This window comes from Burkholderia sp. Bp8998, assembly GCF_003854235.1.
Classification (GTDB): Bacteria; Pseudomonadota; Gammaproteobacteria; order Burkholderiales; family Burkholderiaceae; genus Burkholderia.
Genome location: NZ_QTQF01000005.1, coordinates 1 through 57,671, shown reverse-complemented (window position 1 = coordinate 57,671; position 57,671 = coordinate 1). Strand labels below are relative to the sequence as shown.

Sequence of the window (57,671 nt, the reverse complement as noted above, 5' to 3'; positions counted from 1 at the left end):
GCGCGTTACGCGCAAGCGTACTCCGCTTGTGGATAGACGAATGCGAGCCCGACGCACCCCATCTGGACGACGTCATTCGCTTCAATGAGGCGATCGATCAGGCACTTGCGGAATCTGTCAGCTTTTTCAGCGCGCAGGTCGAGCAGAGCCGCAATCTCCTGCTCGGCATGCTGGGGCATGACATGCGCAGCCCGCTCCAGGCGATTCAGATGACTGCGTCGTATCTGGAAGCACTGAATGCCGGAGAGCGAGTATCGGACGCTGCAGGCCGCCTGATACGTAGTGGAGCGCGGATGCAAGCGTTGCTTGACGATCTGTGCGATTTCAATCGGACCAGGCTGGGCTTGGGTGTCAACGTCATACCCACGACTGTCAATCTCGCGGACGTGCTCGCTGAAGAACTGGACGAATTGCGTGTCGTTCATCCTGACAGGCAGATTGAGCTGCACGTGACGGGTGATTCACAGGGGGTCTGGGACGGCCAGCGGTTGCAGCAATTGCTCGGAAACCTTGTGATCAACGCCCTCAAGTACGGGGCACAAGATACCCCGGTGCGCGTGGAGGTGACATGTGATGAAACGCATATCCATATCGACGTTCGTAACCGTGGACCTGCCATCGAGCACGCAACGCTGGCACGGATGTTTGATCCTCTGATGCGCGGGCTGGAACATCGGAGCAAAGCCGATCCGGCGGGCGGTCTCGGACTGGGGCTGTATATTGCGAGCGAAATTGCCAAGGCCCATCACGGTGAGATCGAAGCACGGTCCGACGAGACGGGAACCTCATTTTCAGTGTCACTCCCTCGTGCGGGTGGACCCTGACAACGTGCCAATGTTCATTGCAGCGAGGTTGCCCCCTCAACAGTCGGTCGACGCGGACACGTGCTGACCGGAAAGCCGTCATTCGTCCGTCGAGACGGGAAGCTCGCCGGTCGATACGGTGAGGGGCGAGCCGCGCCCACGACGAACTTCCGGGGTCGGCCACAAGCGGTCGGTCGACTTCAACGTCCAGATCGTTGACTATTGCGTATGGGTCTTTGGCCACTCTCAGTCACGAAACCGTATGAGGTGCCTAGTCATACATGAACTACCCTCCACTTGAATTTGGTGCTGTTTTCCAAACGGACTGGACAGAGCATCCTATTCGCGTGATCGCGTTTGATGCAGATGTGGTCATGTATGACGCTTGGTGGCCACACAAGCAAGCCTGGGGCATGGAGAACCTGTCCGGCACCTTTAGCTACTACCGCGTGCGACGCACCTTGTTTTTGTCACGAGCGCACTATCTGCGAACCGATGAATACACTGAGCTCGAGGCTAGCATTCACAGGCCAGATCTTCCCTTGGCCTACGCGCAGTTCGAATCGTTGAACTGGTATGACCAAAGGCCCGAATCTCTATCGCAACTGGCTCAACAGATCGCCCAAGCACGAGGCCATCAAAACCCGAGCGATGATGCTTCGCTTCTAAAAACATCAGCCATCTACCTCGCGCCTTTCGGTCCAAAGGGCAGCCAGAAGCCGCCGACGGTATGCTATGCGCAGGACGGCTATGCGTTCAACGAATCAGAAGTTCTATGGAACGCGTGGCAATTCCAGGCCCCGCACCTAGGTGATCGCCATCTCACGAGCGGCATCGGCATCTATCGTTTGGGGGTTCGGCGGCGCACCCCGACTTTCTATATCTGGGGTTCTTTGAGCCAGCTGAATGGAGGAACGAGCAGCTCGTAAGAAAGGGGAGCCACGATTGCTCCTGTCGCTGCTCTGCGTCCCGCGAACGGCTGCTTCCGGGATAGCCCGACGGCTGCTTCGGGTCGGTAACGGCCCGTCCCCAAAAGTGCGGTGTAGGTCCCGGCGTAGCTTTGTGCGTGCAGCCTTGTCAGATAAGGCACTGGTACTGCTGCACCAGTAATACCTGCCGTGTCATCAGACGGCGTTCGGCAACGCTCCGCGCAACGACTGTTCAGTTTCCGCACACATGTCCCCATGGCCCCGCCAGTCCGCGCGGCCCCGGCGTGTGGGAAAAAGAAAACGGATAGCCCCGTTTCGCCTCGCCCGCCTACCCTCGCGCGCATGCCGGTCGGGCGGCGCAACGCCCGGTCCGGTCGGTCGGAATTTCCTCAGGAGCGGACATGGATAGCAGCAGCAAGACGACACGTTTCGACGCAGACGTCTGGCGCGGCAGACTTTCAACGGCCGCTGGCACGCGAGCGCGCACGTCGCGGTGCTCGAGGAAGCCGTCGACGTGTGCAACGCGGCATTCCGGTCAGAATGCGTAGTTCACCGACACCAGCGTGACCAGCGGATCCAGCGTGATCTTCGCGACGCTCTTGACCACCGCACCGTTCGGCAGCCGGGTGGTCAAATTGGCTTTCGTCCCGAACGGCAGGTACGAGACGGACAGCCCGGCCGACCAATGCTTGTCGAACTGGTAATTCAGTCCCGCGTTGAAGACCGGCGACCATGCGCTGTCGACGTCCGCGCTCGTCGACAGCCCCGTCGTCGCCCCGCGCGTCAATTGCGCGCTCAACGCCTGCTGGAACGCGGGACCGACATGCGCATTGGTGAACCAGATGTAGCTGACGCCGATGCCGAGATAGGGTCTCCAATGGGCATCCGCGCGGCCGAAATAGTATTTCAGCAGCAGCGCCGGACTCCACTGGCGGACATCGCCGAGCGGATTGATCGCCGAGGCGGAAAGCACACCGGTGCCCGAGAACTTGAATTTCGGCGGAATGCCGGCGACCGTCTCCACGGCGATCCTGTCGGTCAGGAAATGCGTAAAGGTGATGCCGAGCGTGTCGGCGTTGTCGACGCTCGCGCCCGTGTCGGGCACGGCGTGCCCGCCGATCTCGAGCGGATCGCTCGAGGTTTGCGGGGCGATTCTCAACCAGCCCACTCCCATCACATTGCTGCCCGCGGACTGCGCATGCGCTGCCGCACTCACAATCAGCATGGCGGCAGCCGCCGCCAGTTTCATCGACTTCATTGAACGGTATCTCCCTATTTGTTTTCTCGACACGGTCGCGTTTGCCGGCCGTGGCGTGCAGCCACTATGGCGGGCGACCGGAGCTTTGGAAATGTTTGAAACGGACGCGAAAATTGTCCGCGCTCGCTACCACACGCAACCGGCAGATTGACGTAAGGTCGTCACTGCGGACGCAACCTGCGGCGCATCGATGCCCGGCATTGCCCGATTCCGGGCCGCGACGAGAACCGACGACCTGATTCAGAGATGAGCAGCAGCACCACGCGATTGACCCCGACGCAAGCCGGCCCTGGCGCCGGCCTGCCGTCGTCGCCCGTCGATCTGGCCACCCTGTCGGAAAAGCGCGCATCCCCGTCGAAGCTCGCGGCGCTGATGGAAGTCGCGGCGCAGCTGGAGCTCGACACGTCCGCGGTGCTCGCCGGGACCGATCTCGCCCCGAACGACGTGTCGAACCCGTTCACGCTCACGTCGGCGCAACAATTCCTGACGGCCGTGCGCAATGCGCTCCGGCACTATTCCGGCGCCGACCTGGGTGTGCGGGTCGGCAGGTTGCTGCATGCGTCGAGCTACGGGATGTACGGGTATGCGACGCTGTGCGCCGAAACGCTGGGAGAAGCGTTCGACGCGGCAGTCCGGTTCCACCGGCTCGCGAACGGCCTGCTCGGCATTCGCTGGATCATGGAAGACGATCTGGCGTCCTGGCATTTCCCCGCCCGCGAAGACGTGGCGCTGCCCGAACTCGACACGCGGCTGTACGCGTTCCTGCTCGACATGCAGTTCGTGCTTCACGCAACTTTCGTCAAGGACGTGATGGGATCGTGGTGCGTGCCGACTCGCGCGCAGTTTGCCTGCGGGCAACCGGCCCATGCGGCACTGCTTGCCGAAGCGCTCGACTGTCCGGTTGCATTCGATCAGGAATGCCATGCATTGAGCTATCCCGCCGCGTGGCTGTCGCAGGCGCCGCAGCTTGCCCACCCGATTACGGCGGCCCAGGTCTCGCGGCACTGCGCGCAGCTGCTCGACGAGCTCCAGGATCGCTCCGGAATCACGCTGCGCGTCTACGACGAACTGACACGCATCCCCGGCAGATTCCCGGACATCGACGCGATCGCAGGAACCCTGCATATGACGTCAAGGACGTTGCGCCGCAAGCTCGACGCCGCGGGCACGTCCTACAACGAATTGCTGATGGGCGTGCGCAGGGCACTGGCGATCGATTATCTCGGCACGACCGCGTTGAGCACCGACGACATCGCATCGGTATTGGGATTCAGCGACGCCGCGAGTTTCCGGCATGCATTCAAGCGCTGGACCGGCATGACGCCGAACGAGGTGCGCGGCAACGCGGATCCGGCGCCGCGGCCGTCGAGCACGACGGGTTGATGCCGCCAGCGCGGCGTTATCGCCGGCATGGCGGATGAAGCGGCACGCTACGCCAACGCCCGCCGCTCGTGCAGCCGCAACGCGGCCCACGCGATCCCGGCCGAGAAGATCCCGACCAACCCGCCGAACGTGCCGATCCACGGCAGCCCGAACTCTCCGGCGATATGGTTGCCGAGCAGCGCACCGGCGCCGATCCCGACGTTGTACAGCCCGGAAAAGATCGACACCGCGAGATCGGTCGCGTCGGGCGCCAGCTTCAGTACCCACGCCTGCATCGCGAGACCGAAGCAGACGATCGCCCCGCCCCACACCAGCGTGTGAACCGACAGCGTGACGATGTTCAGCGCGCTCGGAAACAGGATCAGCAGGCAGGCCGACAGCGCGATGATCGACGCGAGCAGGAAGTCGGCCGGCCGCTCCGGAAACACGTGGTTGAAGCAGAACGCGGCCGGCATGCCGGCGACGCCGAACAGGATCAGCACGTAGGTAATCCGGCTGCTGCTCGCATGATTGACGCTCTGCACGAACGGCTCGATGTAGGTGTACGACGTGAAGTGCGCGGATACGACCAGCACGGTGATCGCATACAGCGTCACGAGCGCCGGCTTCCTGAGAAACGTCCCGATGCTGGCGAGCGAGCCGGCGCCCCGGCTCGGGAGCGTCGGCAACGTCGCGCGCAGCAACAGCAGCGCGACGGCCGCCGCGCCGCCGATCACGAGGAACGTGACGCGCCAGCCGAGCGCCTCGCCGATCACGCGTCCGAGCGGAATGCCGGCGACCATCGCGATCGCCGTGCCCATCGCGAGCAGGCTGAGCGCGCGGCTTTTCCGGTCGCTCGGCGCAAGCCGCACGGCCAGCGGGACGGAAATCGACCAGAACACCGCGTGCGCGCACGCGATGCCGAGCCGGCCGATCATCAGCACCGTGAAATTCCACGCGACGCCGGTCACGACATGGCTGCCGATGAACACCAGCAACGCGCAGCTCAGCAGCTTGCGGCGCTCGACGTGACGCGTGACGAACGTGAGCGGCAGCGACACGACGGCGACGGCCCACGCGTAGATCGTCAGCATCAGGCCGACGGCGGTCGGCTGCATCTGCAGGCTGTCGCCGATCGCGCTTAGCAGCGCGACGGGCACGAACTCGGTGGTATTGAAGATGAAGGCAGTGAGTGCCAGGGCCAGAACGCCCCACCACGACTGTTCGGAACTGACGGCGTCCGGGGTTGCCATACGGGAATTCGACGAAGGTTGGCGGCGCGGGCAGCCGGCCCGGCGCATCGGCGCGATTGTACCAGCGGCATATGACACGCCGCGGCGGGCCGCACCGCCGCGCCGCCGCGTCGCCACGACATGGCGATGACACGGCCATGCGCCGATAATGTGACGAATCGGGTTTGACGGACGATTCGTCCGAACGCCATCGGGCCAGGAGATTCACATGCGCATTGAAACGTCATTTCTGTTCGATCTCGACGGCACGCTCGTCGACAGCGTCTACCAGCACGTGCTCGCGTGGAAGGAAGCGCTCGATGCCGAGGGCATCGAGCTGTCGGTGTGGCGCATCCACCGCAAGATCGGGATGAGCGGCGGCCTGTTCCTGAACCAGCTGCTGCGCGAGACGGCCGGCGACATCGACGCCGAACGCATCGAACGGCTCGCGCGGCTGCATGCGGCCGCATACCAGCGGCTGCGCGCGCAGGTCCGGCCGCTGCCGGGCGCGCGCGAGCTGCTGGCCGCGCTGTCGAACGCGGGCATCCGCTGGGCGATCGCGACGAGCGGGAGGATGGAAACCGCCGCGATCAATCTCGAAGCGCTCGGCGTCGATCCGGTGAAGAACGTGGTCGTCACGCGCGACCAGGTCAAGTACGCGAAGCCGGACCCTGACCTGTTCCTGACCGCCGCCGCGAAGCTGAACGTGCCGATCGAACATACGGTCGTGGTCGGCGACAGCATCTGGGACATGCTCGCCGCGAGCCGCTGCCGAGCGCTGGGCGTCGGGCTGCTGTCGGGCGGCTACGGCAGCGACGAACTGGAACGCGCGGGCGCGCTGCGCGTGTATGACGATCCGGCGGATCTGCTGTGGCATCTGGACGAGATCGCGGCGCGGCCGTAGACCGTTCCGCTGCATCCTGGCCCCCTTGTACTTATCTGCGATGGCGATGCAAAAAATGCGCGCCGCATGATCGCCGCGCGCGCCGCGGGCCCGGTGCGCACGCGCCGTGCCCGGTATCGGCCGGCCCGGCACGCACCTTGCGTCCCACCTTGCGTCCCTATTGGGCATCGAACCGGGCATCGAACCGCTCCGGTACACGAGACACAATAAGGAGGCCACGATGATCGGCCATATCGAACTCCTCGGACGCCTGCTGCTCGCCGCGCTGCCCGGCAGCGTGATCGGGCTCGAACGCGAGCGGCGCGGAATTTGCGGCGATCTGCGAGGCGCTGCAAAGCAGCGCCGGTGTGCGGACCTGTCATCCCGACACCTCGACAAGGAGTCTCGCGTGACCCAGACCGACCTGCTCTCCTATCTCGTGACGAGCCAGCTGACCGCGCGCATGCGCGGCGGCGCATGGCTCACGACCAGCCAGGTGGTGGGCGCGCTGCGCGCGTGGCTCGCGTGCCATCACGCCGAATGCGGCTGGCTCGACCGGATCCGGATCGCGAACGCGTCCGCGACGATCGCGCAAGGCATCCACGAGATCGTGGCCGCGCACGGCGATCCCGACAGCGGCGAACGCGTCCGGCTCGACGCCGATTCGCCGGAACTGCAGGCGCTGCGCGCGCGTTGCGACGCGCTGCTGCAACGCATCGACGGCGACCGGGACGTCGACGCCCGATGATCGTGCCGGACCGCATGCCGCGCACCGCATTCGCGACGGCACGCCCCGACGACGCGGCTGCCGATCGGTCGCCCCCGAACGATCCGGCGCAACATGGGCTGCTCGAATGCGGACGCAACTGCGACACGATTCGCGACGCGGACCGCTTCGCGATGCTGGTGGACGGCGACGCCTATTTCTCGACGCTGCGTGCCGCGCTGCGCCGGGCACGCCATACGGTGTTCATCGTCGGCTGGGACGTCGACAGCCGGATGCACCTCGCTCCGGCCGACGCCGCCGGCGACGGCCTGCCCGACACGCTCGCCGCATTCCTGCACGCACTTGCAACCGCGCGGCACAACCTGCGCATCTACGTGCTCGCGTGGGACTTCGCGATGATCTACGCGCTGGAGCGCGACTGGCCGCCCGTCTATCGCGCCGCGTGGCGCGCGCATCGCGGCATCCGGTTCCGGCTCGACGACACGCATCCGCGCGGCGCGTCGCATCACCAGAAACTCGTCGTGATCGACGACCGGCTCGCGTTCGTCGGTGGGCTCGACCTCACGCGCGAACGCTGGGATACGCCCGCGCATGCGGCCGACGACCCGCGCCGCCGCGACGCGCACGGCATGCCGTACGGGCCGTTTCACGACGTGCAGGCGATGTTCGACGGTGACGCGGCCGCCGCGATCGGCAAGCAGGCGCGCGCGCGCTGGTTCAATGCATGCGGGCGCCCGATCGCGATCCGCGCGCAGCGGCATCTCGATCGCGAGGAAGACGTCGATCCGTGGCCGCGCGACGCGCGCGTCGACATACGCAACGTGCGGCTCGGCATCGCGTACACCGCGCCGCGCCATCGCGGCCGCGAGCCTGTTCGGCAGGTGCGCGTGCTCGTCGAGGACACGATCCGCGCGGCGCGGCGCCACCTGTACATCGAGAACCAGTATTTCACCGCGACGGTGGTGCGCGAGACGCTGTCCGCGCGGCTGGCCGATGCGCACGGGCCGGACGTGACGGTCGTGGCGCCGCGCGTGCAGAGCGGCTGGCTGCAGGAAGCGACGATGGGCGTGCTGCGGGCGCGGCTGCACGGCACGCTCAAATCCGCCGACCGCTTCGACCGCTACCGGCTGCTGTATCCGCATGTCGACGGCCTCGGCGACGCGTGCGTGAACGTGCACAGCAAGCTTGCGATCGTCGACGACGAATGCATCGTGATCGGCAGCGCGAACCTGAACAACCGGTCGATGGTGCTCGACACCGAATGCTGCATCGCGCTCGTCGCGGCCGGCGAGCCGCGCATCCGCACCGCGATCGCCGGCCTGCGCGACCGTTTGCTGGCCGAACATCTCGGCACCCCGCCGGCCGCGATCGCCGACGCATTCGCGCACGCCGACCGGCCGAACGCCGCACTCGACCGGCTGCGCGAGAAACCCGGCCGCACGCTGCGCACGCTCGATCCGGCCGTGACGCCGCAGCTCGACGCGCTGGTGCCGGTCAGCGCGCGGCTCGACCCCGAGCAGCCGATCGAGCCGGACCGCTTCGTGCGCGAATTCGTGCCGCGCGAGCAGCACCGCTCGCTGACCGCGCGCTTCCTTGCACTTGGCGCGACCGCGCTGCTGGTCGCGGCGCTCGCGCTCGCGTGGCGCTTCTCGCCGCTCGGCAAGGAACTGAACGTCGCGTCGCTCGCGCAGGCGGCCGCCCGCGCCGCGCAACTGCCGGGCGCGCCCGCGCTGCTGCTGGCCGGCTACGTCGTCGCGGCCATGCTGTCGGTGCCGATTACGCTGCTGATCACCGTCACGGGCCTCGTGTTCGGCGCGTGGCCGGGCTTCGCGTATGCGGCCGCCGGCACGATGGCGGCCGCCGCCGTGACCTACGGGATCGGCCGCTGGCTCGGACGCGACGCGGTGCGCCGGCTCGCCGGCGCGCGCGCGAACCGGCTCAGCGAGCATATCGGCCGGCGCGGCGTGGTCGCGATGGCCGTGCTGCGGCTGCTGCCGATCGCGCCGTTCACGATCGTGAACCTGGTTGCCGGTGCATCGCACATCGGCCTGCGCGACTATCTGGTCGGCACCGCGATCGGGATGCTGCCCGGCATCGTGCTGACGGTCACGTTCGCGCACCAGCTGCTCGCCGCGTTCAGTCATCCGGGCCCCGGCGCATTCGCATGGCTCGCGGCGATCGGCGTCGCGCTGGTCGGCGTGTCGGTGCTGCTCGTCAGGGTGCTGCGACGATGGCGCTGAGCCGGCACCCGGCCCCGCCGCCGGACATCGTCACGTCGGACGCCCCGCCCGTCGCCGCGCCGGGCGGGCGCGACCTGCGGATCGCGACGTACAACATCCGCGGCGGCTACGGCGCATGGCCCGCGCGGGCGGCCGACCGGATCGCGGCGGTGATCCACGAACTGGACGCGGACGTGATCGCGCTGCAGGAGGTGCCGCTCGGCGGCGCGCGCGCGCCCGACGTGCTCGCGCACCTGCGCGAGGCGACCGGCATGCACGCGGTGGCCGGCCCGACCATCGACACGCCGGAGCGCCGCTACGGCAACGCGGTGCTGTCGCGCTGCCCGATCCGCGCGGCGCGCACGCTCGACCTGTCGTTCCACCAGCGCGAGCCGCGCGGCGCGCTCGATGCGGACATCGACTGCGGCGCGGGCACGCTGCGCGTGGTCGCGACCCATCTCGGGCTGTCGGCGAACGAACGCAGCGCGCAGGTGCAGCGGCTGCTCGCCGCGTTCGACACCGGCGCGATGCCGGTGATCCTGATGGGCGACATCAACGAGTGGTTCGTGCGCGGCCGCGCGCTGCAGGCGCTCGTCACGCGGTTCCGCCGCGCACCGGCGCCGCGCACGTTCCCGACGCTGTACCCGGTGTTCTCGCTCGACCGGATCTGGATCCATCCGGGTGAACTGCTCGTCGATGTCAACGTGCATCGCAGCGTGCGCGCGCGGCACGCGTCGGATCACTATCCGCTGGTCGCGCGGATGCGGGCAACGCCGGGCACGCCGCTTGCACGCTGAACGCTCCGGTCTGACGGAACCGACGCGCGGGCTATCCGTACTCGCGCAAAACGTCATTCGTATAGCGGCGCGGTCCCCAAAAAAGGCGCCACGCAAAACTCCGCAAGACGACTGCCCCGATCGCAATCGTAAATACCGTCTCGAGAGTGCTCCACGTCTGATTGGGCGACATCAGGATCAAAAACGTCCACAGACCCATGCAGCCACTCAATTCGGCCCACGGAAACAGGGCGTATTCGTATTGGGAGTTCCATGGTACGTCCACCTCGGGTTTATCCTTCATGACGACGTTCAGCGCCACGCCATTCGGCCTGGGCAGTGCGACGATTTGCGCACCCTGACCAAAATGCGCCATCTTCGCCGCCAGCGCCTGAAGGAGCCACCGTGCTGCCGGTGCCTGCGGACCAATTGCCTGATCAAGCGCATGTTTCTCCAGTTTCAGCTCGGCATCCTTCACGGCACCCAGCGTCGCGTGCAGCGCCAGTCCCTTGAGGCGGCTGTACCAGAAATGATGGATTCGCTCACGCGGCACCTGTTCCGCACCGAGCAGGCGTGCGAGCGCCTTGTCCACTTCGTCGGCATCCGCGACGATCTGGCGGAACAGCCATGCCTGACATTTCAGTTGCGGCTTTTCCCGCATGAGCTCAGGCGAACCGAATAGCAACGCAACGGCCACCTCGGAAGTTTCCGGCTGGACGTCCGAGTCCGCGTCGTTGAGATGCCAGGCCAGCATCAAGCGGTATTTGGGGTTCCGGGCTGGAGCGAATGCATCCGCATAGGGCGCGCCGGTGTCATCCTCGAACCAGGTGTCCGCCAATCCCGGATCCTTATCGTCGCTCAACCACCGGATGCGAGGTTTCCCCGGTAATTGCAGTTGTGCCCACACTGCCTGTACGTCGACATACGACTCGGCATGCTCGCACTGCATCGCAATGTCGAACGACCCGCTGCGCGTCGCCTGCCCAAGCCGCGCCGCCAATGGCGTCATCAGCTTCTCGATCACCGCGCGCGCTCGGGACACTCCGTCTGCTCCTTCGATACCATCGAGTCGCATCGCTCTGCCGGGATTTTCTGGCGGACTTCCCTCGAGCTTCAACATGCGCTCGGCAAGGTCCGGCTCGGGCGCAAGAATCACGCTGTCGAGAACGGCCACGCCCGCACGGACGTTTCGTTGCCATCTCGTGAGCAAATGCCAGCGCGCCGCGTTCCTGACTGCTGCTTCGAACGCGCGACTGTCGTACATCGACGTATAAAGCACAAAGCTGGCCGCTATCCAGAGCGCGAATGGAGCGGCCAGTGCAGTTCGCACGAAGTCATCTGAAGCCATGGACTTTCCGTGCGGCCACGCGGCAACAGTGCCGGCCAGAAACCCGCATTCGATCAGGACAAACAGTACGACATACAGCCAGACGGGCGGCGGTTTGCCCGCCGACCACTCGCCGTGAGCGGGCGGGGCCCAGGGAAATTTCATCGTGCCTCCATGACGAGCACGTTACGTTACTCAACAGTCCAGTCGCGCTGCGAAGCGACGAGGCGCGGTGGTGGATTGCAGGCGCACCGGCAAAGATCGCCCTCCAGCGCGTGCCGCTTGCCGCTGAAATCATCGGGTCGTGGACTCGCGCCGTCAGGTTCGATATGACCGACGGTGTTGCAGGCGGGGCATCGGACCCTCGCTCCCAGGTAACTCAATTTTCGGTCGTCGAGACCGATGTCATCGAGACCGTCAAGCACGACGCCATTCGCCGTGGTCCGGTCATGCTGGAGGATGCACGCACGCTCGGTCATGTCACACGCCGATCCATTCCCAGTCTGCATCGTCGCCGGCACGTTCGACTGCCGGCATCGCGTCCCCGCGCCGTAGCGTGACGATACCCGTCAGGTCGCAGTGGTTGGAATTCCAGCCCTCACGCACGCGCGGAAGCCATCGACCGCTGCGCGGGCATACCGCGCCCGGCTTGCAGAATTGTCGCGTCTCTTCGACGATGTCGAACGAGTATTGCTTGACCGGCGTCGGTGCGCTGCCCGCCCATAGCCATTGCACCGGGCCATCGAACTCGATGCCGTCGGCGGCCTCAAGGAGCATCTTCACGTTGCCTGTGGGAGCAATGTCCCCGGCCTTGAACGGTTTGAGTTGGAGACTGCGATAGGCACCGTTGCCGGTCGTGCGCACGGCCCGGTACAGGCCATCCTCCGCGAACGTCTCGCCAGGATTGACCGGATGGGATGACATCGTGGCTCGGTGCATTGCCTCCCATTGTTCACGCTCCTGTGGCGTCGAGGGGTAGTCGTGGTCGAAACTGATACGGCTTTTGATCGGCTTAAAATCGACGTGCGTCGAAAGCCCCCACCCGTAGCCCTCATATTCTATTTTCATAAAAGCCGCACCGGAAAGCTCGTAATCACCTTTAGCTATATTATTATCAGGATAAGCCTCAAATATTAAATCCCTCCCCTCCCCAGCCCCAAGAAAAACCACTCCATCAGGAAACTCATGCCGATTGATAATTTTTCTTCCAGACAACCCAAATCCCCAATCATCTTGCGGCTTCATCCTACCCAATTCACTATAAGGAGCAACTCCCAATTCACCACTTGCCGCGGCCCCCGACCATTGATCCGGCGTTTTGAATTTAATCCATCTACTTCCTGAGTTTATAAATCTCACCGACACAATATAATGGTCTAATTTTCGCTCAATGCTCACCGTCGTGAAATCGAGTTTTATGATCTTTCGCCCCTCCGCCCACGCTTGTTCAGAAAGTCTGAAAGGTGCATCAAACACTCGAAGGTTGAAGCTTTCCGGAATCAAGCGCAATGAACCCGACCTCCGAACGGCCTTGCCTTCATCTTGGCAGACAACACTGAACGTTGCCGCGGGATCATGCGTTTCGGGACCACCAGTCTGAATATCTTTATCGCACAAAGCGCGAGCCACGTCTTGCAGTTGCAGCACATCACTATTTTTCAGATTCAGAGCAAAAACCCCCACACCCGTTTTCACCCTGTCATTGATAGCATCCCCTTTGGCAAAATAAAATCTCCCTTCTCCGTCAAAAGTCATCTTTCTCGAACCGTATTGAAGGCCACCAGACCACGAAAGAGAAAACGCACCGGATTTCATGAAATCATTATCTGAATCATTCGCCATAACACACCGACCTCCAATCAGCATAAAACTTAAAATCAAAAATATTTTCCCCAACGATCCATGTCTCACATGCCGCACAATATTAACGCCCATGCCTTTCTTCACTTTTCGCTATTGGTTCGAACATTCTTCTGGGGTACTTCGTAACCGACCGCCCACAACTTGTTGGTCCTAGCCGAGAACCATCTACGAATATACTCAAGGTAGTACGGCGACGTCGTCGCCGTCGGTTGAAGGCATCCGCCTCCCATGAGATTGGTCGCGGTTTCAACAACCCAGAACGTATCTTTGGCCTTATTGGCATCGGCAAGCGCGAAATCTATGTTCATACCGTCTTTGACATAAATCTCATGCACAAATCCGCCCTGCTCCCAATATTCGTCAGGAAAATTAAACAGATGCCCCGTCTCATGCGCCTTGGTTTGCGTGAGCAGTCGCATATACCGTCCATTTTTCAACTGATACTCCGTCTCCGGCCAATTCAGAGCATCGGCTCGCTCGGTTGTCGGATATAGATTGATGGTGATGTTTGGATTGAGCGCGTGGGCATCAGTCACCCCAACCACATGCACGTCCGCACAGAATTTGACGGCAACTCTGCAACCACAGGCGCCGCCCTTTTGGCACCCGCCAAGAATCAGCTTGTAGTTGCCCTGATTCAGCGTCTTTTCAATCTGGCTTTTGTAGGTTGAAGCGTCGACTTCTTTCGGGTCACGCTCCACCAGCATCAGCCCCTGCGCACCAAGGGATTTACGAGAATTTGCTCCGTTCTGAAATGTTTCATACTGAACAACAACGTAGTCATTGTGCGCGTCCAGCAACGGCTCCCGGGTCGCTCGATTCATTTTCACCAGCAGTCGCGGCACCAATGCGATAACCACCTTCGCTGTCAACGTTTTACTGACCGAATCGTAGGTGAACTGGCATGTGGTCGGCGCCGTCCCTGCACACATGACAGGTTGGCCATCCTCCGTAAGACGCTCGGTTCTCGTCCAGCCATACTTTTGATAGGGTGGCGTCTCCCGCATCATCGTTGCCGATTCAACAAAATCGGCCAGTTGCCAGTTGCACGGCGCCGGACTCTGCAACTGAATGGGATCAGGCGGGATGCAGATCGACTTCTCGTTTTCGGCGTCGTTCACCGTCAAACCGCCATTGCCTGGCGTTTTCGATCCCGCACCAGATTTCCCACCGAATAGGCCACCGAGAAACGACGGCGCCGCGGCGCCGGTATCGGCCGAAGCATCCGTCACGGACGCAGGAGACGCCGGTGGAACAAAGTTCGGGTTGGTCCGCCACACGTCACATTGCGTCGTATACGGCACGAATGCCGGCGCAAATGCCGCGCCCCCCAGATCCATCTGCGCCGGCCCGGTCTTTTTCAGGCTGCTGGTCTTGAACAACACGCCGCCGCGCGTCCCTATTTCGATACCGCCTGGCGTCAGGCGGAAATACGAGCCGCCTACGTTCAACACGATTTCCTTGGACGACTTGACGTGGAGCACGCCGTTCACCGTCTCGACCGTCATGTCGTCCTGCGACGCAAGCTGCATGCGTCCGCGCTGCGCCTGCACGACGACTGCGCCCGCCGCCGCGATCAGGCTCATGCCTCTCTGCGTGAACAGCGACACCATGTCGTGCGCCGCCACCGTAAAGCGCTTCCACACGCTCCAGCTCGCATCGCCTCTGGCGATGCCCATGATGTTTTCACCGGCGGCGATTTGCACGCTCTTGGCCGCCACCACGCCCGCCGATGCCGGCGCTGTCACCAGCACACTGGACTGCTGAAGCTGGTCGAGCGCCTTGTTCGCGGCTCGCTGACTGTCGATATCGGCTGCTTCGGCCTTCGACGCCCGAGCGGACGACGCCAGTGCTTTCGCCAGCGCCAACGCATCCTCGAGCTGTGCAACGGTTTCCTGCATGTCGAGTTGCTTGCCGGACGCACCGTTTCGCGCATGGGCCGACACCAGCACACCACCGCCGCCCCGCAGCGCGGCAGGTCCATCCGATCTCAGTTCGGCACCGCTACCCCGCTCGCTCTGGCCGCGGTCCACCGTATGCCCGAGATTGAGTTGCGACTTGCCGTGCTCGGTCGCAACCTTGATGTGCTCGCGCCCTTCCCTGTCATCCATTTCCAGCGTGTTGTTCGAGCGTGTGCGGATCGTGTTGCGCGTGCCCCAGGGAACACCTGCGACGATCGGATCCGTGTGTTGCGCGGTATGCAGCACGTGGCTGATGAACGGCAAATCGACGCAGCCCCACAGGAAGCTCACGCCGACCACCGTGCCTTCGACGAGCCCGAAGTGAAAACCGGTCTGGTTCGGCCCCGCGAACGGTTTCGCCAGCCTCATCGGGCAGCTCTGCAGACCCGGCGTCCGCGTGTCGCGATCCAGATGAAGATCGACGATGTATTCGCCCTGGCTATCGAGATAGGGGTTTTTCCAGCCGTCGGACGACGCGATCGTCCCGGTAATGACCGCATCGATCCTGGGCCAGGTTTCCTCCTTCAATGGCATTCGATACTGGCGATCCGACGGAATCGCATCGAATGTCACGTGATAGGCCTGCCTCCGGCTCGCGCCGCACGTCACGCGCACGACGACGAGCCCGTGCTTCGCATCGGGCAATTCCCGGTTCGACAGTTTCAGCACCGAGCCGGGCGTGAGATCCAGCATGTCGCACTCGCCGCGATATTCGACCTGACCGGCCAGCGCTGCCTCGCGGCGCAGTTGCGCCGCTTCCTTCGCCTCGTCCTCGCTCAGAATCGGCGCTCCCCAGGTATACGCTTCACCGTACGTCGTGCGGTCGTCGCGAATCGGACTGACCGCCTCGATCGGATCCGATATCGCCGTTTCCGTGTTGAACGTGCGTACCACATAGGCCGCCGGCAAGGTCGTCGCGCGCATTTCGAGCGCACGGACAGACTCGACGCCGCTGGCCTCCAGTCCACTGTGCGGCCGGTACGCGACCGTCAGACGCTCGGGATCGCGGCGGTAATGCGCATAGTCGTCGCCGAAGCACACGCGCTCGCACCGCTCGCCCTCGTCGCACACGAACCAGATGCCCGAGCGTCGGCACAAGCGCGTGATGAATGCCAGATCGTCCTCGCCCCATTGCATCACGAAGCTGCGCTTGCGGTAGGTTCGATTCAACCTGAATTCGAAGTCGGCGAAGATCTTGTTGAACTCGTGCTCCCGCAGAATCCGCTCGATGATCTCGGGAATGCTCAGGTCGAGGAAGAATCGACACTTTGGCGCATTGCGCAACAGCGCCAGCCGCGATTCCAGCACGATCTCGTACAGCGACTGATCGCGGTTCACAGCCTTCAACGCAAAGCCCGTCACGACACCTTGCACGCGCCGCGCCGCTTCCGGCTGACTCCATCGGTCCCGCGGTGGCGGCTGAATGACGAACGCGCCCATTCGCTTCAGGAATTCGCTGCGCGACAGGTCATGACGGGGATGCGTGAACCGGATCGTGTACTTCGTCGGTTCACCGATTCCGCGTGTGCCTTCGAACTCGTACACGTCCGCGAGTGCAGCTGCGGGCGCGCCCTTGATATCCAGGCTGTAAAACTGGTGGATGTCGATACCCGCGCGCGCGGGTGTATCGGAAATGGCCGTGCTTTTGGTCAAGGCGCCCCCCGTCGAATATTTTTGGAATATCGCGAGCGATCCTAACCGTCCGGAACGGAATTCCACCATAGGACTCGTATGATTTTGACGCGAACATTTCACCGGGCTCGGCTCTTGCATACCGCACCCGCAGCGATGGATGCCCCGTCCCGCCCGAACGTCGAGATTTTCATCAACGACTCGACCTCATTGGCAAGAATTTCATGAAGCCGGGCCACTCCGCGGCCACGCGAGCCTGCGTAAAAATGCCGCGACCGTCCATCTTCCGTGCAAAAAGCGACCGTCCCGGACCGCCGCGAACCGCGCGGGGGCTTGCCGCGCCGGATGCATCGCAGCGGGAACGCGCATTGCGGCGAACATGGGCGTTGCCGATCCCGCCGCCGCCCACCGACGCCATCCCATGAACGCCACCCCGCCCTTCGCTCCCCATCTCTATTTCTGCGACGCCCGCCTGGTCGGCCCGCTCGAAGCGTGGCCCGACACGTTCGCCCACATCGCGGGCATGGGCTTCGACCACGTACTGATCGGAGGCTTCTGGGCCGCCGGCGTCGCGGGTTTTCCGCGCCACGTCGCCGACTTCCACCGCCCGGCCGCGACGTTCGCGACACGTGCCGGCGCGCTCGAAACGTTCTCGCGGCTCGCGCAGCTCGCGCGCGGCCACGGGCTGCGCGTGCTGCTCGAAGTCGTCCCCGACCGCATCGCGCGCGACAACCCGCTGCGTGCCGAGCATCCGGACTGGTACGTCGAGCCCGCGCACGACGACGCACTGATCGATCCGCGCTGCACCGCGCACGAACTGGACGTCGCGCATGCGCAGGTCGGCGAGGACGCGGCGCACGACGCGCTGTCCGCGTGGTGGTGCGCGCACCTCGCCGCGTTCGCGGACGCCGGCGCGGCCGGCTTCCTGATCGATGCGCCGCATCACCTTCCGGCCGCGTGGTGGCCCGGCTGGCGCGCGGCGCTGCGCCGCACGCGCCCGGACGTCGCGGTGCTGGCCGGCGTGCCCGGCCATGCACGCGACGCACTCGCGCAACTCGAGGGTGCCGGATTCGACGCAGTGTTCTCGTCGGTACGCTGGTGGGATCTGCGCTCGCCGTGGTTTGCGGACGAACACCGACTGCTTCGGCGCATCGGCTCGCCGATCGCGTTTCCCGACGCGTTCGACGGCCCGCGTCTCGCCGACGACTGGCACGACGCGCCGGACGAGACAGTCGCCCGCGCGTACCACCGCGCGTTGTGGACCGCGGCCGCGGTCGGCACCGGCTGGCTCGTGCCGATGGGCTTCGAGCGCGGCGTCACACTGCCGCTGATGGCGCGCGATGCGGACGCCGCGCGCTACCGCGCCGCGTTCGACGACGCACGCTTCGACCTGTCCGGCGCGATCGCCGACGCCAACGCATGGCGCCGCTCGACCCCGCTCGCGGTCGAGCGCGGCGAAATCGCGCAACTGAGCGCGCCCGGCGCCGCGGCGACCACGCTGCTGCGCGGCATGGGCCCGTCGCTCGAACACGACGACACGGCACTGCTGATCGCGCTGAATCCCGATCTCGATGCCGCAGCGCCGGTCGATCCCGCGACGATCCTGCCCGGCGTGCCGGGCGGCTTCACGCACGTTGCGCCCCCGGACGGCGCGCACACGCACGCGCCGGCCGTACTCGAAGCCTTCACGCTCGAGCCCGGCGGCTATGCGCTGCTCGAAGCGTCGCGCGCGCCGCCCGCGACCACGCATGCCGATGCCGCAAGCGAGCGCGCCGCGCTGTCCGCCGCCCTCACGGCCGACCGAATCGCGATCGAACGGGTCGACCCGGCGGTCGACGGCGGCCGCTTCGCGATCAAGCGCGTGATCGGCGAAACACTGGTTGTGCACGCATCGATCTTCACGGATGGCCATGCGCATCTCGCGGCCGCGCTGCAGTGGCGCGCGGACGACGAAGACGACTGGCGCGAAGTGCCGTTCGTCGCGGAACCGAACGACCGCTGGCACGCGCGCATCGCGCTCGACCGGCTCGGCCGCCACGCGTTCCGCGTGATCGCGTGGCGCGACGACTGGGCCTCGCTCGTCACCGACATCGCGAAGAAGCGCGCGGCCGGCCAGGACGTGACGCTGGAGGTGCGCGAGGCGCAGCTGCTGCTCGCGACCGCGTTGAAGCTCGCGTCGTCGGACGACACGCGCGCGGTCCGGCAGATGGAACGGCTGGCGGCCGACTTCAAGGACGCGTCGCACGAACACCGCCTCGCACTGATCGGCGAACCCGCGCTCGCCGACGCCTACGCCGCGCTGCACTACCGGCCGTTCATCACGCACGACGACACCCTCTACCCGGTCGAGGTCGAGCGCCGCGCCGCGCGCTTCTCGAGCTGGTACGAGATGTTCCCGCGTTCGGCGAGCAACGACCCGCACCGGCACGGCACGTTCGACGACGTGATCGCGCAGTTGCCGCGCATCCGCGACATGGGCTTCGACGTGCTGTATTTCCCGCCGATCCACCCGATCGGCACGACCGCGCGCAAGGGGCGCAACAACACGCTGAAAGCCGGCCCCGACGACGTCGGCAGCCCGTACGCGATCGGCTCGCCGGACGGTGGCCACACGGCCGTGCATCCGCAGCTCGGCACGCTTGCGTCGTTCCGCACGCTGGTCGACGCGGCACACGCGCAGGGGCTCGAGATCGCGCTCGATTTCGCGATCCAGTGCTCGCCCGACCATCCGTGGCTCGCCGCGCATCCGGGCTGGTTCGCGTGGCGGCCCGACGGCTCGCTGCGCTATGCGGAGAATCCGCCCAAGCGCTATCAGGACATCGTGAACCCCGATTTCTACGCGCCGGACGCGCTGCCGGACCTGTGGCGCGCGCTGCGCGACGCGGTGCTGTTCTGGGTCGACGCGGGCGTGCGGATCTTCCGCGTCGACAATCCGCACACGAAGCCGCTGCCGTTCTGGGCGTGGATGATCGCCGACGTGCGCGGCAAGCATCCGGACGTAGTGTTCCTGTCGGAGGCATTCACGCGGCCGGGGATGATGTACCGGCTCGCGAAGATCGGCTTCTCGCAGTCGTACACGTACTTCACGTGGCGCGAGACGAAGCGCGAATTCATCGACTACCTGACCGAGCTGACGGCCGGCCCCGCACGCGAGTTCTTCCGGCCGAACTTCTTCGTCAACACGCCCGACATCAATCCGCGCCACCTGCAGAACGCGCCGCGCTCGCAGTTCGTGATCCGCGCGGCGCTGGCGGCGACGCTCGCCGGGTCCTGGGGCCTGTACTCGGGCTTCGAGATCGGCGAGTCGGCGCCGCTGCCCGACAGCGAGGAATACGCGGATGCCGAGAAATACGAGCTGCGCGCGCGCGACTGGAGCAAGGCCGCGCACATCGGCGCCGAAGTCGCACGGCTGAACCGCGCGCGGCGCGACCATCCGGCGCTGCAGACCCATCTCGGCCTCACCTTCGTCGACGCGGACAACGACCAGGTGCTCGTGTTCGTGAAGGCGACGCCCGCGCACGACAGCGTCGTCGCGGTCGCGATCAGCCTCGACCCGTGGCATCCGCAGGCCGCGAACTTCACGCTCGACGCGTCGCTGTGGCGCGGCTTCGGGCTCGTCGACGGCGAGCCGCTCGACGCGCTCGAACCGGACGCCGCGCACGCCGAAACCTGGCGCGGGCATCGCCAGTACGTATCGCTCGATCCGCACGTGCGGCCGTATGCGATCTGGCGGCTCGCGCCGTCTCCCGGCGCCGCGCGAGCGGCGGCGCCCGACCCGGGCGATGCCCGGGGCCCTTCCGGAGCACACGCATGATGAAACGTGAAGACTCCCTCGACGACGTACGCCGCGCGCAGTTCCCGTCTCTCGCACCGGCCGGCACCCCGCGCCGGCGCCGTTCGCGGCGCCGCGCGCCCGCGCTCTGCGCGGACGATCCGCTGTGGTACAAGGACGCGATCATCTACCAGGTGCACGTGAAGTCGTTCTACGACTCGAACAACGACGGGATCGGCGACTTCCCCGGCCTGATCACGAAGCTCGACTACATCGCCGAGCTCGGCGTCGACACGATCTGGCTGCTGCCGTTCTACCCGTCGCCGCGCCGCGACGACGGCTACGACATCGCCGACTACCGCGACGTGCATCCCGACTACGGCACGCTCGCCGACGTGCGGCGCTTCATCCGCGAAGCGCACGCGCGCGGCATCCGCGTGATCGCCGAGCTCGTGATCAACCACACGTCGGACCAGCACCCGTGGTTCCAGCGCGCGCGGCGCGCGAAGCCCGGCTCGATGCATCGCGACTACTACGTGTGGTCCGACACCGACACGAAATACGCGGGCACGCGGATCATCTTCCTCGATACGGAAACGTCGAACTGGACGCACGACCCGATCGCCGGCCAGTACTACTGGCACCGCTTCTACTCGCACCAGCCGGACCTGAACTTCGACAACCCGGCCGTCGTGCGCGAGGTGATCCAGGTGATGCGTTTCTGGCTCGATCTCGGCATCGACGGGCTGCGGCTCGATGCGGTGCCGTACCTGGTCGAGCGCGAAGGCACCAACAACGAGAACCTGCCCGAGACGCACGCGATCCTGAAGAAGATCCGCGCGACGATCGACGCCGAGTATCCGAACCGGATGCTGCTCGCGGAAGCGAACCAGTGGCCGGAGGACGTGCAGGAATACTTCGGCGACGAGAACGAATGCCACATGGCGTTCCACTTCCCGCTGATGCCGCGCATCTACATGTCGATCGCGAGCGAGGACCGCTTCCCGATCGTCGACATCATGCGGCAGACGCCGGCGCTCGCGCCGAGCAACCAGTGGGCCGTGTTCCTGCGCAACCACGACGAGCTGACACTCGAGATGGTCACCGACTCGGAGCGCGACCTGCTGTGGCAGACCTATGCGTCCGACCGGCGCGCGCGGATCAATCTCGGGATCCGCCGCCGCCTCGCGCCGCTGATGGAGCGCGACCGGCGCCGCATCGAGCTGATCAACTCGCTGCTGCTGTCGATGCCCGGCACGCCGGTGATCTACTACGGCGACGAACTCGGGATGGGCGACAACATCCACCTGGGCGACCGCGACGGCGTGCGCACGCCGATGCAATGGTCGTCGGACCGCAACGGCGGCTTCTCCCGCGCGGACCCGGAGCTGCTGGTGCTGCCGCCCGTGATGGGCTCGCTGTACGGCTATGACGCGGTCAACGTCGAGGCGCAGACGCGCGACCCGCACTCGCTGCTGAACTGGACCCGCCGGATCCTCGCCACGCGCCGCGCGACGCAGTCGTTCGGGCGCGGCACGATCCGCTTCCTGCGTCCGGAGAACCGCAAGGTGCTCGCGTACCTGCGCGAACTCGAAGGCCACGAGACGGTGCTGTGCGTCGCGAACCTGTCGCGCGCGTCGCAGGCGGTCGAACTCGACCTGTCCGAATTCGCGGGCCGCGTGCCGATCGAGATGACGTCGGATTCGCCGTTTCCGCCGATCGGCCAGCTCCCGTATCTCCTCACCTTTCCGCCGTACGGGTTCCTGTGGTTCGTGCTGTCCGAGCATGGCCGCGAGCCATCGTGGCGGCAGCCGCACGCGCAGCCGCTGCCGGAATACGTGACGATCGTGATGCGGCGCGGCGACGTGCGGCCGGACGTCGGCCAGCTGCACACGCTCGCGCACGATGCGCTCGCGTCGTGGCTCGAGCGGCGGCGCTGGTTCGCATCGAAGGACCGCAAGATCGGCGACGCGTGGCTGAACGTCGTCACGCCGATGCCGGACGAGCCGTTCCAGTACGCGGAGGCCTGGGTGTCGGCGAGCGACGGCGGCGTCGAACGCTACGTCGTGCCGCTGGCCGCCGCGTGGGGCGGCGAGACATCGCAGCCGCTGTTCGCGCAGCTCGCGCTCGCGCGCGTGCGGCGCGGCCATACCGTCGGCTATCTGACCGATGCGTTCGCGCTGCCGGCGTTCGCGCGCGGGATGCTGCGCAAGCTGCGCGACGGCGCCACCGTGCCGACTTCCGACGGCGGCCGCCTCGACTTCCTGCCCGAACATGCGCTCGCCGCGCTCGATCCCGGCGACGATGCCGAAGTGCGCTGGCTCGCGGCCGAGCAGAGCAACAGCTCGCTCGTGATCGGCGACGCGATCGTGCTGAAGCTGGTGCGCAAGGTCGCGCACGGGATCCATCCGGAAGCGGAGATGAGCCGGCACCTGACGCGGATCGGCTATGCGAACACCGCGACGCTCGCCGGCGAAGTCGTGCATGTCGATCCGGACGGCACGCCACATACGGTCGCGATCCTGCAGCGCTACGTCGACAACCAGGGCGACGCATGGACGCGTTCGTTCGACTTCCTGAGACGCGCGGTCGACGAGCTCGCGCTGCCGGCCGTCGACGACAGCGAAGCGGTCGAACCCGACGCGGAACCGGACGCGCTGCTCGGCTACGCGGCGTTCGCGGGGATCGTCGGCACGCGCCTCGGCCAGCTGCACGTCGCGCTCGCGCAGCCGTCCGACGACCCGGCGTTCGCGCCGGAGCGCGCGACGCCGGAACACGTCGACCACTGGTGCATCGATGCGATCGCGTCGTTCCGGCACGCGCTCGACATGCTGGCCACGCGGCTCGATGCGCTCGACCCGACCGCGCGCGCCGCCGCCGACACGCTGCTCGCGTCGCGCGACGCGGCCGTGCAGGCGCTCGGCGAACTGGTGCCGCGCACGCTCGACGCGCAATGCATCCGCATTCACGGCGATTTCCATCTCGGCCAGGTGCTCGACGTGCAGGGCGACGCGCTGCTGATCGACTTCGAGGGCGAACCCGCACGGCCGCTGGAGCGGCGCCGCGCGAAGTCGCATCCGCTGCGCGACGTGGCCGGCTTCCTGCGCTCGCTGTCGTACGTGAGCGCGGCCGCGCAGTTCGTGATCGAGAAGGCGCCGCCGCAGGCGGCCGGCCGCAAGCGCGCGCTGTTCGACCGCTTCGGGCAGGCCGCCGCCGACCGTTTCGTCGAGTGTTATCGCGCGGCCGCCGACCAGGCGCCCGAACGCTTCGTCGACCCGCGTTACGCCGATCGCCTGCTCGCGCTGTTCCTGATCGACAAGGCGTCGTACGAGCTGTGCTACGAAGCCGCGAACCGCCCCGACTGGCTCGGCGTGCCGGTCGGCGGGCTCGCCGCGCTCGTCGAACGGCTGCTCGACACGAATGGCGAGCCCGACCATGGAGGCACCCGATGACCGACACGCTGTTCGACCGCCACGATATCGATGCGCTGCTCGCCGGCCGCCATCCGGACCCGTTCGCGTGCCTCGGCCCGCATCGCGATACCGGGCGGATCGTCGTGCGCGCCCTGCTGCCCGGCGCGCGGCGCGTGCGCGCGGTGACGCCCGACGGCGACGAACTAGGCACGCTCGCGAGCGTCGACGACGCCGGCTGCTTCGCGGGAACGCTCGCGCACGACGGCCACTACCAGCTGGCCATCGACTGGCCCGACACGCGCCAGGTGACCGACGACGTCTATGCGTTCGGCATGCTGCTCGACGACGCGGCGCTCGCGCGCTTCGCGGCCGGCGACCCGGCCGCCGTGCTCGAGTGCCTTGGGGCGACGCCCACGCGCGTCGACGGTGTCGACGGCGTGCGCTTCGCGGTATGGGCGCCGAACGCGCAACGCGTGTCGATCGTCGGCGACTTCAACACCTGGGACGGCCGCCGTCATCCGATGCGGCTGCGGCGCCCGTGGGGCGTGTGGGAGCTGTTTGTGCCGGGAATCGGCGCCGGCGAGCACTACAAGTACGAACTGCGCGCGGCCGACGGACACGTACTGCCGCACAAGGCCGATCCGTGCGCGCGCGCGACCGAGGCGCCGCCGCACACCGCGTCCGTGGTCGCCGACACGGCGGCGCTCGACGCGTTCGCCTGGCATGACGACGGCTGGATCCACGCGCGGCCGCATCCGGATCGCCGCTTTCGCGTCCCGTGGTCGATCTACGAAGTGCATCCGGAATCGTGGCAGCGCGTGCCCGAAGAAATGGACCGCAGTTCGACCTGGGACGAACTCGCCGAGCGGCTGATCCCGTACGTGCACGGAATGGGCTTCACGCATGTCGAGTTCATGCCGATTTCCGAGTACCCGTTCGGCGGTTCGTGGGGCTACCAGCCGCTCGCGCAGTTCGCGCCGTCCGCGCGCTTCGGGCCGGTCGACGGCTTCGCGCGTTTCGTCGACCGCGCGCACGCGGCCGGCATCGGCGTGATCGTCGACTGGGTGCCCGCGCACTTCCCGAACGATCCGCACGGCCTCGCGCAGTTCGACGGCAGCGCGCTGTACGAGCACGCCGACCCGCGCGAAGGCATGCACCCGGACTGGAACACCTGCGTGTTCAACCTCGGGCGCAACGAAGTCCGCGCGTTCCTCGTCGCGTCCGCGCTCGCATGGACGCGACGCTATCACGTCGACGGGATTCGCGTCGACGCGGTCGCGTCGATGCTGTACCGCGACTATTCGCGCAGGGAGGGCGAATGGGTGCCGAACATCCACGGCGGGCGCGAGAACCTCGAGTCGGTCGCGTTCCTGCGCACGCTGAACGACACGCTGCACGGCGCGCTCGCGCCGCCCGGCGTCGTCACCTTCGCGGAGGAATCGACCGCATGGCCGGGCGTCACCGCGGCGACCGGCGACGGCGGGCTCGGCTTCGACTTCAAGTGGAACATGGGCTGGATGCACGACACGCTCGCGTATCTGCGCGAGGATCCGATCCATCGCCGCTATCACCACGACCGGATGACGTTCGGGCTCGTCTATGCGTTCTCCGAGCGCTTCGTGCTGCCGCTGTCGCACGACGAGGTCGTGCACGGCAAGGGCTCGCTCGTCGCGAAGATGCCGGGCGACGCATGGCAGCGGCTCGCGACGTTGCGCGCGTACTTCGGCTTCATGTGGGCGCATCCGGGCAAGAAGCTGCTGTTCATGGGCAGCGAATTCGCGCAATGGGCCGAGTTCGCGCACGACGCGACGCCGCACTGGGACCTGCTCGACGCACCCGCGCATCGCGGCGTGCAGCGGCTCGTGCGCGACCTGAACCGCGCGTACGCGGCCGAGCCGGCACTGCACGCGCTCGACTGCCACGCGGCCGGCTTCGCCTGGCTGATCGGCGACGATCGCGACAACAGCGTGTTCGCGTTCGCGCGCCGCGACGACACGGGGCGCCTCGTCGTCGCGGTCTGCAACTTCACGCCGGTGCCGCGCGCCGGCTATCGCGTCGGGCTGCCCGCGCCCGGGCAGTGGCGCGAACTGATGAACACCGATGCCGCCACGTACGGCGGCACGAATGCCGGCAACGACGGCGCCGTGTGGGCGGAAGAGATTCCCGCGCACGGCGAGTCGTGGTCGGCCGCGTTGCGCCTGCCGCCGCTCGCGACCTTGTGGCTGAGCCCGGCCTGACACCCGGCGCCCTCGACACGGAGACGATCCCCATGCCGACCGCCCTGCCTGCCCGTCTCGAACCCGGCCGCTGCTATCCGCTCGGCGCGATGTGGGACGGCCTTGGCACCAACTTCGCGGTGTTTTCCGCGCATGCGCAGCGCATCCAGCTGTGCGTGTTCGACCCGACCGGCCGCAAGGAGCTCGCGCGCCTCGACCTGCCCGAATGCACCGACGAGGTGTGGCACGGCTACCTGCCGAACGCGCATCCGGGCACCGTGTACGGCTTTCGCGCGGACGGCCCGTACCAGCCGCAGCACGGCCATCGCTTCAACCCGACCAAGCTGCTGCTCGACCCGTATGCGCGCAAGCTGGTTGGCCACTTCCGCTGGTCCGACGCGCTGTTCGGCTATCGCGTGCATTCGAACCGCGCGGACCTGTCGATGGACCGCCGCGACTCGGCGCCCGCGATGCCGAAGGCCGTGGTCGTCGACGAGGCGTTCGACTGGCGCAACGACCGGCGTCCGGACGTGCCGTGGCGCAGCACCGTGATCTACGAGACCCACGTGCGCGGCGCGTCGATGCGCCGCGCCGGGCTGCGCGCGCCGGAACGCGGCACGTTCGCGTCGCTCGCCCATCCGGCGTTCATCGATCACCTGCTGTCGATCGGCGTGACGACGATCGAGCTGCTGCCCGTGCACGCGTTCCTGCAGCAGCGCGCGCTCGTGAACCGCGGGCTGCGCAATTACTGGGGCTACGACACCGCCGCGTATTTCGCGCCGGAGCCGTCGTACCTGTCGACACGGCGGCTCGACGAAATGCGCATCGCGATCCGCCAGCTGCACGCGGCCGGCATCGAGGTCGTGCTCGACGTCGTCTACAACCACACGTGCGAGGGCAACGAACTCGGCCCGACGCTGTCGTGGCGCGGCCTCGACAACGCGAGCTACTATCGGCTGCGGCCGGACGACCCGCGCTACCACGTCGACGAGACCGGCTGCGGCAATACGCTGAACCTGTCGCATCCGCGTGTCGTGCAGATGGTGATGGATTCGCTGCGCTACTGGGCGACCGCGTTCAACGTGGACGGCTTTCGTTTCGATCTCGGCGTGACGCTCGGCCGCGAGGATCACGGCTTCGAGCCCGGCGCCGGGTTCTTCGACGCGCTGCGGCAGGACCCGGTGCTCGCGCAGCGCAAGCTGATCACCGAACCGTGGGATCTCGGCCCCGGCGGCTATCAGCTGGGCCGCCATCCGCCCGGCTTCGCCGAATGGAACGACCGCTTTCGCGACACGGTGCGGCGTTTCTGGCGCGGCGACGCAGGCCAGCGCCAGGAACTCGCCGCGCGGCTCGCGGGCTCGGCCGACCTGTTCAATCACCAGCGGCGCCGCACGTGGGCGTCGGTCAATTTCATCACCGCGCACGACGGCTTCACGCTCGCGGATCTCGTGTCGTATGCGCACAAGCACAACGAAGCGAACGGCGAGGAGAACCACGACGGCCATGGCGACAACTGCAGCGCGAACTGGGGCGTCGAAGGCGACACCGACGACGCGTCGATCCGCGACCTGCGCGCGCGGGTCGCGCGCTCGATGCTCGCGACGCTGTTTACCGCGCTCGGCACGCCGATGATCGTGGCCGGCGACGAATTCGGCAGAACGCAGCACGGCAACAACAACGGCTATTGCCAGGATAACGAACTGTCGTGGCTCGACTGGGATCTCGCGCGCGGCGACGATGGCGTGCAGATGATGCGCTTCGTGTCGCGGCTCGCCGCGCTGCGGCGCATGTACGCGGTGATGTCGGCGCCGCACTATCCGTCCGGCGACCGCGACGGTGCACCGGGCATGCGCGAGATCGACTGGTTCGACGAGCACGGCGCCCCGCTGACCGTGCCCGCGTGGGAAGACGGCGAACGGCGCGCGCTGACGATGCGGCGCGTCGGCACCGGCCGCACCGGGCGCACCGAGGCGTTGCTCGTGATGCTGAACGCGTCGGCGGGCACGATCACGTTCAAGCTGCCGGCGCCCGTGCTCGACTACCGCGTGCTGCTCGACACGGCGACGCCCGACTCCGGCCCGCGCGCGTGGCCGGACGCCGGTCTCGACGTCGCCTCGCACGCGGCCGCGATCGCGGTCGCGGCCGTGCCGCCCCACCGGCCTTCGTGAGGAGCCGCCATGACGTCACGCACTGCCCATCCGCCCGTCCCGCACACATACGCGTCGTCGTTTGGCGCGGCCTGCCTCGACCCGGAGCACACGCGCTTCCGGCTGTGGGCGCCCGCGAGCCGCACGGCCGCGGTCGAGCTGCACGGCGAGCGGCGCGTCGCGATGCAGGCCGCCGGCGACGGCTGGTTCGAGGTCATCGCGCCGTGCGGTCCGGGCACGCTGTACCGCTTCCTGCTCGACGACGGCCTCGCGGTGCCCGATCCCGCATCGCGCTTCCAGCCGTATGACGTGCATGGCCCGAGCCAGGTCGTCGATCCGGCCGCGTACCGCTGGCGCAACGACGCGTGGCGCGGCCGGCCATGGCACGAGACGGTGCTGTACGAGCTGCACGTCGGTGCGTGCGGCGGCTACGCGAACGTCGAGCGGCGCCTGCCCGACATCGCCGCGCTCGGCGTGACCGCGATCGAGCTGATGCCCGTCAACGCGTTCCCCGGTGCGCGCAACTGGGGCTACGACGGCGTGCTGCCGTTCGCGCCCGATGCGTCGTACGGCCGACCCGAGGAGCTGAAGGCACTCGTCGACGCCGCGCACGGGCTCGGGCTGCAGGTGTTTCTCGACGTCGTGTACAACCACTTCGGCCCCGAAGGCAACCTGCTGCCGCGCTATGCACCGGGATTTTTCCGCACGGACAAGCAAACCGGCTGGGGCGCGGCAATCGACTTCTCGCGTGCGCAGACGAGCGCGTTCTTCATCGAGAACGCGCTGTACTGGCTCGGCGAATTCCGTTTCGACGGCCTGCGCATCGACGCCGCGCATGCGATCGACGACGACGTGTGGCTGCGGGAACTGTCGCGCCGCGTGCGCGCGCATGCGGGCGGTGCGCGCCACGTGCATCTGGTGCTCGAGAACGAACGCAATGCGGCGAGCCTGCTCGGGCCCGACGGCTTCGACGCGCAGTGGAACGACGATTTCCACAACAGCGCGCACGTGCTGCTGACCGGCGAGCGCGACGGCTACTACCGCGCATACGCCGATGCGCCGCTGCGTCATCTCGCGCGCACGCTCGGCGAAGGGTTCGCGTACCAGGGCGAGCCGTCGCCGCTGCACGACGGCGCACCGCGCGGCGAGCCGAGCGCACACCTGCCGCCGACCGCGTTCGTCACGTTCCTGCAGAACCACGACCAGGTCGGCAATCGCGCGTTCGGCGAACGGCTGCGCGCGCTCGCGAACGACGACGCGGTACGCGCGGCGACCGCGTTGATGCTGCTCGCGCCGCAGATTCCGCTGCTGTTCATGGGCGAGGAAGACGGCAGCACGCAGCCGTTCCAGTTCTTCACCGACTATCGCGGCGCACTGGCCGATGCGGTGCGCGAAGGCCGGCGCCGCGAATTCGCGGCATTCCCCGCCTTCGCCGATCCCGCGCATCGCGACGCGATTCCCGATCCGAACGACGTCGGCACGTTCATGCGCTCGTCGCCCGGTCATGCCGATGAGGACGCATGGCCCGACGCCAACGCGTGGCGGCACTTCTACCGCAGCGCGCTGGCCGTGCGGGCTGCGCTCGTGACGCCGCATCTGCCGGGCACGCGCGCGCTCGGCGTCGAGTTGCTGCCCGGCAACGTCGACAGCAACGGCAACGGCAACAACAACGGCAACGCGGAGGCGCTCGTCGCGCGCTGGGCGCTCGGCGACGGCAGCACGCTGACGATCGCGTTCAATCCCGGCTCGCGCGATGCCGTGCTGCCCGCGCTGCCGGTCGGCAAGATCGTGTTCGAGACGCCGCCACGCGCGCGCGACCGGCTCGCCGACCAGCGGCTGCCCGCACACGCCTGCATCGCGTGGCGCGACGGCGCGGTCAACCACGATGCGCTGAATCACCGCGCGAACGGGCACACGCGGCCATGACGACCGACGTGCCGATCGCCGAACTCGCGCGCGCGGCCGGACTCACGCCCGACTGGATCGATGCGGGCGGCGTCGCGCGGCGGGTGGACGACGACGCGCTCGTCGCGCTCGTCGATGCGCTCGGCTGGCCGTGCGGCACGCCGAGCGAGCGGGTCGACAGCGCGGCCGCGCTCGCCGCTGCGCGCGATGCGACGCCGCGTGTCGTGACCGGGGACGCCGGCGTGCCGTTGACGCTGCCGCGCAGCATTGCGCCACCGGGCGCGCGCTTCCGGATCGCGCTCGAATCGGGCGGGCACGTCGACGGACGCTTTGCCGGCACGGGCGAACACGGCACGCTGCCGCCGCTCGCGCTGCCCGGCTATCACGCGCTCGACATCGGCGAGCAGCGGATCGGACTCGCGATCGCGCCGCCGCGCGCGCGGCCGTTTGCTGCCGGCGACGGCCTGCCGGAAGCGCGGCGCCGCTGGGGCATCGCGGCCCAGCTCTACAGCCTGCGCCGCACCGGCGACGACGGCGCCGGCGACTACACCGCGCTGGCCGGTCTCGCCGTGCATGCGGCGCGGCGCGGCGCGCACGCGGTGGCGATCAGCCCGACGCATGCCGGCTATCCGGCTCTACCCGAGCACGACAGCCCCTATTCGCCGTCGTCGCGGCACTGGCACAACGTCGCGTATCTCGACTGCGATGCGGTGCCGGGGGCCGATTCCATACAACGGATGAGCGGCTCGCCGGCGAACGGCGCACACGCGCGGGATGCGCCGCTGATCGACTGGCCGCACATCCTGCCGCTGAAGCTGCGCCGCTTGCGTGCGTGCTTCGATGCGTGGCGTGCGAACGGCGAGCCGTCGCGCGACGCGTTCGAGCGGTTTCGCGCGGCGGGCGGCGCGGCGCTCGACGCGCATGCGCGCTTCGACGCGCTGCAGGCGTTCTGCATCGAGCAGGGAATCGGTGCGGACTGGCGGCAATGGCCCGCGCAGTGGCGGATGCCGGCGTCGGCCGAAGTCGACGCCTTCGCGCATGCGCATGCCGAGACGATCGCGTTCCACACGTTCCTGCAATGGTGCGCGTCCGACGCGCTCGGCCACGCGCAGCATGCGGCGCGCAATGCGGGCATGGCGATCGGGCTGATCGCCGACCTCGCGGTCGGCTCCGATCGCGCGGGCAGCGACGCGTGGGCGCACGGGACGATGCTGCTGCGCGGCGTATCGGTCGGTGCGCCGCCCGACCTGTTCAATGCGGACGGCCAGGCCTGGGGCGTGACGACGTGGACACCCGCCGCGCTGCGCGCGTACAGCTTCGCGCCCTTCGTCGAATTGCTGCGCGCGGCGTTCGCGCATGCGGGCGGCATCCGCATCGATCACGTGCTCGGCTTCGCGCGGATGTGGATCGTGCCGGACGGCGGATCGCCGCGCGACGGCGCGTACCTGCGCTATCCCGTCGATGATCTGGTGCGGCTCGTCGCGCTGGAAGCGGCGCGGCATCGCGCGGTCGCGATTGGCGAGGATCTCGGCACGGTGCCGGCGGGTTTTCGCGAGCGGCTCGCCGCGCAGGGGATCGCGGGGATGCGCGTGCTGTGGTTCGAGCGTGAATCGGATGACGCGTTTCGGCCGCCGTCGGCATGGGATCGCGACACGATCGCGATGACGTCGACGCATGATCTGCCGACCGTGGCGGGCTGGTGGCGTGGTGTCGACCTCGAGTGGCGGCGGGTCGTGGCAGGTGCGGATGCGGATGCGGATGCAGCCAAGCATGCGCGCGCGGCCGACGAAAGCGGCCGGACGCAACGCGCCACTGACCGCGCGGTGCTGTGGCACGCGTTGCAGCACGCAGGCTGCACACCGGCCGGCGCGCCCATCCCGCCCGTCGACGCGCCGCCAGTCGACGCAGTCCTGGCGTATGTCGCGCACAGCCCGTCGCCGCTCGCGATCGTGCCGCTCGAGGATCTGCTCGCGCTGGACGAGCAACCGAATCTCCCCGGCCCGCCGTGCGGCCATCCGAACTGGCTGCGCCGGCTGCCGCGCACGGTCGACGCGCTGTTCGACGCCGACGTGCGCAAGCGCATCGCGGCGATCGAACACGCGCGCCGCGCCCCGGAGGATGACGCATGACGCCGCGCGCGACCCTGCGATTGCAACTGCACGCGGGCTTCACGTTCGACGACGCGGCCGCGCACGCCGACTATTTCGCGCGGCTCGGCGTGAGCCACCTGTACCTGTCGCCGATCGCGACGGCCGAGCCCGGTTCGCTGCACGGCTACGACACCGTCGATCCGCGCGCGATCAGCGCGGAACTCGGCGGCGAAACCGGCTTCCGGCGGCTCGTCGACGCGCTGCAGGCGCGCGGCCTCGGCGTGATCGCCGACATCGTGCCGAACCACATGGGCGTCGGCGGCGCATCGAACGGCTGGTGGAACGACGTGCTCGAATGGGGGCCGGCGAGCCCGTACGCACGCCATTTCGACATCGACTGGCATCCGCCTGACGCGGCGCTCCACGGCAAGGTGCTGCTGCCCTGCCTCGGCACGCCGTACGGCGACGCACTCGCGGCCGGCGACATCGCGCTGGGCGCCGATCCGTCTACCGGCCGCTTCTTCATCGCGTGCCCGGGCAGGACACTGCCGGTCGCCGCCGCGACCTACGCGGAGATCCTGCGCATCGCGAACCGCGCTGACCTGAACGCGCTCGCCGAACGTTTCGCCGCGGCGGCGGTGCGCGGCAGCGCGCGCCTCGCGGCCGCGCACACGGCACTGCGCGACTACGCCACCGCACAGGGCCCGCATGCGTTCGACGCGATATTGCGCGGCGCCGATCCGCGCCGCGCACGCTCGCGCGCGTGCCTGCACCGGCTGCTCGAACGCCAGCACTACCGGCTCGCGTGGTGGCGCACGGCCGCCGACGAGCTGAACTGGCGACGCTTCTTCGACATCGCGACGCTCGCGGCCGTCCGCGTCGAGGACGAAGCCGTGTTCGACGCGGTGCACGCGCTGCCATTGAAGCTTCATGCGGCCGGCTGCATCGACGGCCTGCGCGTCGATCACGTCGACGGCCTCGCCGATCCGCGCGCGTACTGCCGGCGCCTGCATGCGCGGCTCGCCGCGCAGCGCGACGGGCGGCCGTACCTCGTCGTCGAGAAGATCCTCGCGCCGGGCGAGACGCTGCGCGAAGACTGGCACGTCGACGGCACGACGGGCTACGACTTCATGAACGACGTCGCCGCGCTGCTGCACGACCCGGCCGGCGCCGCGCCGCTCGCCGCGCACTGGGCGGCCGTGTCGGGGTCGGCGCGGTCGTTCACTCAGGAAGCGGTGGCCGGCAAGCGGCGCGTGCTGATGCGGCAGCTCGCGGGCGAGCACGAACGCGTCGCGCGGGTGTTGCACCGCATCGCGCGCGCGGCGCCCGCGACGCGCGACGTCAGCCGGATCGCGATCCATCGCGTGCTGGGCGAACTCGCCGTGCATCTCCGCGTGTACCGGATGTACCCGACACCCGGCGACGAGCCGGCCGGCGCCGATCGTGGCGTGCTGGCGCACGCGTACGACGCGGCGTGCGCCGCGATCGATCCGTCCGATCGCGACGCGCTTGACCGCGTCGCCGGCTGGCTCGGGCTGCCGGGCACGCGCGTGCCGCGTGCGGATGCAGCGGCGTTGCACGCGGCGCGCGTCGCATTCGCACAGCTCACCGCGCCGCTCGCCGCGAAAGGTGTCGAGGATACCGCCAACTATCGCTACGGCCGGCTGCTGTCGCGCAACGAGGTCGGCGCCGATGCCGGCGACTTCAGCCTGTCGCGCGGCGCGTTCCATGCGCGCAACCGGTGTCGCGCGCGCACCGTGCCGCACACGCTCGTCGCGACCGCGACGCACGATCACAAGCGCGGCGAGGATGCACGCGCGCGGCTCGCGGTGCTCAGCGAAGTGCCGGATGCATGGCGCGCGGTATCGCTCGACTGGTCCGCGCTGAACCTGCCGCATCGTGGCGGTGCGCATCGCGACCTCGCGTGGGCGCCGGGGCCGGCCGCGGAAGCGATGCTGTACCAGACGCTCGTCGGCTGCTGGCCGCCTGGGTGCTCGCCCGACGATGCGGCCGGGCTCGCGACGCTTGCGGAACGCGTGGTGCGATGGCAGACGAAGGCGCTGCGCGAAGCGAAACAGCATACGGACTGGCTCGCACCCGACGCGGACTATGAGCGCGATTGCGAACGGTTCGTCCACGCGATCCTGACACCGCACGGCGTGGGCGATTTCGTGCACCGGCTGCATGCGTTCGTCGCGCGAATCGCGCCGGCCGGCGTCGTCAACAGCCTCACGCAGGCGGCATTGCGGATGGCGTCGCCGGGCGTGCCCGACCTGTATCAAGGTACCGAGTCATGGGATCACTCGCTGGTCGATCCGGACAACCGGCGCGACGTGCCGTTTGCGACGCTCGCGGCCGAGCGGGTCGATGAGCCGGTCGCCGCGTATCTGCGTACCTGGCCGGATGCGCGGGTGAAGCGCGCACTCGTCGAGCGGATGCTCGCGCTGCGCACACGCTGGCCAGCGACATTCGCGGATGGCGCATATGTGCCGCTGCGCGTGCGCGGCAGGCTTGGACGGCATGCGGTGGCGTTCGCACGGTGCGACGAAAGTGCGACGATCGTGGTGATCGCCACGCGACTCGCGTGCAGATTGCTTGGCGAAGTGCCGCGGTTACCGCGCGTCGAGCCTCATGAATGGGGCGATACGGCCGTGGCGCTGCCGCGCCGCGCCGGCGAGCGGTGGATCGACTGGCTGAACGACGGAAGCGAGGTCGGGGCGCCGGACGGCACGATGCGGCTCGATCGCTGTCTGGCGGCGCTGCCGGTCGCGGTGCTCGTGGCGGCCGATACGCGGGGCCCGCAGTCGTAATCGAATGGGTGCAGAGGTCGGCAGCGCCCATGCCGGCCACCCTCAGATCCCGCGCTGATTCACCCGCTTCGACAATGCCTCCGCGCTTTCCTTGCGCTCGCTGTACCGGTCGACCAGATACGGGCCGATGTCGCGCGTGAGCAGCGTGAACTTGACCAGTTCCTCCATCACGTCGACGACGCGATCGTAATAGGCCGACGGCTTCATCCGCCCCGCTTCGTCGAATTCCATGAACGCCTTGGCCACCGACGACTGGTTCGGGATCGTCAGCATGCGCATCCAGCGGCCCAGCACGCGCATCTGGTTCACCGCATTGAACGACTGCGAGCCGCCGCTGACCTGCATCACCGCGAGCGTCTTGCCCTGGGTCGGCCGCACGGCGCCGACCGACAGCGGAATCCAGTCGATCTGCGATTTCATGATTCCCGTCATCGCGCCGTGCCGCTCCGGCGAGCACCACACCATCCCTTCCGACCACAGCACCAGCTCGCGCAGTTCGACGACCTTCGGATGGCTCTCCGGCGCGTCGTCGGGCAGCGGCAGGCCGCTCGGATTGAACACGCGCACCTCCGCCCCCATCGCCGTGAGCAGGCGCTCGGCTTCCTCGACCATCAGCCGGCTGAACGAACGCTCGCGCAGCGAGCCGTACAGCAGCAGGAAACGCGGCGGATGGGTGGACGGCGAAGCCGGCCGCAAGCGGCTCGCGTCCGGCACGCGGAAGAGTTCAGGATCGAGTTGCGGCAGATCGGTCAGTCGGTCGGTCATGGATGGATTTCCGTGATTGGCTCAAGCGCGCTCGTACCAGCCCTTCGACCGGTTCACGATGCGCACCACCAGCAGCATGACCGGTACTTCGATCAGCACGCCGACGACGGTCGCCAGCGCCGCACCGGAGTGAAAACCGAACAGGCTGATCGCGGCCGCGACGGCGAGCTCGAAGAAATTGGATGCGCCGATCAGCGCGGACGGGCACGCGACGTTGTGCTTCTCGCCTACCGCGCGGTTGAGCCAGTATGCGAGCGCCGCATTGAAGAACACCTGGATCAGGATCGGCACCGCGAGCAAGGCGATCACCAGCGGCTGCTTCAGGATCGCTTCGCCCTGGAACGCGAACAGCAGCACGAGCGTCGCGAGCAGCGCGGCGATCGACCATGGGCCGATCTTCGCCATCGCGGCATCGAACGCGGCCTGTCCGTTGCGCAGCAGCCGCCTGCGCCAGATCTGCGCGAGGATCACTGGAATCACGATGTAGAGCACCACCGAGGTAAGCAGCGTCGCCCACGGCACGGTAATCGCGGACATCCCGAGCAGCAGCCCGACCAGCGGCGCGAACGCGATCACCATGATGCTGTCGTTCAGCGCGACCTGCGACAGCGTGAACAGCGGATCGCCGCCCGTGAGCCGGCTCCACACGAACACCATCGCCGTGCACGGCGCGGCGGCCAGCAGGATCAGGCCGGCGACATAGCTGTCGAGCTGGTCCGCCGGCAGCATCGGCGCGAACAGCTGACGGATGAACAGCCAGCCGAGCAACGCCATCGAGAACGGCTTGACGAGCCAGTTCACGACGAGCGTGACGCCGATCCCCTTCACGTGCTGACGCACTTCATGCAGCGCGCCGAAATCCACCTTCACGAGCATCGGCACGATCATCACCCAGATCAGCAGCCCGACCGGCAGGTTGACCTGCGCGTACTCGATGCGGCCGATCCGCTGGAACAGGCCGGGCAGCACCTGGCCGAGCGCGATGCCGGCGACGATGCACAGCGCGACCCAGACCGTCAGGTAGCGTTCGAAGAAGTTGATCGCGGGCCTGGCAGGGGCTTGGCGAGGCGGGACGACGTTGGACGGGTTCATCGGACAGGATTCGGGCTGGATTCAGGCTGGATTCGGACAGGATTCAGGCGGGAGCACGGCACGCGGCACGCCGGTTCACGCATGCCGCCGAGCAACCGCTCAATTGCGGGCGATGGCGGTCAATGCCGCCTGGAGTTCGGGGTCGCTCATGCGCTCGAGCGGCAGCGCAAGCAGTTGCAGCATCCGGTAGCCGAGCGCCTCGCGCGTCAGTTCGAACGCGAGCTGCTTGCCCGCATCGCCGCCCGCCGCGTTCGACGGATCGGCGTAGCCCCAATGGACCTTCACCGGGCTGCCGGGCCAGTACGGGCACGCCTCCGCGGCCGCGCTGTCGCATACCGTGATGACGATGCGCATTTCCGGCGCGGTGTCGCCGACGAATTCGTCCCAGCTCTTGCTGCGGTACCCGGTGACGTCGACGCCGGCGCGCGTCAGCGCGTCCAGCGCGAACGGATTGAGCCGGCCGCTCGGCGCGCTGCCGGCGCTGTAGGCGCGCACGTCGCGGCCGAGCTTCGCGGCCCAGTGGTTGAGCATGCCCTCCGCGAGCACGCTGCGCGCGGAGTTGTGGGTACAAAGGATCAGGACGTTGGTGGTCATCGGCGGGTGCGTGAACGCGTGCTTAGGTCGGGTCGGAACAGGAGGTCGAACAGGCGGAAACCGGCGAGCACGGATTGCCGCCGCAGCAGTTCTCGGTGAGGTAGCCGATGAGCCCGTTCATCGTCGCGAAGTTCGCGCAATAGAACACGAAGCGGCCTTCCTGGCGGCTCGTGACGAGCTGCGCGTGGGCCAGTTCCTTCAAATGAAACGACAGCGACGACGGCGGCACGTCGAGCAGCGTCGCGATCTGCCCGGCCGCCAGGCCCGACGGGCCGGCCTGCACGAGCGCGCGGAAGACGGCGAGGCGCGACTCGTGCGCGAGGGCCGACAGGGCGGCGAGGGTCTGGTTCGTTTCCATTTTTCGATAATACTCGAAATATGGAAACGATGGAAAGCGGCGCAGGGTGAAGGAAGCCGATCGCCCGACTGCAGCAAGTTCGGTGCCGCGCGCCGGGCAAGCGCCTTGCTACCCGCGTTCGTACCGCAACCCTTGCCTGAGAGGCGACCATGCCGACAGACTTCAGCGCGCCGCCCGCGACCCGCCATCGCCTCGGCGAATGGATGGCCCACGAGGAATCGCACATGGCCGCGTACCGCGAAAAAATCGCGAACGAAGCACGCGCACGGGCCGGCGAACGGCTGCGCACGCCGGCCGTGCAGGCCCTCGCGCGGCTGTTCGACGACGACGCGGTGCAGCACATGTGCGTCACGCGCGCGATCGACGAGGCACGCGATGCGGGCCGCACGCTGGGCTACACATCGATCGGCGAGCTGATGACGGTGATCGATCACCTGATGACCTACACGCCGCCGTTCAGCGACACGCGCCTGATCGTGTGCCCGCTGAACGCGTTCCTCGACTGGCCGATGTGCATGCCGTCGGGCCATGCGGTGTTTCGCGACGCGGCGGTCAACGCGCACCTGAAGCAGGTGCTGAACGTGTGGTGCGACTTCCTCGGCGGCCCGCATTCGCGCGCGCATCTCGACACGTCGGCGCCCGACGGCTGGTTCTGCGAGGCAGCACGCAAGCGCCTCGGCCTGTCGCAGTTCGAGTATCGCGAGGACCAGCCGCACTGGGGCTTTGGCTCGTGGAACGACTTCTTCACGCGGCGGTTTCGCGCGGGCGCCCGGCCAGTCGCGGCGCCGGACGATCCACACGTGATCGTCAGCGCGTGCGAAGCCGCGCCTTATCACACCGAATCGACCCTGAAGCTTCGCGACACGTTCTGGATCAAGGGCCAGCCGTATTCGCTGCGCGACATCTTCACGCCCGCGCGGCTGCCGCTCGCCGAACGCTTCGTCGGCGGCGACCTGTACCAGGCCTACCTGAGCGCGTACAACTATCACCGCTGGCATGCGCCGGTGCGCGGCACCGTCACGCACGCATACCGGGTCGACGGCACCTACTACTCGGTCGCCGAGGCGGAAGGCCCGGACCCGGCCGGGCTCAACGACTCGCAGGGCTACATGACGGCCGTCGCCGCGCGCGCGGTGGTCGCGATCGACAGCGACGATCCGGGCATCGGCACGGTGGCCGCCGTGTTCGTCGGGATGGGCGACGTGTCGTCGTGCGTGATCGAGGTCGTGCCGGGGCAGCGCGTCGACAAGGGCGCCGAGATCGGCTGTTTCCAGTACGGCGGCTCGACCTGCTGCCTGCTGTTCGAGCCCGGCGTGATCGAGCGCTTCCTGTCCGCGCCGCCGTTCGACGGCGATACGCCGGTCGTGCAGGTCAACACGCCGGTCGCGATCGCGCACTGAGCCGCGACAGCGATTCGGACGCCGGCGAAGGTGTCATGCGTCGGCGCCTCAGCCGCGGCCGCCGTGCCGCTGCATGCAATGCACGACGGACAGCCCGTCGGCAGTCAGCGCGGGACGGCTCGCGCCCGACGCGTCGAGGCGCATCTCGATCAGTTGTTGTTCGACCAGCGCGACGACGTCGTCGCTGTCGGGCTGGACCTGTTCCGGTGCGCGATGTACCAGGAACAGTGCGGCAAATTCATGTGCTGTCAGCATGTTGTCTCCCTATTGGCTGCCTGGCGCGATGCGGCAACCGCATCGCGGTGGCGCGGGCGCGAATCGTGCGCCGCAATAGGAAATACATGCAGGGAGCGTGCCAATATGTGGGAAACAGAAGCCCCCTGAGCAGCCGGCGCTCGGCGCGATGCGTCACTTCAGAGCGCGCGGGCGCCGCTGCAAAGTTTTCAACGGCATGTAATGGCGTGCCAACGGGGCACGATGCGGTGCGCGCGCACAACCCGCGACGCGCGAATCACGACTTCCGCGAGCGGATCAGCCCTGCACGTGCCGTCTTGCCCGCCGCCTTGTCGCGCACGCGGAAGTAGCCGCTGTGGAGCTCCACGCCGCCCTTGCCGTCGGCGAGCACTTCCGCGCATGCGGCCTCGATGCGGGCACGGCCGCGGTCGAACGCATCGCGCAGATCGGCTTCGAGCGCGGAACGCGCGCCGAAATGATCCTCGAGCGCCTCGATCGTGATCGCGCAGGTGTGCGGCTTCCCGTCGACCTCGACGACGAAGCGCATCTGCAGCGCCGCGCCGTCGAACACGGGCGGATCATCGGTCAACGTCACGCGGCGAACGGAATCGGCCGGCATCGCTTACGCCCCCCGCGACGCGAGGCACTGCACCAGCGCGCCGTTGAATGCGGGCAGGTCGTCGGGCTTGCGGCTCGTGATCAGGTTGCCGTCACGCACCACCTCCTGGTCGACCCACTTGCCGCCCGCGTTGCGGATGTCGTCCTGCAGGCTCGGCCAGCTCGTCATCGTGCGGCCGTCCACCAGCCCGGACGAGACGAGCAGCCAGCCGCCGTGACAGATCGCCGCGATGGGCTTGCCCGCGCCGACGGCCGCGGTCACGAATTCGCGCGCGGCCGGCAGCATCCGGATCGCGTCGCCGTTGACGACGCCGCCGGGCAGCACGACCGCGTCGTAGTCGCCTTCGCGCGCATCGTCGAACGTGCGGTCGACCTTCACGCGCTCGCCCTTGTCGACGTGCCTGAATCCCTGGATCTCGCCGCGCTTCTGCGAAATCACGTCGACCTGCGCGCCTTCGGCCGTCAGCGCGCGCTGCGGTTCGACGAGTTCGGCTTCCTCGAAGCCGTCGACCGCGAGTATCGCTACCTTGCATTGATCCAGCTTGCCGATCATGGAACGCTCCCTGTCGTGTTGCGGCACCGGTCGTGCCATGTCCGTTCGCGCAGCAATCGGCGTGCCGCCCCCCTGGGGATTCAGCGCATACGACCCCGCTTCGGTGGGGCGCGACCCGCAATCGGCTAACGATGGCGTGTGCATGGGGCGCCCGGCGGTGGGCGCGGTCCGTCTGACGTCGCGCCGCGCGGCGTCTGCAAAGATTTCAACGGGATGTTGTAACGCGTCCGCATTCGGCGGGGCCGCCGGCGGCCTTCGTGCGCGGCTGCGCGCGGCGCGCCCGGGCTGCCCCGTCGCGCTCACTGCAGGTGACGCGCGGCGTCGAGCATCGCGTCGGTCAGCTCGACCGTCAGCGTCAGGTCCTCGGTCATGTCCGGCAGCGCGTCGAGCGCGGCCTGCACGCGCTCGTGCAGCATCGCGTGCACGCGCATCCGCGCGCCGTCGTCGAGGTCCGCATAGCGCTCCATCGTGTCGCAGTCGAGCGCGAGCACGACCGAGTGCCGCGCGGTATCGGGCGGCGCATCGGGCGCGAGCGCCCATGCCGCCTGAAACGTGATCCTGCCGGTCTCGACGTCGAGATGCACCGTCGTATCGAGTTCGTCGGTGTCGACAGCTTCGGTGTCCAGCTCGTTGTCGTCGAGCGAGATCCGGTCGTTCGATTGCATCATGTCCTCCTGCGTGGTGGCGGCGCGACGGCCGCGCACGCGAGAATCCGGCGCGCGGCGGATTTCGATTCGGGTGCTGCGTTCATCAAACGCTCTCCGTCAATGGAACCGCTGTCGTGAAATGCCTGCAGATACGGTTCAGCAAGGCCCGTGCCGTCGGCGACGCGTGGCACGCGGTTTGCGGCACTGACGACCAGCATCCATCCCGTTCCGGTACGGAGCCCCGCCATGCCTTCAGCTTCCGCTTCCCATCCGCGCGGCAAACGCGCGACGCGCCGCCCGGGCCGTGCGCGCGGCCACGATCCGCATCCCCGCAAGCGCTGGTCCGCCGAGGTCATGCAAAAAAGCGATGTGCTCGACATCGAGCCCGAGATCTTCAAGTCCGACGACGCGGGCAAGATCGCCGCGTCGCTCAAGCGCTCGGCCGAACACAGCCGCCGCCGCAAGGGGACGCCGTTCCAGTCGGCGATGTCGATGCTGAACTTCTACGTGAACCGCGCGGGCCGCAACCTGCCGAAAACGCGCCGCGCGACACTCGAGCGCGCGAAGCGGAAACTGCGCGAGGCGTTCGGCCGCAAGCCGTGACGGCACCCGCGTGCTCCGTATCGACCCGCTCCGCTGGTCCACATGCATGAGACGCTGTGGTATCTGATCGTCGGCACGGTGCTGCTGGCCATGGGCGTCGCGACGTCGGCGCTGCGTCGTCTGCCATGCAGCTCCGCGATGATCTATCTGGCGCTCGGCGTCGCGCTCGGTCCGTCCGGTGCCGGGCTCCTGCATCTCGACATCGAGCGCGACGCGCGGCTGCTGCGCGAGATCGTCGAGACCGCGCTGCTGGTGTCGCTGTTCGCGATCGGGCTGCGGCTGCGCGTGCCGCTGTCCGACAAGCTGTGGCTCGTGCCGTGCCGGCTCGGCCTGCTCGCGATGATCGTCACCGTGCCGCTGCTCGCCGGCTGCGCGGTGCTGACGCTCGGGCTCGGCTGGGGTCCCGCGCTATTGCTCGCGGCGATCCTCGCGCCGACCGACCCGGTGCTCGCGCACGACGTGCAGGTGCATGATCCCGGCGACCGCGATCTGGTGCGCTTCGCGCTGTCCGGCGAAGGCGGGCTGAACGACGGCATCGCGCTGCCGTTCGCGCTCGCGGGCCTCGCGCTGTGCGGCGCGCCCGATACGCCGCACGGGCCGCCACCGCTGTCGGGCACCTTCGCGCTGGCCGTGCTGTGGGGCATCGCGGGCGCGGCCGCGATCGGCGGCGTGCTCGGCGCGGCCTCCACCCAGGCGATCGGCTGGCTGCGCACCCGCTATGCGCAGGCGCTCGGCTTCGAAGGCTTCTTCGCGCTCGCGCTGATCGTGCTGTCATTCGGCGCCGCGCAGCTCGCGCACGCGTTCGGCTTCATCGCGACGTTCGCCGCGGGCGTCGCGATGCGCCGCGTCGAGCATCGCGCGAGCGGCAACCGCCGGCCGCGCGAAGTGATCGGCCGGGTCGATTCGGAAGATGTGGCCGCAACCGAGCAACATCCGGAGAAAGTCCATGCGTTCATGGCCGAATCGGTGCTCGATTTCACGATCGAGCTCGAACGGATCGCGGAGGCGCTCGTGATGACGATGATCGGCAGCGTGCTCGGGACGTTGTCGGCGCCGCTCGTCACGTGGGGCGCGGTTGGGCTGGCCGTCGTATTGTTCGTCGCCGTGAGGCCGCTCGCGGTGCTGCTGACGCTCACCGGCTCGCGTGCGACGCCTGCGCAGCGGCGGCTGATGGCGTGGTTCGGGATACGCGGGATCGGCTCGTTCTACTACCTGCTGTTCGCGCTCGAACACGGGTCGTCCAGCGCGGTGCGGCCGCTTGCGGCACCGGTACTCGCCGTCGTGTCGGCATCGGTGATCGCGCACGGCATATCCGCGACGCCGCTGATGGACTGGTATTACCGACTGCAGCAGCATCGGCGCTGACGGCGCTGGTGCCGCTGGCCGCGTCACGACGTGCCGAGACGCGCACGCATCTGCGCCGTGATCCGTTGCCGCGTGTCGTCATAGCCTTCCCACGGATCGCGCTTCAAGCGGTCGAGGCGTGCGTGCAACGTGTCGATCGTCCATTGCGCACCGCCCGTCGTGTCGGGCACCTCGTCCCAGCGCAGCGGCACCGATACGCCCATCCCGGGCCGCGCGCGCACCGAATACGCGGCGATCGTGCTCGCGCCGCGGCCGTTGCGCAGGTAGTCGATGAAGATCCTGCCGCGCCGGTGCTTCGATCCCATCGTCGCGGTGAAGCGGTCAGGCAACGCGCCCGCGACATGCTGCGCGACCGCGCGCGAGAAGTCCTTCACGTCGTCCCAGCCCAGGTGCCGCGTGATCGGCACGACGACGTGCAGCCCCTTCCCGCCGCTCGTCTTGCAGAACGACGCGAGACTCAGTTCGTCGAGCAGCCCGCGCACGAGTTGCGCGGCTTCGATCATCGCGCTCCACGGCAGCGTCGGATCGGGATCGAGGTCGAACACGATCCGGTCCGGCCGCTCGATGTTCGACGCGTGCGCGTTCCATGTATGCAGTTCGATCGTGCCCATCTGCGCGGCGCCGAGCAGCGCGTCGACGCTGTCGAGCGACAGCAGCGGGCCATGGCCCGGATCGAGCCCCTCGTGCTGCGTGACGAACGGGATCTCGCGGCGCTCCGCGTGCTTCTGGAAGAACAGCTCGCCCGCGATGTCGCCGGGCGCGCGCACGAGCGACACGGGCCGGCCCTTCAGGTCCGGCAGCAGCCACGGCGCCACCCATTGCCAGTAACGCGCGAGATCGATCTTGCGCGTGCCGCTGTGCAGATCGAGCACGCGCTCGGGATGGGTGATGCGCACGCGGCCGAGCCGGCCGGGGCCGGTATCGTCGTCCGCATTGCGGGCGGAGGCGCGTGAACGCGCGAGGGGCTTGCGGCCGCTCGTGTCGTGATCGGCGTGCGATGCGTGCTTGTGATCCTGCTTGCGTTCGTGCTTTTCGTCGTGCGTGGTCTGGCGTGGGTCCATCGCCTCCTCCGTTTCCGTATGCTTCGGCTCTTCGCGGACGATCTGCGCCGCCGGCTTGTCCTCGCGCAACGCGATGAACGCGGCCTGGCGCACGATGCCGTCGCCGGTCCATTCCGCGAACTCGCATTCGGCGACGAGCGTCGGCTCGATCCAGTGCACGCGCGTGCGCGTACGTTCGCGCGGCGGCGGATCGAACGGCGTCGTGTCGCGCTCGTGCTTGCGCAGGATCGGGGCAAGCCGGTCGAGCATCCGCGTGTCGAAACCGGTGCCGACGCGGCCGACGTAGCGCAGCGGCAGCGGCGCGCGGCGCCGCTTGCCGCCCGGCGCCGGTTCGTGCACGCCGAGCAGCAGCGCGCCGAAGCCGTGCCGGCTGCCGGACGGCTCGGTATAGCCGCCGATCACGAACTCCTGCCGGCGCCGGCATTTCAGCTTGATCCATGCGGGCGAACGTCCGGCGCGATAGCGCGACTCGGCGCGCTTGCCGATCAGCCCTTCGAGACCGGTGTCGCATGCGCTCGCGATCAGCGACGCGACGTCGTCGCCGAGATCAGGCGAAAAGCGCAGCCGCGCGGGATCGCTGCCGGCGATCAGCGGTTCGAGCAGCGCGCGGCGCGCGGTGAGCGGTGTGTCGCGCAGCTCATAACCGTCGAGATGGAGCAAGTCGAACAGGAACAGTGTGACCCTATCCGAATGCCCCGCGCCGAGCGCGTTCTGCAGCGCCTGGAAATCGGGTAGACCGTTCTTGCCGAGCACGACGGCCTCGCCGTCGAGCCAGGCGTCGTCGACGTCGAGCGCCGCGAGCGCGTCGCGTTGCGCTCGCAGTTTCGGGGTCCAGTCGCGGCCTTCGCGCGTCGTCAGCTTCACATGCCGGCGCGCGCCCTTCCCCGAGATGCGCGCGAGGATCCGGTAGCCGTCGAACTTCAGTTCGTAGCGCCAGTCGCCCTGCGTCGGCGGACCGTCGACCAGCGTCGCGAGCTGCGGCGCGACGCGCTCGGGGAGAGGCGCGCGTACCGCGCCCTCGGTTCGGGAGGGGCCGGCGGGTGGGCTGCTGTGGTCGTCATGTCGTGCCGCACGTTTGCGGCGTTCGTCGTGTTTGCCGCGTCCGGCGCGTCCGGCGCGTTCGGCGCGCTCGTCGTGTTTGCCACGTTCGTCGCGGCCGTCGCGTTCGTCGGCCTGGTCGCCCCGGCCGTGCCGCGCACTGCGCGCGCGCATCGAACCGCCGTCGGCATCCGCCCGCGCCGCCGACGCCGCCGCACCGTCATGCACACTCCCCGGCCGTTCGTCGACGACGTCGAATTCATCAGTGCCGCGCGCCTCGTCGTCGCGCTCCTTGATCAGCAGCCACTGCTCCTGCCGCCCCTGCTGGCGCCCGGTGCGCACGAGCGCCCAGCCGCCGTGCAGCTTTTCGCCATCGAGCCGGAACGTCAGCTTGCCCGCGCGGTAGCCGTCGCGTGCCTGCGCGACGCCGCCGTCGGGCGTCCACGTGCCTTCGTCCCACACGACGACGGAGCCCGCGCCGTAATGCCCTTCCGGAATCTCGCCTTCGAACGACGCGTATTCGAGCGGATGGTCCTCGACGTGCACGGCGAGACGCTTCACCGACGGATCGAAGCTCGGCCCCTTCGGCACGGCCCACGACTTCAGTGTGCCGTCAAGTTCGAGCCGGAAGTCGTAGTGCAGGCGCCGCGCGTGATGCTCCTGGATCACGAAGCGCAGCGGATGACGGGTGCGCGAAGCCGGTCGCGCGGCGGGCTTCGCGTCCGTCTTCGCACGCCGCCGGCCATGCGCGCCTTCCGGTTCCGGCGTCGCACCAAAGTGGCGTTTGCGGCGATACGGATCGAGCTTGCCGGCCATTGCCTCACCTCGTGTCGCGCGACATCATGCGGCGTGCTTGCCGCGTGCGGCGGTTTTCTTCTCCGCATGCCCGCCCGTCGCAGCGCGTTTCGCGGCCGGCCGTTTCGCCGCGGTCTTCGTGGCCGCGCCTTTCGGCGCCGCCTTCGCGGCCGGCTTGCGGCGCCCGCCGCCGCGCGACGGTGAAGACGAAGCGTCCGCGTCCTCGTCGTCCGCATCGCGCAGGTCTGCCGCACGCGCGCCGCCGCCCCCCTTCAGGCTGCGCTTCAGCAGCTCGGTCAGGTCGACCACGTTGGTCGCGGCGCGGCCCGTCTGCGGCGGACGCGCCTCGATTTCCTCGATCTTGCCCGCGCGCACCTTGCGCTCGACCAGCTCGAGGATGTCGTTGCGAAACGTGTCGTGATACTCGTCGGGCGCCCACTTTCCCGACATGTCGTCGATCAGCTTCTTCGCCATCCCGAGCTCGCGCGCGGTCACGCCCACCCGCTTCGCATCGTCGGCCGGCACCGACAGCTCGTCGAGCGGCCGCAGCTCCTCCTGCCAGCGCAGCGTGTCGAGCGCGAGCAGCGGCCCGACCGGAATCAGCGCGCCGAGATGCTGGCGGTCGCGCATCACGATGAGCGCGATGCCGATCTTGCCGCTATCCTTCAACGCGTCGCGCAACAGCGCGTAGACCTTCTCGCCCTTGCGGTCCGGCACGAGGTAGTAAGGCGTGTCGAGATAGAGGAACGACACCGCGTCCTCGTCGACGAAGGTGAGGATGTCGACGGTCTGTGTCGATTCGGGGTTCGCCGCGCGGATCTCTTCGTCGGTCAGCACAACGTAGCGTTCCTTCTCGTACTCGTAGCCGCGCACGATGTCCTCGCGCATGACTTCCTTGCCGGTGCGCTTGTTGATCTGCCGGTAGCCGATGGGGTCCATCGAGCGCTTGTCGAGCATCCGGAACGACGGCTTCACGGTGCGCGTCGCGGGAAACAACTGCACGGGCACGTGAACGAGCCCGAAGCTGATCGCGCCTTTCCATATCATCCGCGGTGCCATGCCTGCCCTCCTTTGCTGCGTGCGTGCGCGCCGCCCGACGCGACGGGCGCCCGTGCGGCGCTACGCCGGCGGCTCGGCTGCGATGTCGCCGCAGGCTGCGGCAGCTGCGTCAGGGCGCGCGCAATGCGCGATCGAGTTCGGCGCGCGTGACGTCGAGCGCGACGCTGCATTCGATCTCGGCGTCCTCGACACGCGGCTTTTGTTCGTCCACCGCGCGCCGCGCGAGGTCGCACAGCCGGGTGCGCACGCGCAGCCGGTCGGCCGCGCCGAGCGACGCATAGCGCGTGAGCACGTCCGGATCGAAGCGCAGGTCGACCACGCAACGCCATTGACGCGCGTTTTCCTCGGCCGGCACGCGCACCCACGACACCTGGATCGTCAGTCGCCCCGATGCGTCGTCCGCATGCACGACGAGCGTCGACTGCGATGGAAATCCGTTCGCGAGCGCATGTTCGAGTTCCGCGATGCGCTGCGAACGGTCGGGCGTGACCGTCATCGTCGCACGACGCCCAGCAGCAGCGTGACCAGGAAGATCACGACGAAGATATAGAACAGGATCTTCGCGATCTCGGCCGCGCCGGCCGCGATGCCGCCGAAGCCGAACACGGCGGCGATGATCGCGATGATGAAGAAGATGATGGCGTATCGCAGCATGAATGCCTCCTGGGTCCTGGAGAACGGCGAACGGCGAACGGCGATCGTCGATGCCGATCAAGAGTCGTGCTTGTGCCTGGGTTTGCCGTGGGTCGGCGTCGAAGCCATTTTCTCGAGTTCCTTTTCGCTCATCGACTTGGCCATCGACTTCGAAGGCGGCTTCAGGTCCTTCATTTTCGTTTCACCGCGCTTGGCCGACAGGGCGGCCCCCGCGGCGCGCTGCTGTGCCTGGGACTTGGCTGGCATGGCTTTCCTCCTTTCGGTGACGCGCGCGACGGCCGCAGCCCGCGGGCCGCGCGCGGTTACGACGGTATCGTCATGCGGGGTCGCGCCGGCGGAGTTCGGCCGGCGGAATCTTCATCGCCTGGCGATACTTGGTCACCGTACGACGCGCAAGAAGGATGCCGCGACCCGCGAGGTTCTGCGCGAGGGCGACGTCGGACAACGGCTCGGTGTGGCGCTCGGCCGCGATCATGTCGCGGATCAGCACCTTCGCGGCCGCTGCCGAACACACGCCCTTGCCGGCCGCCTCGAGCTTGCGCGGGAAGAAGTGCTTGAACTCGAACGTGCCGTGCGGCGTGGCCATGTACTTGTTGCCCGTCGCGCGCGACACGGTCGATTCGTGCAGGTCGAGCTCCTCGGCGATGTCGCGCAGCACGAGCGGCTTCATCGCGATCTCGCCGTAGCGGAAGAAGTCGCGCTGCCGCGCGACGATGCATTCGCCGACCCGCTGGATCGTGTCGAAGCGCTTCTGCACGTTGCGGATCAGCCAGCGCGCTTCCTGCAGTTGCTGGCCGAGCGGTGAATCGCGCTCGCCGCTCGACTGCGCGAACAGCGTCGCATAGCGTTCGTGCAGCCGCGCGCGCGGCAGCACGGCCGGGTTGATCGTCACGATCCATTCGTCGCGCACCTGGCGCACGATCACGTCGGGTATCACGTAGTCGCCGCGCGTGCTGCCGTAGTGGTTGCCCGGGCGTGGATCGAGCCCGCGTACCAGCGCGCATGCGGCATGCATCGTCGCCTGGTTGCAGCCGACACGCCGCTGAATCTCCGCTGTTTCGCGCCGCGCGAGCCGTTCGAGATGTTCGCGCGCGATCGCTTTCGCTTCCGCGAGCGCCGGCGTGCCGGCCGGAATCGCGTCGAGCTGCAGCACCAGGCACTCGGACAGCGAGCGCGCGGCGATGCCCGGGCGGTCGAGCATCTGCACGAGCCGCAGCGCGACCGCGAGATCCTGTTCCGACAGCAGCAACGCAGGATCGGCCGCGACCAGCAGCTCGGCCAGCTCCTGACGCAGGTAGCCGTCTTCGTCGAGCGCGTCGATCACGATACGCGCAGCCTCGCGGTCGCGCTTGTTCAGCGGATAAAGCCGCAGCGCGTCGTGCAGCTGCTGGTGCAGCGACGGCTCCGCCGCCATCCATTCGCCGGGCGACAGGTCGCCCGCGTCGTCGGCCTGGCGGCCCGTGCCGCGCGGCGCCGGGGCGGCCGTGTACGACACCTCGCCGTCCGGCGGACGCACCTCCTCGCGCTCGGGCACCGGCTCGGGCGCCGCTGCTTCGGCCTCGCGTTCGGGTGTGTCGGCGGCGGCTTCGTCGTCGCCCTGCCCGTCTTCGAGAAATGGATTCGAGTCGAGCGCCTGCCGCAATTCCTGCTGGAATTCGAGCGAAGACAACTGCAGCAGACGAAGCGACTGCTGAAGCCTCGGCGTAAGTGCCAGATGCTGCCGCATCTGCAGCGCAAGCGTGACTGACATCGATGCCCTCCTGACCGTGTACGCAAATTCGTATACGGGAATCCACGCAGCTTCCATGCCAGACGGGCAAATCGCCGTCCGGCGCGGTTCTCGTGCGTTCGTACCCCGTCGCGCCGAGCCGTCGGAGCCGCTTTTTTACAAGCGACGGGAAGTTAGGGGGCATGGAATTCGCGCACGGCCATGCGGGGGCGCCCCCGGGCGCGCCGATGCGTTGCGTCGCTGGCGAACGGTTCGTGCGGGCTCGCCATCGCGCGCTGCGTCCGGTCAGTACAGCGCCGGCGGCGGCGTGCCCGGCATCGACTCGCCGCCCTGCACGCCGTTCGGCCCGGGCGGCGGCACGTCGGCCGCTTCGCCGCCGGTCGCGCCCGGAGGCATCTTGTTTTGCGGCGACGGACGCGTGTCGTAGCGCGTATTCGCGTCCGGCATCGTCGTGGTCGGCGATGCGCCATGGCCGTCCGGCGGCGCCGGCGGTGCGCCGCGCGTGCCGTAGGTGGCTTGCGGTTGCGTGCATGCACCCAGCGCGCACGCGGCGGCGAACGCACAGGCGCCCATGCGTAGCGTCTCGATCGGTTTCATCGGAATCCTCCGTGGAATCAGCGGCACCGGAGCCGGCCGTGGCGGCACGGCTCAGAGCCGGTTGAAATGGAAATCGCCCGCATACGCGGTCGGCGCGCGGCGCGCCATCATCGTGTCGAACTCGGCCGCGACGCGCGTCAGTGCGCCGCGTTGCCGCCCGACATCGGCCTGTTCGAGCGCCGCGAACGCATCGGCGTCGAACGTGACGGTCAGCGACGCAGGATGGCCGTCGACGCGAAAGCCGAAATGCAGTGCGCCGGCCGGCTGCTCCTCGACATGGAACGGCATCGCGCGCGCCTCGAAATGGCGGCCGAGCGTCTCGGCCACGTCGCGCAGCATGCCGGGTTTTACGCTGATGCTCATCGTGGGCCCTCCGTGGATCGCATAAACGCCACCGGCGGAATGCCCGTCGGCGGCGCGTGAATCGGCGGCTCCCGCGTCGGCGGCTCGCGTTCCGGCGGCGGCTGCTCGGGCGGGTCGCCCTCCGGATCGTGAAACGGTTCCGGCGTGCCGGGCGGCACGTCGTCCGGGACGGGCGGCACGGGAACCGGGTCGACGTTGGGCACCGGCGGCTCGGGCCGGTGCAGCGACTGGGTGGGGTGCGGGTTCATGGGCATGCGATCGTTGCGGTGTCCTGACGGGATCGGACCGGTTGCGCGGCGCACCTGTGCCGCTCGATGATCCACGAACACATGGGCCGCAAGGCGCGTGCCGCCCGTATACGGCGCCCTCGCGCACGCGCGCAGGTGCCGAAGCGCGGTGCGCCGTGCCTTCGCTACACCGCGCGCTGCAATTCTTTCAAGGACATCGCGCTACCCTTCGTATGCGGCCATCACGAGCCACAGCTCGTGGTCGTCGTCGCGCACACGCGCGGCGAGCGCATACGGATCGGCCGGCTCGCACGCCCGCTGCAGCGCGAACCGCGCCGGCTCGGTCGAGCCGAACGTCTCATCGAGCGGCCGCACATCGGCCTTGCCCTCGAACATCCGGCGATCGGGCCGGTAGATCAGCGGCTCCTGTTTCCATGCGCTGAAATGGCTCTTCACCGAGTCGAACCCGCCGCCGCATACGTTGACTTCGTAGCGCACTCCAGGTCGTCGTTTCGGAATCGTCATCGTGCCTCCCGCGTGATCTGCGTGGGTGTGCGGCGCGTCGCGCCGCGCGTTGTCGTTTCCTTCACCCATCGAAGCGGCAAGTCGCGTGCCGCCTGAACGCAGCGGGCATGGCCGTTGCGCGCTCAGCGCGTCATCGTCACCGACACGGAGGCTTGCCATGAAGGATTCGACCCGGTCCGGCCGCGACGCGCCGGCGCACGAGCGGCATCCCGACCCCACGCCGCCGCTGAAAGACCAGGACCAGACGAAGACGCGCCACTCGGAGCGCCATATCGACAAGCAGCTCGAGGACACGTTCCCCGCGAGCGACCCGCCCGCGACCGGCGGTATCACGCGCATCGAGCCCGACACGCCGCCGGGCACGCACGACGACGGGCCGTGGCAGGACCCGGCCAGGCGCCGCGACGAATGACGGCCGATACGATGGGGCACACCGCTTGCTGAACAACCGGACGGCCCCGCTTCAACCCGCAAGGAGGACTTCATGCATCGCGTCAACGAAATCATGTCGCAGGACGTCGTGCACATCGCGCCGACCGACTCGATCCGTCATGCAGCGCAACTGATGGAGCGCTACGACATTGGCGCGCTGCCCGTATGCGACAACAACCGGCTGATCGGCATGGTCACCGACCGCGACCTCGCGGTGCGCGCGATCTCGGCCGGCAAGCCGCCGGAAACGCGGATCCACGAAGTCGCGTCGGGTCCGATCGAATGGTGTTTCGAGGACGATTTGCTGGACGAGATCCAGCACTACATGGCCGACGCGCAACTGCGCCGCCTGCCCGTCGTCGATCACGACAATCGCCTCGTCGGCATGCTGTCGCTCGCGGACATCGCGACGCGCACGGCCGGCCCCGATCGCGACGACGTCGCGAACACGCTCGAAGGCGTGTCGCAACCGAAGTAGACGTGACGGGGCGAGCCTCGCCCCGCCCCGACCACCCGCGCGACCCGCAGGGCCCATCCCGGGCACGGTCGCGCTCCATGCAGCAAGGAGGACAACCATGCAGACTCCCGATCAAGGACGGACCCGCATCATCGGCAAGGGCGCCGCGACGGCAGCGGGCCCCGGCCCCGACGTGATGGCAGCCGACACGCTCGAAGGCGACAAGGTCTATACGACCGATGGCGACGACGTCGGCAAGATCAAGGACATCATGCTCGACGTGCGCTCGGGCCGCGTCGCTTACGCCGTGCTGTCGAGCGGCGGCCTGCTCGGCATCGGCGACAAGCTGCTCGCGATCCCATGGAGCGCGCTCACGCTCGATACCGAACGCAAGTGTTTCCTGCTGTCGGTATCGTCCGAGCGGATCAAGAACGCACCCGGATTCGACAAGGACCACTGGCCGGCGATGGCCGACCCGCAATGGGCCGAGCCGCTGCACGAGTACTACGGCAGCACGCCGTACTGGAGCGCGGGCGACGAGCTCGGGCTGACCGACCCGACCGAGGAACTGAACGATCCGCGCACACCCGGGCATCATTGACCGGTCACGATTTGGCGGTGGTTTAGCCGATGTGCCCCGCGCAAGCGGGGCTTTTTTTGGTGAATTGCCGATCCACACGATCAGCCGTCCACCTCGCGCAGATACCACGTCACCGCCCCTTGCCGGGTTGTTTCCGGCCCCGGCATCGGTTCGCCTTCCTTTAACCGCTCCGTGCGCTTCAGGAACGGGCTGAACCAATCCCCGTCACGCGGGCACGGCTGGCCCGGATAAGCTCGCAACACCCTCCCGCCCGACGGCTGCGCAGTTGGTGCGGGCTGCACCGGCTCGGCCGGTTCATCCACGGCAGGCGTAGGCGGGATTGCAATCGGTTCAACCGGGCGCGGCGGCCAGATACCCGGCGCGTCGAACCGGCGCAGCCAATCGTTCGACGACATCTCGTCGAACCGAACTTCACCCACGATCGAGCCCATATGCAAGCAACGCAGCTCGGACACACGTATTGGCTTCAATAGCCGGTTCGCGGCCACGTAGGCGGCCGGCTGCGGATCGCGTTCCGTCCAGCCAAGCGACGGCCATTCGCCCGCCTTCACCATCACGCCATTCGAGTAGTCGATCAGCGATAGTCCGTTCGCCGTCTCGTTGTGGACCGCCTGTTCCAGCGCTTCCCGGCCGCCCAGTTTCTCTAGCCAGCTTCGGTGCAGGATCGTGTACCAGTTCACGCTCTTGATACCGTCGCGAAATTCCGGATGCCCCATCGGATCAGCAACGTCAAACCCCAGAAATTGCTCGGCAAGTTCCAATTCCAGGTTCTCGTAGCGATGGAACTCGTCACATTGCTGAAAGCCAAGCCCCGCAAAGCCATGCAACACGGGCAGCCGCATCGCCAATTCCGCCAGCAGCTTTTCGAAGGCCGCCCGGCCGTCGCCGCGCAGTACCTCGACGGGTAGATAGACCTGAAAGTATGAAACGGTTTTCCAAGCTTCTTCGAACAAACTCCCCTGCGAAAACCCTCGCATCCCCCAATCGCCGACGAAGTCATAACCCGGCCCAGATGACCACGTGAATTGGACAACATGGGTAGGTGGTTGCGTGCGCACTGATTCCGCAAATGCCGAAAAACGCTCGGGCGTGTATTTGCCCCTCTTGCGCGGATGCTCCCAATAGCCCCAATGCAACCGTCGCCCCATGATTTCTTCTAGCCGCCGCATCACCCCGGCCAGTTCCGACCGGTTCGCTTGCGCATACGACTTCAGCAGGTAGAACACGATCACCAGCCCACCCTGCAACACGACCTTGTCCGGATCGTCCTCAGATCCATAAGTGAAGTGCCACTTCGTCGCGTCCCATTCCTCAAAGAATTCCACGTTTCCTCTCCTCTTAATCCGGCAGATACAACACGCGCACCGTCAGGTTGCGATTCAGCATGTCCGGCATCCGCAGCGCCGGCAAACGCACCGGCTCCCGCAAGCACCGCCTGCTGCTCGGCCTCCATGTCGTGCAACGGCATGGCCGATTGCCGATCTACACGATCAGCCGTCCGCCTCGCGCAGATACCACGTCACCGCGCCTTGCCGGGTTGTTTCCGGCCCCGGCATCGGTTCGCCTTCCTTTAACCGCTCCGTGCGCTTCAGGAACGGGCTGAACCAATCCCCGTCACGCGGGCACGGCTGGCCCGGATAAGCTCGCAGCACCCTCCCGCCCGACGGCTGCGCAGTTGGTGCGGGCTGCACCGGCTCGGCCGGTTCATCCACGGCAGGCGTAGACGGGATTGCAGTCGGTTCAACCGGGCGCGGCGGCCAGATACCCGGCGCGTCGAACCGGCGCAGCCAATCGTTCGACGACATCTCGTCGAATCGAACTTCACCCACGATCGAGCCCATATGCAAGCAACGCAGCTCGGGCACGCGTATTGGCTTCAAGAGCCGGTTCGCGGCCACATAGGCGGCCGGCTGCGGATCGCGTTCCGTCCAGCCAAGCGACGGCCATTCGCCCGCCTTCACCATCACGCCATTCGAGTAGTCGATCAGCGATAGTCCGTTCGCCGCCTCGTTTTGGACTGCCCGTTCCAGCGCTTCCCGGCCGCCCAGTTTCTCTAGCCAGCTTCGGTGCAGGATCGTGTACCAACTGACACTTTTGATTCCGCCGCGCAGTTCGTCATGACCCAGTCCATTACCAACGTCAAATCCCAAAAACTGCTCGGCTTGTTCCAGTTCCAAATTCTCATAGCGGTGTCCCTCGTTTGACCGCTGAAATCCCAACCCGGCGTGACCGTGCAACACGGGTAGTCGCATCGCCAATTCCGCCAGTAACGCGTCGAAGGTGGCCCGCCCATCGCCGCGCAACACCCCGACCGGCAAGTAGATTTGGAAATAGGAAAGGTCTTTCCAAGCCTCTTCGAACAAACTCCCCTGCGAAAACGCGCGCATCCCCCAATCGCCGACGAAGTCATAACCTGGTCCCGACGACCAAGTGAACTCGATTGCATGCGTAGGCGGTCGCGTGCGAACCCATTCCGCAAATGCCGAAAAACGCTCGGGCGTGTATTTATCCCTCTTGCGCGGATGCTCCCAGTAGCCCCAATGCAACCGCCGTCCCATGATTTCTTCTAGCCGCCGCATCACCCCGGCCAGTTCCGACCGGTTCGCTTGCGCATACGACTTCAGCAGGTAGAACACGATCACCAGCCCACCCTGCAACACGACCTTGTCCGGATCATCCTCAGATCCATAAGTGAAGTGCCACTTCGCCGCGTCCCATTCCTCAAAGAATTCCACGTTTCCTCTCCTCTTAATCCGGCAGATACAACACGCGCACCGTCAGGTTGCGATTCAGCATGTCCAGCATCCGCAGCGCGTCCTGCGTCATCCTTGGATCCACGCTGTCGCTTGCCGGCGGCGTCTGTGCGGCTGCGTTATAGATCGCTGCATTGGCCGCCGCCGCCGTCACGGCGACCTTCCCGATGGGAAAACGCGCCAGTGTCTGCGCTCCGTGTCCAACCAATTCCACCGCGCCGCCCAGTTCACCCGCAGCGCCGGCAAGCGCACCGGTTCCCGCAAGTGCCGCGCCGGCCGCCGCGCCCGCCAGCGGCGCACCGAGAATCAGCGTCAGTTGCTCCCGCAAGCGTCGTCGCTCCGCCTCCTCGCGTGCGGCCCGCTGCGAATCGTAGCTGCGCATCTCCGCCAGATATCGATGGTCATCAATCCGGCGAGCACCGCCTCCAAACACGCGCCGCACCGCCTGCTGCTCGGCCTCCATGTCTTGCAGCAGCATGGCCGATTGAGGCAATTGCGCATGGAACGCTTTGAGCCGCTCCGGCGAGGTCACACCGCCCTCGACCGTGCGAAACACCGGCTCCGCCTTACGCCCCTTCTCCAACCATTCGCGCCGGCGGCGCGGTGCCTTGCAGACCTTCGTTTCCAGTAGCCGAAATTTGTTCCTGTCGTAATTGACGATTTTCCGATAGGCCTCTATCTGCTCCGGCGTCAACGCATCCCCCTCGAACTTGATTTCGATCAGGTAAGCAATGTTGTCGGCAGCAAATCGGGCCGATCCCGTGCGCCCCTTGTAGTCGTGCAAACGAATCACGTCAGGAATGCGCAGCAACCCCGGTATCTTCGGCCGGTCCATCGCCGTCCAGTCCCACCCCGTATCCGCCGAACGCACCAGCCGGTACGCTTCCCGCACCTCATCGGGCGACAGGTTGTCCTCCAGATACGCAGTCGTCACCAGCGGCTCCGCCAAACCGATCTGCACCCACGGCAACGTGCCCGCATCGATGCCCGCCTGGAACGCCACGCGCCGCCGGATGATCTCGTAGCGCGATAGCGGCATGGTTGACGGCCGGAACGGCTCGCTGCGGCTCATGATGGCCTCGGGTGGCCGCCCACCGGCAGGCAGCATGTCGAAGCCGACTTCACCCCAATACGGCCATTGCCAGCGGCTTCCCTTGCTGTCGTAGTGCACCCAGCGCGACACCTGCCGCTGGCACAGCGCACGCCCCCGTGCATCGCGCATCGGGAACTGTTCCGCGAAGCCCGCTTTCTGGCACAGATACCAAAGGTCCATCGGGTTTTCGACAGGCAGTACCGTACCGGCCGCGTCCGGCCGCTTCGTCTGGCTACCCTTGCCGGGTTTCGGCACGTTCGGCGCTTGCTTGCGGGGTGGAGGGGTTGTGTTTGTCATGATTGGCTCGCTCCCGTTTCACTGATGCGCGCAAAATCCAGCTTGTATTCCGCTTCGTCGTCCCAATACCGCGCCCGCACAAAATCCGCCGCGTCATCGGGCAGCGCCTCGCAATGCACGGGCGCAGTCGATTCCGCGTAGGCCGTCACGGTATGTCCCTGTGCATTGGTGCGCCCCTCGACCACACGACCATCCGGATGCGTCAATTGATAAGCGCAGTCGGGCAGCGCCTTGCCCGCTCGATCCCGGAGGGTGTAGAACGCTTCGAAATCCGCACCGGGCATCCCCGGGAACGGCTTCGCCACCGACTCCGGGCCGAACGTTTGATGACTGCCTGCATAGACCGTGTGCTCGCCGGCCGTCCGTACCACGTAACCCTGATCGCTGATACGAACCTCCGTACTGCCGGCGTGCAGCACGATTTCCTCGGCCGCGT

The 57,671-nt window shown here is 67.6% G+C and carries 48 protein-coding genes and 2 pseudogenes (1 of these 50 running past the window's edge); 21 read left to right on the top strand and 29 right to left on the bottom strand.

Features of this window, described 5'->3' with window-relative positions; genetic code table 11:
- Together DIE06_RS07805 and DIE06_RS07800 are read left to right on the top strand one after the other, a co-directional pair.
- On the top strand, positions 1 to 824 hold the 3' portion of the coding sequence (locus DIE06_RS07805; protein WP_124660906.1) for a sensor histidine kinase. 304 nt of this gene lie to the left of the window's left edge; only the last 824 of its 1,128 coding nucleotides appear in the window; its start codon lies beyond the left edge, outside the window; it ends in the stop codon at positions 822 to 824.
- A gap of 260 nt (positions 825 to 1,084) precedes the next feature.
- Positions 1,085 to 1,732: a hypothetical protein gene (locus tag DIE06_RS07800; protein ID WP_124660905.1), complete on the top strand. Its 648-nt coding sequence runs from the start codon at positions 1,085 to 1,087 to the stop codon at positions 1,730 to 1,732.
- A gap of 535 nt (positions 1,733 to 2,267) precedes the next feature.
- On the opposite strand, the gene DIE06_RS07795 is transcribed toward DIE06_RS07800, so the two are convergent.
- Entirely contained in the window at positions 2,268 to 2,990 is a 723-nt protein-coding gene (locus DIE06_RS07795; protein ID WP_260433550.1) for an OmpW family protein, read from the bottom strand.
- A 246-nt stretch (positions 2,991 to 3,236) separates the two neighbouring features.
- Between DIE06_RS07795 and DIE06_RS07790 the strand changes: the two genes are divergently transcribed.
- Positions 3,237 to 4,373 carry an AraC family transcriptional regulator gene (locus tag DIE06_RS07790; RefSeq protein ID WP_124660904.1) on the top strand — a complete coding sequence of 379 codons (1,137 nt, stop codon included), beginning with the start codon at positions 3,237 to 3,239 and terminating at the stop codon, positions 4,371 to 4,373.
- A 47-nt stretch (positions 4,374 to 4,420) separates the two neighbouring features.
- On the opposite strand, the gene DIE06_RS07785 is transcribed toward DIE06_RS07790, so the two are convergent.
- Positions 4,421 to 5,605 (bottom strand): sugar transporter, encoded by a 1,185-nt coding sequence (locus DIE06_RS07785; RefSeq protein WP_124660903.1) that lies wholly within the window; start codon positions 5,603 to 5,605, stop codon positions 4,421 to 4,423.
- A gap of 208 nt (positions 5,606 to 5,813) precedes the next feature.
- Between DIE06_RS07785 and DIE06_RS07780 the strand changes: the two genes are divergently transcribed.
- The 5 genes and pseudogenes from DIE06_RS07780 to DIE06_RS07755 all read left to right on the top strand — a co-directional run bounded on the left by DIE06_RS07780 (position 5,814) and on the right by DIE06_RS07755 (position 10,210).
- On the top strand, positions 5,814 to 6,488 hold the full coding sequence (locus tag DIE06_RS07780; RefSeq protein ID WP_124660902.1) for an HAD family hydrolase: 675 nt from the start codon (positions 5,814 to 5,816) through the stop codon (positions 6,486 to 6,488).
- Between the two features lie 220 nt (positions 6,489 to 6,708).
- Positions 6,709 to 6,813: pseudogene (locus DIE06_RS07775) on the top strand (MgtC/SapB family protein); the annotation flags it as partial.
- A 63-nt stretch (positions 6,814 to 6,876) separates the two neighbouring features.
- Complete coding sequence (locus DIE06_RS07765; protein ID WP_124661062.1) at positions 6,877 to 7,215, top strand: hypothetical protein; 339 nt, start codon at positions 6,877 to 6,879, stop codon at positions 7,213 to 7,215.
- The gene (locus DIE06_RS07760) at positions 7,212 to 9,434 is read left to right on the top strand and encodes a VTT domain-containing protein (protein WP_124660901.1); all 2,223 of its coding nucleotides are present in this window, start codon (positions 7,212 to 7,214) and stop codon (positions 9,432 to 9,434) included. Before DIE06_RS07765 ends, DIE06_RS07760 begins: the two co-directional genes overlap by 4 nt.
- Entirely contained in the window at positions 9,425 to 10,210 is a 786-nt protein-coding gene (locus tag DIE06_RS07755; RefSeq protein WP_124660900.1) for an endonuclease/exonuclease/phosphatase family protein, read from the top strand. The genes DIE06_RS07760 and DIE06_RS07755 overlap by 10 nt, the downstream gene beginning before the upstream one ends.
- Before the next feature lie 31 nt (positions 10,211 to 10,241).
- Here DIE06_RS07755 and DIE06_RS07750 read toward each other — a convergent pair whose 3' ends face one another.
- Genes DIE06_RS07750 through DIE06_RS07735 form a run of 4 tightly spaced genes read right to left on the bottom strand, consistent with a single transcriptional unit; the run spans position 10,242 to position 16,993 of the window.
- Positions 10,242 to 11,681 (bottom strand): hypothetical protein, encoded by a 1,440-nt coding sequence (locus DIE06_RS07750; protein WP_124660899.1) that lies wholly within the window; start codon positions 11,679 to 11,681, stop codon positions 10,242 to 10,244.
- A gap of 26 nt (positions 11,682 to 11,707) precedes the next feature.
- Positions 11,708 to 11,995: a PAAR domain-containing protein gene (locus tag DIE06_RS07745; RefSeq protein WP_124660898.1), complete on the bottom strand. Its 288-nt coding sequence runs from the start codon at positions 11,993 to 11,995 to the stop codon at positions 11,708 to 11,710.
- 1 nt (position 11,996) lies between these two features.
- The gene (locus DIE06_RS07740) at positions 11,997 to 13,463 is read right to left on the bottom strand and encodes a hypothetical protein (RefSeq protein ID WP_124660897.1); all 1,467 of its coding nucleotides are present in this window, start codon (positions 13,461 to 13,463) and stop codon (positions 11,997 to 11,999) included.
- Positions 13,460 to 16,993, bottom strand: a complete 3,534-nt coding sequence (locus DIE06_RS07735) for a type VI secretion system Vgr family protein (protein WP_124661061.1) — start codon at positions 16,991 to 16,993, stop codon at positions 13,460 to 13,462. Before DIE06_RS07735 ends, DIE06_RS07740 begins: the two co-directional genes overlap by 4 nt.
- A gap of 400 nt (positions 16,994 to 17,393) precedes the next feature.
- Here DIE06_RS07735 and DIE06_RS07730 point away from each other — a divergent pair, with 400 nt between their 5' ends.
- Genes DIE06_RS07730 through treY form a run of 7 tightly spaced genes read left to right on the top strand, consistent with a single transcriptional unit; the run spans position 17,394 to position 35,325 of the window.
- On the top strand, positions 17,394 to 20,786 hold the full coding sequence (locus DIE06_RS07730) for an alpha-1,4-glucan--maltose-1-phosphate maltosyltransferase (protein WP_124660896.1): 3,393 nt from the start codon (positions 17,394 to 17,396) through the stop codon (positions 20,784 to 20,786).
- Positions 20,786 to 24,196, top strand: a complete 3,411-nt coding sequence (gene treS / locus DIE06_RS07725) for a maltose alpha-D-glucosyltransferase (protein ID WP_124661060.1) — start codon at positions 20,786 to 20,788, stop codon at positions 24,194 to 24,196. The genes DIE06_RS07730 and treS overlap by 1 nt, the downstream gene beginning before the upstream one ends.
- Entirely contained in the window at positions 24,193 to 26,394 is a 2,202-nt protein-coding gene (glgB, locus tag DIE06_RS07720; protein ID WP_124660895.1) for a 1,4-alpha-glucan branching protein GlgB, read from the top strand. The genes treS and glgB overlap by 4 nt, the downstream gene beginning before the upstream one ends.
- Positions 26,395 to 26,426: 32 nt before the next feature.
- The gene (gene glgX, locus DIE06_RS07715; protein WP_124660894.1) at positions 26,427 to 28,541 is read left to right on the top strand and encodes a glycogen debranching protein GlgX; all 2,115 of its coding nucleotides are present in this window, start codon (positions 26,427 to 26,429) and stop codon (positions 28,539 to 28,541) included.
- Positions 28,542 to 28,550: 9 nt separating this feature from the next.
- Complete coding sequence (treZ, locus tag DIE06_RS07710; protein WP_124660893.1) at positions 28,551 to 30,446, top strand: malto-oligosyltrehalose trehalohydrolase; 1,896 nt, start codon at positions 28,551 to 28,553, stop codon at positions 30,444 to 30,446.
- Positions 30,443 to 32,554: a 4-alpha-glucanotransferase gene (gene malQ / locus DIE06_RS07705; RefSeq protein WP_124660892.1), complete on the top strand. Its 2,112-nt coding sequence runs from the start codon at positions 30,443 to 30,445 to the stop codon at positions 32,552 to 32,554. The genes treZ and malQ overlap by 4 nt, the downstream gene beginning before the upstream one ends.
- Complete coding sequence (gene treY, locus DIE06_RS07700; protein WP_124660891.1) at positions 32,551 to 35,325, top strand: malto-oligosyltrehalose synthase; 2,775 nt, start codon at positions 32,551 to 32,553, stop codon at positions 35,323 to 35,325. Before malQ ends, treY begins: the two co-directional genes overlap by 4 nt.
- A 42-nt stretch (positions 35,326 to 35,367) precedes the next feature.
- On the opposite strand, the gene arsH is transcribed toward treY, so the two are convergent.
- From arsH to DIE06_RS07680, 4 genes are all read right to left on the bottom strand, one after another.
- A complete protein-coding gene (gene arsH / locus DIE06_RS07695) occupies positions 35,368 to 36,090 on the bottom strand; it encodes an arsenical resistance protein ArsH (protein ID WP_124660890.1) in 723 nt (240 codons plus the stop codon).
- A 21-nt stretch (positions 36,091 to 36,111) separates the two neighbouring features.
- Positions 36,112 to 37,182 (bottom strand): ACR3 family arsenite efflux transporter, encoded by a 1,071-nt coding sequence (gene arsB / locus DIE06_RS07690; RefSeq protein ID WP_124660889.1) that lies wholly within the window; start codon positions 37,180 to 37,182, stop codon positions 36,112 to 36,114.
- 99 nt (positions 37,183 to 37,281) lie between these two features.
- Complete coding sequence (locus DIE06_RS07685; RefSeq protein ID WP_124660888.1) at positions 37,282 to 37,776, bottom strand: arsenate reductase ArsC; 495 nt, start codon at positions 37,774 to 37,776, stop codon at positions 37,282 to 37,284.
- A gap of 22 nt (positions 37,777 to 37,798) precedes the next feature.
- Entirely contained in the window at positions 37,799 to 38,134 is a 336-nt protein-coding gene (locus tag DIE06_RS07680) for a helix-turn-helix transcriptional regulator (RefSeq protein ID WP_124660887.1), read from the bottom strand.
- A gap of 149 nt (positions 38,135 to 38,283) precedes the next feature.
- On the opposite strand from DIE06_RS07680, the gene DIE06_RS07675 reads away from it, so the two are divergent.
- Positions 38,284 to 39,534 carry a phosphatidylserine decarboxylase family protein gene (locus tag DIE06_RS07675; protein WP_124660886.1) on the top strand — a complete coding sequence of 417 codons (1,251 nt, stop codon included), beginning with the start codon at positions 38,284 to 38,286 and terminating at the stop codon, positions 39,532 to 39,534.
- Between the two features lie 48 nt (positions 39,535 to 39,582).
- Here DIE06_RS07675 and DIE06_RS07670 read toward each other — a convergent pair whose 3' ends face one another.
- The 5 genes from DIE06_RS07670 to DIE06_RS07650 form a co-directional block, all read right to left on the bottom strand.
- A complete protein-coding gene (locus DIE06_RS07670; protein ID WP_124660885.1) occupies positions 39,583 to 39,789 on the bottom strand; it encodes a hypothetical protein in 207 nt (68 codons plus the stop codon).
- Positions 39,790 to 40,045: 256 nt separating this feature from the next.
- A complete protein-coding gene (locus DIE06_RS07665) occupies positions 40,046 to 40,387 on the bottom strand; it encodes a DUF1488 domain-containing protein (RefSeq protein ID WP_124660884.1) in 342 nt (113 codons plus the stop codon).
- Positions 40,388 to 40,390: 3 nt separating this feature from the next.
- The gene (locus DIE06_RS07660; RefSeq protein WP_124660883.1) at positions 40,391 to 40,939 is read right to left on the bottom strand and encodes a type 1 glutamine amidotransferase domain-containing protein; all 549 of its coding nucleotides are present in this window, start codon (positions 40,937 to 40,939) and stop codon (positions 40,391 to 40,393) included.
- A gap of 299 nt (positions 40,940 to 41,238) precedes the next feature.
- On the bottom strand, positions 41,239 to 41,604 hold the full coding sequence (locus DIE06_RS07655; RefSeq protein WP_124661059.1) for a DUF3022 domain-containing protein: 366 nt from the start codon (positions 41,602 to 41,604) through the stop codon (positions 41,239 to 41,241).
- The gene (locus DIE06_RS07650) at positions 41,604 to 41,804 is read right to left on the bottom strand and encodes a hypothetical protein (protein ID WP_124660882.1); all 201 of its coding nucleotides are present in this window, start codon (positions 41,802 to 41,804) and stop codon (positions 41,604 to 41,606) included. Before DIE06_RS07650 ends, DIE06_RS07655 begins: the two co-directional genes overlap by 1 nt.
- 28 nt (positions 41,805 to 41,832) lie before the next feature.
- On the opposite strand from DIE06_RS07650, the gene DIE06_RS07645 reads away from it, so the two are divergent.
- Together DIE06_RS07645 and DIE06_RS07640 are read left to right on the top strand one after the other, a co-directional pair.
- A complete protein-coding gene (locus DIE06_RS07645; protein WP_124660881.1) occupies positions 41,833 to 42,189 on the top strand; it encodes a DUF3175 domain-containing protein in 357 nt (118 codons plus the stop codon).
- 42 nt (positions 42,190 to 42,231) lie between these two features.
- Complete coding sequence (locus DIE06_RS07640; protein WP_124660880.1) at positions 42,232 to 43,554, top strand: sodium:proton antiporter; 1,323 nt, start codon at positions 42,232 to 42,234, stop codon at positions 43,552 to 43,554.
- A gap of 23 nt (positions 43,555 to 43,577) precedes the next feature.
- On the opposite strand, the gene ligD is transcribed toward DIE06_RS07640, so the two are convergent.
- The 10 genes from ligD to DIE06_RS07590 form a co-directional block, all read right to left on the bottom strand.
- Complete coding sequence (ligD, locus tag DIE06_RS07635) at positions 43,578 to 46,469, bottom strand: DNA ligase D (protein ID WP_124660879.1); 2,892 nt, start codon at positions 46,467 to 46,469, stop codon at positions 43,578 to 43,580.
- 24 nt (positions 46,470 to 46,493) lie between these two features.
- Entirely contained in the window at positions 46,494 to 47,507 is a 1,014-nt protein-coding gene (locus DIE06_RS07630) for a Ku protein (RefSeq protein WP_124660878.1), read from the bottom strand.
- Positions 47,508 to 47,616: 109 nt separating this feature from the next.
- The gene (locus DIE06_RS07625) at positions 47,617 to 48,003 is read right to left on the bottom strand and encodes a DUF3022 domain-containing protein (protein WP_124660877.1); all 387 of its coding nucleotides are present in this window, start codon (positions 48,001 to 48,003) and stop codon (positions 47,617 to 47,619) included.
- On the bottom strand, positions 48,000 to 48,161 hold the full coding sequence (locus tag DIE06_RS07620; RefSeq protein WP_006767422.1) for a DUF1328 family protein: 162 nt from the start codon (positions 48,159 to 48,161) through the stop codon (positions 48,000 to 48,002). The genes DIE06_RS07625 and DIE06_RS07620 overlap by 4 nt, the downstream gene beginning before the upstream one ends.
- 57 nt (positions 48,162 to 48,218) lie before the next feature.
- On the bottom strand, positions 48,219 to 48,407 hold the full coding sequence (locus DIE06_RS07615) for a DUF3008 family protein (protein WP_124660876.1): 189 nt from the start codon (positions 48,405 to 48,407) through the stop codon (positions 48,219 to 48,221).
- 70 nt (positions 48,408 to 48,477) lie between these two features.
- A complete protein-coding gene (locus DIE06_RS07610; RefSeq protein WP_124660875.1) occupies positions 48,478 to 49,911 on the bottom strand; it encodes an RNA polymerase factor sigma-54 in 1,434 nt (477 codons plus the stop codon).
- 264 nt (positions 49,912 to 50,175) lie between these two features.
- Entirely contained in the window at positions 50,176 to 50,487 is a 312-nt protein-coding gene (locus DIE06_RS07605) for a hypothetical protein (RefSeq protein WP_124660874.1), read from the bottom strand.
- A gap of 51 nt (positions 50,488 to 50,538) precedes the next feature.
- Positions 50,539 to 50,850 carry a hypothetical protein gene (locus DIE06_RS07600; RefSeq protein ID WP_124660873.1) on the bottom strand — a complete coding sequence of 104 codons (312 nt, stop codon included), beginning with the start codon at positions 50,848 to 50,850 and terminating at the stop codon, positions 50,539 to 50,541.
- Positions 50,847 to 51,104, bottom strand: a complete 258-nt coding sequence (locus DIE06_RS07595) for a hypothetical protein (RefSeq protein WP_124660872.1) — start codon at positions 51,102 to 51,104, stop codon at positions 50,847 to 50,849. Before DIE06_RS07595 ends, DIE06_RS07600 begins: the two co-directional genes overlap by 4 nt.
- 195 nt (positions 51,105 to 51,299) lie before the next feature.
- A complete protein-coding gene (locus DIE06_RS07590) occupies positions 51,300 to 51,602 on the bottom strand; it encodes a hypothetical protein (protein ID WP_124660871.1) in 303 nt (100 codons plus the stop codon).
- Between the two features lie 157 nt (positions 51,603 to 51,759).
- Between DIE06_RS07590 and DIE06_RS07585 the strand changes: the two genes are divergently transcribed.
- The 3 genes from DIE06_RS07585 (at position 51,760) to DIE06_RS07575 (ending at position 53,092) form a co-directional block, all read left to right on the top strand.
- Positions 51,760 to 52,014, top strand: coding sequence for a hypothetical protein (locus tag DIE06_RS07585; RefSeq protein ID WP_124660870.1), 255 nt, complete (start codon positions 51,760 to 51,762; stop codon positions 52,012 to 52,014).
- 72 nt (positions 52,015 to 52,086) lie between these two features.
- Positions 52,087 to 52,512, top strand: coding sequence for a CBS domain-containing protein (locus tag DIE06_RS07580; RefSeq protein WP_124660869.1), 426 nt, complete (start codon positions 52,087 to 52,089; stop codon positions 52,510 to 52,512).
- A gap of 97 nt (positions 52,513 to 52,609) precedes the next feature.
- On the top strand, positions 52,610 to 53,092 hold the full coding sequence (locus DIE06_RS07575; protein WP_124660868.1) for a PRC-barrel domain-containing protein: 483 nt from the start codon (positions 52,610 to 52,612) through the stop codon (positions 53,090 to 53,092).
- A gap of 80 nt (positions 53,093 to 53,172) precedes the next feature.
- Here DIE06_RS07575 and DIE06_RS07570 read toward each other — a convergent pair whose 3' ends face one another.
- From DIE06_RS07570 to DIE06_RS38200, 4 genes and pseudogenes are all read right to left on the bottom strand, one after another.
- Positions 53,173 to 54,417 carry a type VI immunity family protein gene (locus tag DIE06_RS07570; RefSeq protein WP_124660867.1) on the bottom strand — a complete coding sequence of 415 codons (1,245 nt, stop codon included), beginning with the start codon at positions 54,415 to 54,417 and terminating at the stop codon, positions 53,173 to 53,175.
- A gap of 165 nt (positions 54,418 to 54,582) precedes the next feature.
- Positions 54,583 to 55,827, bottom strand: a complete 1,245-nt coding sequence (locus DIE06_RS07565; protein WP_124660866.1) for a type VI immunity family protein — start codon at positions 55,825 to 55,827, stop codon at positions 54,583 to 54,585.
- 13 nt (positions 55,828 to 55,840) lie between these two features.
- A complete protein-coding gene (locus tag DIE06_RS07560; protein ID WP_124660865.1) occupies positions 55,841 to 57,235 on the bottom strand; it encodes a hypothetical protein in 1,395 nt (464 codons plus the stop codon).
- Positions 57,232 to 57,671: pseudogene (locus tag DIE06_RS38200) on the bottom strand (hypothetical protein); the annotation flags it as partial. The gene DIE06_RS07560 and the pseudogene DIE06_RS38200, both read right to left, overlap by 4 nt.

Coding starts and splice junctions, on each gene's coding strand:
- DIE06_RS07655 (WP_124661059.1), bottom strand. CDS start 41,604: ATGCAATCGAACGACCGGATCTCGCTCGACGACAACGAGCTGGACACC.
- DIE06_RS07800 (WP_124660905.1), top strand. CDS start 1,085: ATGAACTACCCTCCACTTGAATTTGGTGCTGTTTTCCAAACGGACTGG.
- DIE06_RS07795 (WP_260433550.1), bottom strand. CDS start 2,990: ATGAAGTCGATGAAACTGGCGGCGGCTGCCGCCATGCTGATTGTGAGT.
- treY (WP_124660891.1), top strand. CDS start 32,551: ATGACGCCGCGCGCGACCCTGCGATTGCAACTGCACGCGGGCTTCACG.
- arsH (WP_124660890.1), bottom strand. CDS start 36,090: ATGACCGACCGACTGACCGATCTGCCGCAACTCGATCCTGAACTCTTC.
- DIE06_RS07745 (WP_124660898.1), bottom strand. CDS start 11,995: ATGACCGAGCGTGCGTGCATCCTCCAGCATGACCGGACCACGGCGAAT.
- glgX (WP_124660894.1), top strand. CDS start 26,427: ATGCCGACCGCCCTGCCTGCCCGTCTCGAACCCGGCCGCTGCTATCCG.
- treZ (WP_124660893.1), top strand. CDS start 28,551: ATGACGTCACGCACTGCCCATCCGCCCGTCCCGCACACATACGCGTCG.
- DIE06_RS07680 (WP_124660887.1), bottom strand. CDS start 38,134: ATGGAAACGAACCAGACCCTCGCCGCCCTGTCGGCCCTCGCGCACGAG.
- DIE06_RS07640 (WP_124660880.1), top strand. CDS start 42,232: ATGCATGAGACGCTGTGGTATCTGATCGTCGGCACGGTGCTGCTGGCC.
- DIE06_RS07580 (WP_124660869.1), top strand. CDS start 52,087: ATGCATCGCGTCAACGAAATCATGTCGCAGGACGTCGTGCACATCGCG.
- DIE06_RS07595 (WP_124660872.1), bottom strand. CDS start 51,104: ATGCCCATGAACCCGCACCCCACCCAGTCGCTGCACCGGCCCGAGCCG.
- glgB (WP_124660895.1), top strand. CDS start 24,193: ATGACCGACACGCTGTTCGACCGCCACGATATCGATGCGCTGCTCGCC.
- DIE06_RS07625 (WP_124660877.1), bottom strand. CDS start 48,003: ATGACGGTCACGCCCGACCGTTCGCAGCGCATCGCGGAACTCGAACAT.
- DIE06_RS07560 (WP_124660865.1), bottom strand. CDS start 57,235: ATGACAAACACAACCCCTCCACCCCGCAAGCAAGCGCCGAACGTGCCG.
- DIE06_RS07605 (WP_124660874.1), bottom strand. CDS start 50,487: ATGAAACCGATCGAGACGCTACGCATGGGCGCCTGTGCGTTCGCCGCC.
- DIE06_RS07730 (WP_124660896.1), top strand. CDS start 17,394: ATGAACGCCACCCCGCCCTTCGCTCCCCATCTCTATTTCTGCGACGCC.
- DIE06_RS07685 (WP_124660888.1), bottom strand. CDS start 37,776: ATGACCACCAACGTCCTGATCCTTTGTACCCACAACTCCGCGCGCAGC.
- DIE06_RS07670 (WP_124660885.1), bottom strand. CDS start 39,789: ATGCTGACAGCACATGAATTTGCCGCACTGTTCCTGGTACATCGCGCA.
- DIE06_RS07610 (WP_124660875.1), bottom strand. CDS start 49,911: ATGTCAGTCACGCTTGCGCTGCAGATGCGGCAGCATCTGGCACTTACG.
- arsB (WP_124660889.1), bottom strand. CDS start 37,182: ATGAACCCGTCCAACGTCGTCCCGCCTCGCCAAGCCCCTGCCAGGCCC.
- DIE06_RS07665 (WP_124660884.1), bottom strand. CDS start 40,387: ATGCCGGCCGATTCCGTTCGCCGCGTGACGTTGACCGATGATCCGCCC.
- DIE06_RS07790 (WP_124660904.1), top strand. CDS start 3,237: ATGAGCAGCAGCACCACGCGATTGACCCCGACGCAAGCCGGCCCTGGC.
- DIE06_RS07675 (WP_124660886.1), top strand. CDS start 38,284: ATGCCGACAGACTTCAGCGCGCCGCCCGCGACCCGCCATCGCCTCGGC.
- malQ (WP_124660892.1), top strand. CDS start 30,443: ATGACGACCGACGTGCCGATCGCCGAACTCGCGCGCGCGGCCGGACTC.
- DIE06_RS07785 (WP_124660903.1), bottom strand. CDS start 5,605: ATGGCAACCCCGGACGCCGTCAGTTCCGAACAGTCGTGGTGGGGCGTT.
- DIE06_RS07600 (WP_124660873.1), bottom strand. CDS start 50,850: ATGAGCATCAGCGTAAAACCCGGCATGCTGCGCGACGTGGCCGAGACG.
- DIE06_RS07630 (WP_124660878.1), bottom strand. CDS start 47,507: ATGGCACCGCGGATGATATGGAAAGGCGCGATCAGCTTCGGGCTCGTT.
- DIE06_RS07585 (WP_124660870.1), top strand. CDS start 51,760: ATGAAGGATTCGACCCGGTCCGGCCGCGACGCGCCGGCGCACGAGCGG.
- DIE06_RS07620 (WP_006767422.1), bottom strand. CDS start 48,161: ATGCTGCGATACGCCATCATCTTCTTCATCATCGCGATCATCGCCGCC.
- treS (WP_124661060.1), top strand. CDS start 20,786: ATGAAACGTGAAGACTCCCTCGACGACGTACGCCGCGCGCAGTTCCCG.
- DIE06_RS07760 (WP_124660901.1), top strand. CDS start 7,212: ATGATCGTGCCGGACCGCATGCCGCGCACCGCATTCGCGACGGCACGC.
- DIE06_RS07615 (WP_124660876.1), bottom strand. CDS start 48,407: ATGCCAGCCAAGTCCCAGGCACAGCAGCGCGCCGCGGGGGCCGCCCTG.
- DIE06_RS07650 (WP_124660882.1), bottom strand. CDS start 41,804: ATGCTGGTCGTCAGTGCCGCAAACCGCGTGCCACGCGTCGCCGACGGC.
- ligD (WP_124660879.1), bottom strand. CDS start 46,469: ATGGCCGGCAAGCTCGATCCGTATCGCCGCAAACGCCACTTTGGTGCG.
- DIE06_RS07780 (WP_124660902.1), top strand. CDS start 5,814: ATGCGCATTGAAACGTCATTTCTGTTCGATCTCGACGGCACGCTCGTC.
- DIE06_RS07575 (WP_124660868.1), top strand. CDS start 52,610: ATGCAGACTCCCGATCAAGGACGGACCCGCATCATCGGCAAGGGCGCC.
- DIE06_RS07750 (WP_124660899.1), bottom strand. CDS start 11,681: ATGAAATTTCCCTGGGCCCCGCCCGCTCACGGCGAGTGGTCGGCGGGC.
- DIE06_RS07590 (WP_124660871.1), bottom strand. CDS start 51,602: ATGACGATTCCGAAACGACGACCTGGAGTGCGCTACGAAGTCAACGTA.
- DIE06_RS07660 (WP_124660883.1), bottom strand. CDS start 40,939: ATGATCGGCAAGCTGGATCAATGCAAGGTAGCGATACTCGCGGTCGAC.
- DIE06_RS07755 (WP_124660900.1), top strand. CDS start 9,425: ATGGCGCTGAGCCGGCACCCGGCCCCGCCGCCGGACATCGTCACGTCG.
- DIE06_RS07645 (WP_124660881.1), top strand. CDS start 41,833: ATGCCTTCAGCTTCCGCTTCCCATCCGCGCGGCAAACGCGCGACGCGC.